Genomic DNA, 57671 nt, shown 5'->3' with positions numbered 1-57671 from the left:
GGAGAACACCGCCATCCCGCGCTTCGCCGATGACATGAAGCGCGAGCAGATCGAACTGCAGCGCTTCGTGCTCCTGAACAAGGACGCGCCGGAGCACACCAAGCTGCGCAAGCTGGTCTCCCGCGGCTTCACCCCCCGCGCGATCAACGGGATCAAGGAAGAGCTGCGCGACCGCGCCGAGTCCATCGTCAAGGCTGCCGCTGCGGAGGGTAGCGGCGACTTCGTCACCCAGGTCGCGGCGGAGCTGCCGCTGCAGGCCATCGCCGAGCTCATCGGCGTGCCGCAGGAAGACCGCGGCAAGGTCTTCGAGTGGTCCAACCAGATGACCTCGTACGACGATCCCGAGTTCGCCGACATCGATCCGGCTGCCGCGTCGATGGAGATCCTCGGCTACGCGTACCAGCTGGCCGAGGCGCGCAAGGCGAACCCGGGCGACGACCTCGTCACCACGCTCATCGAGGCGGACGTCGACGGCGACGAGCTCAGCCCGGAGGAGTTCGGCTTCTTCGTGATCGTGCTCGCGGTGGCAGGCAACGAGACCACTCGCAACGCCACCACGCACGGCATGAAGGCCTTCATGGACAACCCCGAGCAGTGGGAGCTGTACAAGAAGGAGCGTCCGAAGACCACGGCCGACGAGATCATTCGTTGGGCCACCCCGGTCGCCGCCTTCCAGCGCACCGCGCTCGAGGACACCGAGATCGGTGGTGTGGCGATCAAGAAGGGCCAGCGCGTGGTGATGAACTACGTGTCGGCGAACTTCGACGAGGAGGTGTTCGAGAACCCGGAGAAGTTCGACATCCTCCGCGACCCGAACCCGCACCTGTCCTTCGGCGGAACCGGCGCCCACTACTGCCTCGGCGCCAACCTGGCCCGTATGGAGATCGACCTGATCTTCAACGCGATCGCGGACTTCCTCCCGGACATCACCGAGGTCGGCGCGACCCGCCGCCTGCGGTCCGGCTGGCTCAACGGCATCAAGGAGTACCAGGTCGACTACAAGACCGGCGGTTGCCCGGTCGACCACTAGGTCCGGTCGATCCACCTGCACCATCCGGCAGCGCCGGCGCGGTCACCCCGCGCCGGCGCTGCCGTTTTCGTTCCCGGCGGCCCTCAGCGGCGCAGCCAGCCGTCCCAGGCGGGTGCCACGAGTTCGAACAGGGCCGTGTAGCCCTCGGATCGCGGGTGGGCGCCGTCGCCGTCGCGCACCTGCCTGCGCCAGACCTCGTGCGTCTCCAACGCGGTGAAGACGTCGACGAAGGCGCAGCCCCGCGTATCGCAGATGTCGCGAAAATCATTGTTGAGCAAGAGGATCCGACGGTTGTGCTCCTCGTCGTGCACGGGCGGCGGCCCGACGAAGAGGACCGGTGCGCCCGCGGCGGCGTCGAGGCAGTCGATCAGGTTCTCCCGAGAGGTCGCGGCCGGGACCCGAGGGCCGTCGTCCGTGGCGGTCGCGTCGTTGACCCCGAAGGAGAACACCAGCCGCAGCTCCGTGTCCGCGGGCCTGCGGCGCTCGATCTCGTCGCGCAGCCGTACCCGGATGTCGGTCGAGGTGTTGCGTCGGATCCCCAGGTTGTATCCGGTGGCCGGTCGTCCCGTCTGCGCGCTGCGGGCCAGCAGCCTGCCGGTCCAGCCGAGCGCGGTCTCGTCGTCGACACCCGCGACGAAGGAGTCGCCGATGAAACAGATCCGGAGATCCTCCGATTGCCTCTGCACTGAAATGTCATCCTTCCGATCGCCTGCCGTCGGCCCAACCCTGCCGTGAAACGCAAAGGACCGCACCTCGATTTACGAGGTGCGGTCCTTTCGGCGTTCGTGCGTACTACAGCTTGACGAGCGTCTTCATCGCCCGGTCGACCTCCCAGAAGGCCCGAATCGACTGCAGCTTGCCCTCGTCGTTGACCCGGTAGATGAACACTCCCTCGGCATCGATCTGGTTGCCGGCCAGGACGGACCGGATGCTGCCGATGTACACCATCTCGTCACCACACTGCAGGGTGTCCCTGATGTCGAAGACGAGTGACTCGGTGTTCGCGATGGTCATGTCGTAGAAGCGGGCGATCGCCTCCCGGCCGTGGTGACCCTTGCCCTCGGGATCGAAACCCGAAGGGCCGACCGGGTCCTCGACCCAACCGTCTTCCGCGAACAGGGCCAGCCACTCCTCCTTGCGCCTGCCGCTCGCGGCGGACTGGGACGCGCGCGACGCGATCCGGACGGGGTGCTCCGTCGCGGTCTCGGTCATGACGCTCCTCCCGCGATGTGGTCGGCCGCGAACTTGCGCAGCGAATCCTGCTTCGCCTCGAGCGGGCCGTCGAAGGGAATACCGTCGAAGATCCACGGCACCACGATGGAATCGGTGATGCCCGCGCCAGCGAGTTCGGCGTAGCCATCCTTGCCGAAGCGATCGATGCACACTGCCTGCAACTCGAAAGGCTCGTCCGCGCGGCCGTATTCGGCCCGCAGATCGTCGAGCTTGCGCTTCGTCTCGACCAGGTCCTTGAACTTCATCATCGCGGAGGTCCAGCCGTCGCCCACCCGGGCCGCCCGGCGAAGCGCCACGTCGGTGTGACCGCCGACGTAGAACGGCACCGGCTTGCTCGGTGCGGGACTGATCTGCAGCCGATCGAAGTCGTAGAACTCCCCGTGGAACTCGACCATGCCGCCCGCGAGGGTCAGCTTGATGATCTCGATCATCTCGTCGACGCGGGCGCCGCGCTTCTTGAACGGCACGCCGCACCACTCGAACTCCTCAGGAGCCCAACCGATCCCGACGCCGAAACCGAACCGGTTCCCGGTCAGGTTCGCCACGGACCCGACCTGCCGCGCGAGCAGCAGCGGGTTCCGGGACCCCAGCTTGAGCACGTTCGTGTAGAAGCCGATGGTGGAGGTGGCCGCGCCGAGAGCCGCGGCCGCGATCAGTGGATCCACCCACGGCGTCTCGGCGTTCCACATCCGGGAGCCGTCGGGGGTGTACGGGTAGTCCGCCGCCGCCGTCTCCATGTAGAACAACGAGTCCGGCAGGGCGATATTGGCGAACCCGCACTCCTCCGCGGTCTGCGCGAGCGGGATGAGTTGGTCGAGCGGACTCATCGCGATGCCTACGGTGAACTTCATGCTGATCTCCTACTCGAGCTCGTCGGATTCGTCGGATTCGTCGGGCTACTCGGGTGCGTCTGCGTCCTCGGGCTACTCGGGCTCGTCAGCACCGACGACCCACATGGAGAAGTACTGTGAGCCGCCGCCGTAGGCGTGGCCGAAGGCCTTGCGGGCGTCCTGGATCTGGTGGTCACCGGCGCGGTTCATCACCTGCATCGCGGCCTCCGCGAAGCGGATCATGCCCGAGGCGCCGATCGGGTTGGACGAGAGCACGCCGCCCGAGGCGTTGACCGGGAGGTTCCCGTCGCGGGCGGTCTCGCCTGCCTCGGTGAGCTTCCAGCCGGTGCCCTCCGCCGCGAAGCCGAGGTTCTCCAGCCACATCGGCTCGAACCAGGAGAACGGGACGTAGATCTCGGCGGCGTCGATCTCCTTGAACGGGTCGGTGATCCCCGCGTCCTTCCACAGGGCGGCGGCGGCGTCGCGCCCGGCCTGCGGATTGACCTGGTCGCGCCCGGAGAACGTGGTGGGCTCGGTGCGCATCGCGGTGGCGTGCACCCATGCCACCTGACGGCCCCGGGAGATCATCGACTTCGCCGTGTCCTCGTCGCCGATCACGATGGCGCAGGCACCGTCCGAGGACGGGCAGGTCTCGTCGAAACGGATGGGGTCCCACAGCATCTGCGACGCCTGCACCGACTCCAGCGTGATGTCGGGCTGCTTGAGGTGGGCGTACGGGTTGATGCTGCCGTTGAGCCGGTCCTTGACCGCGACCATCGCGCCGATGTGGCTGGGCGCGCCCGAACGGCGGATGTACGAACGCACGTGCGGGGCGAAGTAGCCGCCCGCACCCGCGCCGACCGGCATCGTGAAGGGCACCGGGATCGACAGCGCCCACATGGCGTTCGACTCGGACTGCTTCTCCCAGGACACCGCCAGCACGCGCTTGTGCACGCCGGACTTGACCAGGGAGGCCGCCACGACGCCGGTGGAACCGCCGACGGAGCCCGCGGTATGCACGCGCAGCAGCGGCTTGCCGACGGCGCCGAGGGCGTTCGCCATCGCCAGCTCCGGCATCATCGAACCCTCGAACATGTCGGGCGCCTTGCCGACGACGACCGCGTCGATGTCGTCCCAGCTGACCTCGGCGTCGGTCATGGCGCGGTCGATGGCCTCGCGGACCAGGCCGGACATCGTGACGTCGGTCCGCTTGGCGACGTAGTGGGTCTGGCCGGTGCCGAGGACCGCGGCCTTGTGCTTACCACCCATGATCAGTTACGTCCTTCCATGACCGCGACCAGGTTCTGCTGCAGCGCGGGACCGCTGGTGGCGTGTGCCAGGGTGCGGCCGGCCTCGCCGGTGTGGATCTTGCGGGCGGCGTGACCGATCCGCTCGAGGCCCGCCGAGAAGAGCGGGTTGCCCGAGAGCGGGCCGCCGGACGGGTTGACGGTGACGGACTCCGAGAGCCCGATCGCCTCGGCCAGGATGAGCTCCTGGTGGCTGAACGGTCCGTGCAGCTCGGCGACCTCGATGCCGCCGAGGTCGCCGCCGGTGGCGGTGCGGGCCGCGGCCGCGGTGGACGGGGAGGTGGTGAGGTCACGTCCGCCGAGGGCGGGGGAGTCGATGATGTGCTCGAAACCGGTGATCCAGGCGGGGTTCTCACACATCTCCCGGGCGCGATCGCCTCGGGCCAGCACGATCGCCGAGGCGCCGTCCGTGATCGGCGCGCAGTCGTGCGCGCGGAGCGGGTCGGCGATGAACGGCTGCGCGAGCAGCGACTCGATGTCGTAGTCGCCGGAGAGCTGGCTGAGCGGGTTGTCCTTGGCAGCCCTGCGGCTGCGCACCACGACCTCTGCCATCTGCTCGGGCGTCCACTTGCCCGCGTCCAGGCCGGCGCGGGCCTGCAGTCCAGCGACCGAGACCGAGTCCGGCCACAGCGGGGCGACCAGGTACGGGTCGAGCTGCATGGCGAGGACCTGGCGCAGGTTGCCTGCGGAGGACTTGCCGAAGCCGTAGACCAGGGCCGTGTCGACCTCGCCGGTCATGATCTTGATCCAGGCCTCGTACAGGGCCCAGGCCGCGTCCATCTCGACGTGCGACTCGTTGATCGGCGGCACGGCGCCGATCGAGTCGACCGCGGAGATGAACGAGAAGGCGCGTCCGGCGAGGTAGTCGGACGAACCCGAGCACCAGAAACCGATGTCGGACTTCGTGATTCCGAGGGTGGAGTAGAGCTCTTGGAAGATGGGGACCAGCATCTCGACACCGTTGGTGGTGCCTGTGGTCTCTCGACGGTGGGGGGCCTGCGCGAAGCCGACCACTGCAATCTCTGTCACGGGGTGGCCTCTCTACAGGTGCTGCTTGTAGGTGTCGTACTCGGCATCGGGCTCGCCGGTAGGACGGAAATGGGAGATCGATTCGAGCGTGTAGCCGCGCTCCTCGCGGGGACGCCAGACGGCCTCGACGCGCAGGCCCATGCGCACGTCCGCGGCGTCGATGTCGAGGATCAGGTGCTGGATCGCGATGTCGGCGCCGTCGAGCAGGATGTACGCCGCGACATACGGCGGCTTGATGCGCTGGCCGAGGAACGGCACGTTGACGATGCAGAACGTGGTGACGGTGCCGCGATCGGAGAGTTCGATCTGCTCCTTGGTCGGGATGCCGTCGGTGGGGTTGGCGCCGCGCGGGGGCACGTAGACCTTGCCGTTGGCATCGGTCCGGCCGCCGAGGATCTTGCCCTCGACCAGTCCGCGGAGGTAGTAGCTCTCCTCGGCGGAGGCGGTGTGGGTGTACATCATGTCGACCGGGGTGGTCATGATGGTGACCGGTTCGGCGTCGGAAGGTGCTGCGGCGGTGGTGGTTCCGTCGCCCTCGCCCGGTGCGAAGGAGGCGATGTCCTTGATGTGTCCGACGGTCTCGTCGGCCCAGCGGATGTGCACGCGCATGCCGGTGCTCATCTCGTCGGGGGAGGCGACGTCGACGGCGTGCAGGAGGGAGGTGTCGGCGCCGTCCAGCTTGATCAGCGCCCACGCGAACGGGCGGTCGAGGGGCTGGCCCTCGATGGGCTCGGCCATCCACGTCCACGACTGGACGGTGCCGACCGGCGACACCTCGACGAAGTCGGTGAGCGGCTCGGCGGTCACCGGGTCGTACTCGGCGGGCGGCACGTGCACCCGGCCGTCCGACCCGCGAACGCCGACGACGCGATGCGCACGCAGCCCGTTCACGAAGGCGCCGATGGTCGGTCCGACCGAGCGCGTGTAGTCGAACGCCATACGCAGCGGCGCGTTCAGCGGCCGCTCCTGGCCCGCCGAATCTGGCTCTAGTTCCAGTGAACTCTTCCTCATGGTCACAAAGTCGAGTAGAACAGGTTCTTATTCCACTAGCAATAGTGAGTTCTGATCACCACGGATATGGAGGCAGTCGATGAAGCTCGGGTTGCAACTTGGGTACTGGGGCGCGCACCCCCCCGCCAACGCCCAGGAGTTGGTGACCGAGGCCGACTCGTCGGGATTCGACGCGGTCTTCTCGGCCGAGTCCTGGGGCAACGACGCGTTCACCCCGCTGGCCTGGTGGGGCTCGAGCACGGAGCGGATCCGGCTCGGCACCTCGGTGGCGCAGCTGTCCGCCCGTACGCCGACCGGCGCCGCCATGCACGCGCTGACCCTCGACCACCTCTCCGGCGGCCGCGCGATCCTCGGCCTCGGCGTCTCCGGTCCGCAGGTCGTCGAGGGCTGGTACGGCCAGCCCTTCCCGAAGCCGCTGGCACGCACCCGGGAGTACGTCTCGATCGTGCGGCAGGTGCTCGCGCGGGAGGCGCCGGTGACCAACGACGGACCGCACTACCCGATGCCGTTCAAGGGCGAGGGGGGCATGGGGCTCGGCAAGCCGCTCAAGCCGATCACCCATCCGCTGCGTGCTGACCTGCCGATCTGGCTCGGTGCGGAGGGGCCGAAGAACGTCGCGCTGACCGCCGAGATCGCCGACGGCTGGCTGGCGATCTACTACACCCCGCGCCTGGCGCCGATGTACAACGAATGGCTCGACGAGGGCTTCGCGCGGACGGGCGCCCGGCGCAGCCGCGAGGACTTCGAGATCGCGGCCACCTGCCAGGTCGTCATCACCGACGACCGCGCGGGGGAGATCGCGAAGCTCAAGCCGATCACCGCGCTGTACGTCGGCGGGATGGGTGCGGCCGAGGTGAACTTCCACGCTCAGGTCTACACCCGGATGGGCTACGGCGAGGAGGTCAAGGAGATTCAGAAGCTCTTCCTGTCGGGCCGCAAGGAGGAGGCGGCCGCGATCGTCCCGGACCAGATGGTCACCGACACGATGATCATCGGCAACGTCGACGAGGTGCGCACCCAGGTCAAGCAGTGGGAGGAAGCGGGCGTCACCATGTTGTTGGTGACCTGTCGGAGCGTCGAGCACATGCGCCAGCTCGCGGAGGCGGTCAACCCCGCCTGATGTGAGCGGAACACGTTCCAGAATCGGGCCCCGGATCGCCGATCCGGGGCCCGATTCGTTGGACGGGTCAGCGGGTGTCTCGGTCCACCCCGGTCGCCAGGTCGTCGCAGTCGACCCGCCGCACGAGGCCGGGGTGCTCACGTAGGTACGGGAGGGCGCCCAGGTCGCCCGTCGCCGTCCTCGACACCGCAGCCCAGTGCCCGCGTGCCAACACGACTGGGTGGCCCGGGCCGGCCCCGTAGAAGGCCCGCGCGAGCCCGCTCTCGGTGGCGGCCGCGGCGGCGATGACCCGGGCGACGGCATCGGCGTGGACGTCAGGCAGGTCGACCAGGTGTACGGCGGCGTAGTCGGCATCCGGATCTCCGGAGGCGGCTGCGAGGCCGGCCCGCAGCGATGCGCCGACCCCCTCGCGCCAGTCGGGTGCGTAGACGGCCTCCGCGCCGTCCGGCACCGCCGTGTCCGCGGCGCCCAGCACCACGATGACCCGGGAGCAGCCCCCGCCCCGCAGTGCCGCCACCGCGGATCGCAGCCAGGCGCCCCGATGCGCCAGGACCTTCGGCATGCCGTACCGGCTGCCCTGGCCCGCGGCAAGCAAGACCCCGACGACTCGGTGCTGTGTCGTCGGGGTCTGCATGTCGTTGCCGGGTGTGGTGGCGCTATTTGCCCTGGAACTTCGGGGCGCGCTTCTCTGCGAACGAGCGCGGACCCTCCTTGGCGTCGTCGCTCCTGAACACCTCGGCGCCGATCTCGGCCTCGAGCTTGAAGGCGTCCTCCTCGTGCATACCCTCGGTGACGCGGATGGTCTTGAGGATCGCCTGGACGGCGATCGGGCCGTTGGCCGCGATCGCGTCGGCGATCTCGAGCGCCTTGGTCAGCGCCTGTCCGTCCGGGACGACGTGGCCGATCAGGCCGAGTTCCTTGGCCTCGGGTGCCGGGACGTTGCGGCCGGTGAGCAGGATCTCGGCTGCGACGGTGTACGGGATCTGGCGGACAAGGCGGACCGCGGAGCCACCGAGCGGGAACAGGCCCAACCGCGCCTCGGAGACGCCGAACTTGGCGCTCTCGCCCGCGACCCGGATGTCGGTGCCCTGCAGGATCTCGGTGCCACCGGCGATGGCCGCGCCCTCGACCGCGGCGATCAGCGGCTTGGTCAGCCGGCGGCCCTTGAGCAGCGCAGGCAGCTTGGTCAGGTCCATGCCGCCCTTGACGAACTTGTCGCCGGGGGCGTTCTTGTTCATTGCCTTGAGGTCCATGCCTGCGCAGAACGTGCCCCCGGCGCCGGTGAGGATCGCGACCCGGATGTCGGGATCGGCGTCGACCTGGTCCCAGGCCTGGGTCATGATCGCCATCATCTCGCCCGACAGGGCATTGCGGGCCTCAGGGCGGTTCATCGTCACGATGAGGACGTGGCCGCGCTTCTCGACGAGGCAATGAGCGGACTGTTCCGAAATGTCGGAAATCTCGGCTGTGGTGGAGGACACTCTCGGCTCCCGATATCGTGTGAGTTGAGTCTCACATTGGCTCTTGCCAGAAACGGTAACACGTTCTACTTTATGGGCGTGGCCCTAAATATCGCAGACTTCGTCGAGCACTCCATTGACCTGAATCCAGAGCGGGTGGCGCTGCTGGACAGCGACCGCGAGATCACCTATGCGCAGTTGGAGGAGCGGACCAACCGCCTCGCGCATTACCTGCAGGATCGCGGTGTCAAGCCGGGTGACAAGGTGGGCATCTACAGCCGTAACACCATCGAGGCCATCGAGGCCATGGTCGCGGTGTTCAAGGCCCGCGCGGTGATGGTCAACGTGAACTACCGGTACGTCGAGAACGAGTTGCAGTACATCTTCGAGAACTCGGACATGGCCGCGCTCATCGTCGAGCGCCGGTACGTGGACAAGGTGGCCAACGTGCTGCCGAACACGCCCCTGGTCAAGTCCGTGATCGTCGTCGAGGACGGCACCGATCTCGACTACGCCGAATTCGGCGTCGAGTACGAGAAGGCCCTCGCGGAGAGCTCACCGGATCGCGACTTCGGCGAGCGCAGCCCCGACGACATCTTCATGCTGTACACCGGCGGCACCACCGGCAGCCCGAAGGGCGTCATGTGGCGGCACGAGGACTGGTGGCGGGTGCTCGGCGGCGGCACCAACTTCATCACCGGCGAGCGCGTCGAGGACGAGTGGGAGCAGGCCAAGGTCGGTGCCGCGAACCCGGCGATGGTCCGGTTCCCGATCCCCCCGATGATCCACGGCGGCTCGCAGTCCGCGGTGTTCCATAGCCTCTTCGGTGGCGGCACCTGCGTCATGCACCCCGAGTTCAACGGCCACGAGGTGTGGCAGGTCATCGACCAGCACAAGGTCAACCTCATCTTCATCACGGGCGACGCGATGGCCCGCCCGATGATCGACGCGCTCATCGAGGGCAACCCGAAGACCGGCGAGCCCTACGACCTGTCCTCGCTCTACGTGATCGCGAGCAGCGCGGCCCTGTTCTCGCCGTCGCTCAAGGAACAGTTCCTCGACCTGCTGCCCAACCGCCTGCTCACCGACAACGTCGGTTCGTCCGAGACCGGGTTCGGCGGCCTGAGCATGGTGACCAAGGGTTTCGAGCACACCGGCGGACCGCGGGTGAAGATCGACGCCTCCACCGACGTCCTGGACGAGGACGGCAACAAGGTCGAGCCCGGCTCGGGCAAGGTCGGCATGATGGCCCGCCACGGCCACATCCCCCTCGGCTACTACAAGGACGAGGTCAAGACCGCGGAAACCTTCAAGACGTTCAACGGGGTTCGCTACTCGATCCCCGGCGACTACGCCACGGTCGAGGCGGACGGCACGGTCACGATGCTCGGCCGCGGATCGGTGTCCATCAACAGCGGCGGCGAGAAGATCTACCCGGAGGAGGTCGAGGGTGCCATCAAGTCGCATCCCGACGTCTTCGACGTCCTCGTCGTCGGTGTCCCGGACGAGCGCTTCGGCCAGCGGGTCGCCGCCGTCGTCGCGCCCCGCGAGGGCACCCGCCCGAGCCTGGCCGACATCATCGCAGCGTCCCGCAAGGAGATCGCCGGCTACAAGGTGCCGCGCAGCATCTGGTTCGTCGACGAGATCAAGCGTTCGCCTGCGGGCAAGCCCGACTACCGGTGGGCCAAGGAGCAGACCGAGACGCGCGAGGCCGACGACAACTACAGCAACGGGAACTCCTGATGCGTAACGCTCTCGCCGACAAGTTCGGCATCCAGTACCCGATCTTCGCGTTCACCCCGTCCGAGCACGTGGCGGCGGCGGTGTCGCGGGCGGGCGGACTCGGCGTGCTGGGCTGTGTGCGGTTCAACGACCCCGAGGAGCTCGAGGCCGTCCTCACCTGGATGGACGAGAACACCGACGGCAAGCCGTATGGCGTCGACATCGTCATGCCTGCCAAGATCCCGACCGAGGGTGCGGCCGTCGACCTGGACAAGCTCATCCCGGCGGAGCACCGTGCATTCGTCAACCGCACGCTCGAGGAGCTCGGGGTTCCGCCGCTGTCCGACGATGTCGAGCGTGCGACGGGCACCCTGGGCTGGCTGCACTCGGTGGCCCGCGCGCAGGTCGACGTCGCGCTCCGGCACCGTCCGGCGCTGATCGCCAACGCGCTCGGGTCGCCGCCGAAGGACGTCATCGACGAGGCGCACGCGCACGGCGTGCCGGTCGCGGCCCTGGCTGGCGCGGTCGGTCACGCGCTGAGCCACGTGGCCAACGGCGTCGACATCGTCATCGCCCAGGGCTACGAGGCGGGTGGCCACACCGGCGAGATCGCCTCGATGGTCCTGGTGCCCGAGATCGTCGACGCGGTCGGCGATGACGCCACCGTGCTGGCGGCGGGTGGCATCGGCAGTGGCAGGCAGATCGCGGCGGCGATGAGCCTCGGCGCCTCCGGCGTGTGGATGGGTTCGTACTGGCTGACCGCAGCGGAGTACAAGCTGGGCAGTGCGGCAGACGGCACGTCCGCAACGCAGCGCGCGCTGCTCGCGGCGACCTCGAGCGACACCGTCCGCTCCCGGATCTACTCGGGCAAGCCGGCCCGCCTGCTCAAGACCAAGTGGACCGAGGCCTGGTCCAAGCCCGGCGCACCGGACGCGCTGCCGATGCCGCTGCAGAACCTGCTGGTCGCCGAGGCGCACCAGCGGATCGTCGCCTCGGAGGACCCCGAGGTGGTCGCGATGCCTGCAGGCCAGATCGTCGGACGGATGAACGAGATCCGGCCGGTCGCCGAGTCGATCGCCGAGCTGGTCGCCGAGTTCGACGCAACCGTCGCGCGGCTGAGCAAGCTCACGTAGGTGCGGCGCCCACGGGCGTCGGACAGCTAGGCCACACACGAAGGCCGGGTACGAATTTCGTACCCGGCCTTCGTGTTGTCTCCGGAACCGCCGGACGAGCTCTAGGAGTTCAGCTCGGCGTCGAGCTTCGCCCGCTGCTCCGGGGTCACGGGTTCGAAGTCGACACCACCGGGAGCGCGGTACCAGACCGGATCGGCGCAGTGCCAGCGCTCGGCGCTGAGGGTGCGTCCGAGGACCTTGTAGGTGGCCGTGCGGGGCAGGTCCGTGCAGACCCGGACGAAGCTCGGCACCTGCTTCGGCCCGAGATCCGACTGGGCGCCGAGGAAGCGGGAGAAGTCGGCGATGTCGAAGTCGCTCGTCGCCACCAGCGCGACCGCCACCCGGTCGCCGACCTCGGGGTCCGGAACCCCGTAGGCGGCGACCTCGCCGACGTGGGGATGCCTGCCGAGGATCTGCTCGATGGGCGCGGTGCCGAGGTTCTCACCGTCGACCCGCATCCAGCCGGAGCTGCGGCCGGCGAAGTACACGAAGCCCTCGGAGTCCCGGTAGCCCAGGTCGCCGCTCCAGTACTGGCCGTTCCGCACCCGCTCGGCCTCGGCCTCGGGATTCTTGTAGTACCCCGCGAAGCTCCCGGTGCCCGCGGTGTTCACCAGCTCGCCGGTCGCGACGTCCGCGTTGACGATCCGCCCGGCGGCGTCGAACTCCGCGGCTGGGCACCGGACCCCGGTGTCCGGATCGAGCACCTCGATGCCCGCGGGGAGCAGGCCGAGGGCGCCGACGGGGGTGCCCGGGCTCCGGGGGATCAGCACGCCGCCCTCGGTGGAACCGAACCCGTCGACCACCCGGACATCGAACCGGCGCCCGAACTCGGCGATCGAGGACGGGGACCCCTCGTTGCCGTAGAGCACCTTCAACGGGTTGTCGGCGTCGTCGGCCGCCTCGGGGGTGGCCAGTACGTAGGCGAGGGGCTTGCCGACGTAGTGCGCGTAGGTGGCGCCGAACCGCCGGACGTCCGGGATGAACTGGGACGCGGAGAACTTGCGGCGCAATGCGAGATCGGCGCCGACGGCGACGGCGACAGCCCAACAGGCCATCACCGCGCCCGAGTGGAACATCGGCATCGAGATGTAGGCGGTGTCGGCGGCCGACAGCCCGAACCGTTCGGCGAGCATGATGCCGGGCCCGGCCACCATGCGGTGGGTCACCCGGACCGCCTTCGGATTCCCGCTGGTGCCGGAGGTGAAGATCAGCATGAACAGGTCGTCGCCTGCGGGAGAGGGCGAGGGCGGGGCGCTGCCACGGTGCGCGGCAAGCAGATCCGACCACTCGGGACCGTCGATGGTGAGGACCCGGACGCCGCCCAGGTCGAGGCCGTCGAGCAGAGCGAGACGCTCGGTGTCGGTGACCACCACCTGGCAGTCGGCGCGCGCGATATCGCCTGCGAGCGCCTCGCCGCGCCGGGTGGTGTTCAGGCCGACCACGACCGATCCGCCCAGCGCTGCGGCGCCGAGCAGGAGGGAGAACTCGGGAACGTTGTCCAGCAGCACCCCGACGTGTCGGGGTGCTGCCGGGTCGAACAGGGCCGCAAATCCCGCCGCCAGACCGGCGCTGAGTACGACGTGTTCGGACCACGGAATTCTCTTGTCCTCGAACAGAATTCCGTGGTCGTCGTCGTCTCGAAGCCGGAGCAACAGATCGGTGACGGTGGGCATCGCGGTCGTCATGTGTGCAGCCTAGGTTCAGGCAGGCACGTCGGCGAGGATCTGTCCCAGCCTGCGCAACTGCTCGGTGGCCGAGCCCAGTGCGAACTCGTTGTGCTTGGCAGCCAGGAAGTACCGGTGCACCGGGTGGTCGCGGTCGAGACCGACGCCGCCGTGGATGTGGATCACGGTGTGCGCGACGCGGTGGCCCGCATCGGCCGCCCAGAACTTCGCGGTCCGGACCTCTTCCTCGGCGGGCAGGTTCTCGCTGAGCCGCCAGGCGGCCTGCCACAGCGTGGACCGGACGCCCTTGACGTCGATGAAGGCGTCGGCGAGGCGCTGGGTGACGGCCTGGAAGCTGCCGATCGGGCGGTCGAACTGGACCCGCTCGCGCGCGTACTCCGCGACCAGTTCCAGGGCCCGCTCCAGGGTGCCGAGCTGGGTCGCGCTCAGCGCGACCGCGGCGCGGGCCAGGATCCAGTCCACGATCTCGGCGCCGTTCTCGGGGCTGCCGAGCAGCCGGTCCGCTCCGAGCTTGGTGCCGGCCAGCTCGACGATCGACTCGGCGCTGAAGTCGGTGACGCGCTGGCGGTCGATGGTGACCCCGGCGTCGGACGGCTGCACCAGGAACACCGCGACACCCTCGGGCGTGGTGGCGGGAACCAGGATCAGGTCCGCGAAAGCGGCCGCGGGCACGGTGATCTTGGTGCCGGTCAGCAGCCACTCGTCGCCGCTGCGGACCGCCGTGGTCACCGGCTTGGCCGGGTTGTCGTTGAGCTCCTCGGCGAGGGCGACGGTCAGGATGGCCTCACCCGCTCCCGCGCGCTGCGCCCACTCGCGCTGGGCGTCGTCACCGAACTCGGCGAGGGCCGACGCGGCGAGGACGATCGAGGACAGGTACGGCACGGCCGCGAGGGGCCGGCCCAGTTCGCGCAGCACGCTGCATTGTTCGAGGATGCCGAAGCCGCCGCCGCCGACCGACTCGGGCAGTGCCGCCGCGAGCACGCCCGCATCGGCGAGGGCCTGCCAGAGCTTGTCGTCGAAGCGGTCCTCGGCGGCGTCCAGTTCGCGCAGGCGGTCGTTGGTGGTGAGCTTCTCGGCGATGCTCCGGGTGAGTTGTTCGAGGTCCTGCTGGGCCTCTGTGTGGCTGAAATCCATGATGTTCCTTTGACTCGCGCGGTCAGCGCAGGATGGGGGCCGGGGTCAGCGCCTGGTGGGCGGTGGTAGTCACCGCTTGGCGGGCGGCTGGCCCAGCGCCGTCATGGCGAGGATGTCGCGCTGCACCTCGTTGGTGCCGCCGCCGAAGGTCAGGATCAGGGCGGAACGGTGCCAACGCTCGAGGCGGCCGCGGACGGCGACGCCCTTCGAGTCCTGCCGCAGGTATGCCAGGGGGCCGAGGACCTCCATGAGCAGTCGGTACGCCTCGGTCGCGAACTCGGTGCCGAAGACCTTGCATGCCGACGCGTCGCCCTTGCTCGGGGCCTCCGCGGAGGACACCTCCCAGTTCAGCAGCTTGAGGTACTCGACCTTGGCGTGCACCCGGGCGAGGTTGATCTGCACCCACTCCTGGTCGATGACGCGACGGCCGTCGGCCAGCTTGGTGTTCTGCGCCCACTCGATGGTGTCGCGCAGCGCGCCCTGGATCTGCGCGGCGGAGACCAGCGCGACCCGTTCGTGGTTGAGCTGATTGGTCATCAGCCCCCAGCCGCCGTTCTCCTCGCCGACCAATGCGGACGACGGGACGCGCACGTCCTGGTAGTAGGTGGCGCTGGTGTCCGGACCGGCCATGGTGTGCACCGGGGTGTAGGAGAATCCCTCGGCGGTCGTCGGGACGATCAGCATGCTGATGCCCTTGTGCTTCTTGACATTCGGGTCGGTGCGGACGGCGAGCCACACGTAGTCCGCGTACGCGATCAGGCTCGTCCACATCTTCTGGCCGTTGATGACGTAGTCGTCGCCGTCCTTGACCGCGGTGGTCCGCAGGCTGGCCAGGTCCGTGCCCGCGCCGGGCTCGGAGTACCCGATGGAGAAGTGCACCTCACCCGAGGAGATCTTGGGCAGGAAGAACTTCTTCTGCTCCTCCGAGCCGTAATGCATGATGGTCGGCGCGACGGAGTTGATCGTGAGGAACGGCACCGGGGCGCCGGCGATCGCAGCCTCGTCGGTGAAGATCAGCTGGTCGATCGGCGACCGCTCCTGTCCGCCGTACTCCTTGGGCCAGCCGAGCGTGAGCCAGCCGTCCTTGCCCATCTCGCGCACGACGTCGCGGTAGACGGTGCCCGAGCCGTACTCGCCGGTCTGGGCGTTGAGCGCTTCGCGACGCTCGGGAGTGATGAGCTTCGCGAAATAGGCGCGCAGCTCCTCCCGCAGCTTCTGCTGCTCGGCGCTGTAGGTGATTTGCATCGGTACCTCTCCGGTCTCTGACACAGGTTCTAGTCTGTTTTGGTGCCGTTATCTGGTTGCGATCGGCCGAGCTGGCGAGACGCACTTTCGGCCCGTCACTATGGGTTTTTCGCATCATTGCACAGGAGTGGAACGGGTTCTAGTCTTATGCTGGATCTGCCCGCGGGTCCAGCCCATAGACACGCGTGCCGCAGACGTCGATTCGAACGAGAAGTGAGGTTCATTCATGGAGGTCAAGGTCGATAGGGATCGCTGTGAGGCGAACGGTGTCTGCGTCGGCATCGCGCCGGACATCTTCGATCTGACGGACGATGACGAACTGGTGATCACCCAGCCCGGTGACGACGCCGATTCGGTGGCCAAGTTGGAGGAGTCGGTCGCCCAGTGCCCGCGCGCTGCACTGACCCTCGAGCGCTAACTGTTCTTGCCGGGAATAAGAACACGTTCTAGAGTGAGCGCCGTCACGGATGTGACGGCGGAACCCGCTCCGGGGGCCGCATCGAAATCACGAAGGCAGTGGTGAGTTTGACTAGTCGCGAGGTAAGTCTGGACGGCAAGGTCGCAATCGTGACCGGTGGAGCGTCGGGTCTCGGCAAGGCCGAGGCGATCGGCCTCGCCAAGGCGGGCGCGAACGTCGTCATCAACGATCTGGTGGCCAACGAGAACGCCGATGCGGTCCTCGACGAGATCCAGACCCTCGGTGGCAAGGCGGTGTTCATTCCCGGCGACATCGGCGAGCGCGCCACCGCGGATGCGCTGATGGAGGCCGCCCAGCAGGCAGGCGGCGTCGACATCGTCGTCAACAACGCGGGCATCGTGCGGGACAAGATGCTGTTCAGCATGTCCGACGAGGACTGGGACCTCGTTCTCAAGGTCCACCTGCGTGGCCACTTCCTGCTGTGCCGCAACGCGGCGGTGCACTGGCGCGCCGAGTCGAAGGCGGCGGGCGCACCGGTCTACGGCCGTCTGATCAACACGTCGTCCGAGGCCGGCCTGCTCGGCCCGGCCGGACAGCCGAACTACGGTGCGGCCAAGGCGGGCATCACCGCCCTCACCCTGTCCGCGGCGCGCGGTCTCGAGCGCTACGGCGTTCGCGCCAACGCGATCTGCCCGCGCGCACGCACGGCGATGACCGAGAACGTCTTCGGTGACGCACCCGAGGACGGCACCGATCCTCTCTCGCCCGAGCACGTCGTGAACCTGGTGTCGTACCTGGCCTCGCCCGCCGCCGACGCCATCAACGGCCAGGTCTTCATCGTCTACGGACCGATGGTGGCGCTCATGGCCGCGCCGGTCGTCGAGCAGCGATTCGATTCGCCCGATGCGGTGTGGACCCCCGAGGGCCTCGCGGACTCGCTCGGCGGCTACTTCGACGGGCGCGATCCGGCTCGGATGTTCGCGGCGACCGAAGCGGTCAAGTCGCTCGGCTGACCTGCGCATTCGGCCGTACCTGAGAAACGTGCGAATTTCGGCACGCAGGCGGGCCTGCTGGGTGAAGATGATGGCCGGGGTGGGTTTGACCTGCCCCGACAATGATGAGCACGTGTTCTAGATTTCCGCACGTCCGGGTGGGGTGGGGACGAGTCCCGGAGTGGTCGCGGCACGAGCCCGAGTGGCCGAACGAGCGTGGGGGGAGAACCTTCGCACTTGTGTGGATACTCGATGTCGTGGTCGGTGACCATCGGGACTCACCAGGCACGTGATCGATGAAAGACAAAGGGAGTCAACGTGGCCGGAGGTCGCATGCTCGGAGCCCCGCTCCTGGCCTGCACCACCGACCGCCGAACCCGCCGGCCGGGCCCCGCTGAACACGGGTGCCCGGCCGCCGGGTTCGCCCTCCCGGTGGTATGAGTTGACCAGCACCGATGCGTCCGGAGGGGAACACCTTTGACAGGTGAACACGTTCTAGTTAGTATGACCTGGATCACAGGCATCCGGGGGGATTTCGCATCTCCTCCGCGGTGCCCTGCGCGAGAACACTGACGAGGAGGCACGATGGATGACCTCCTTCTGGTGCCGCTGCGCGCCGTGGGCGGCTTCTTCGCGATGGCGGGGGAGACCTTCAAGGCGATGGGCAGGCGGCCTTTCCAGCGCCGTGAATTCGTAGACCAGGCCTGGTTCGTGGCCCGGGTGTCGATGGTGCCGACGGTGCTCGTCGCCATCCCGTTCACTGTGCTGGTGGTCTTCACGATCAACGTCCTGCTGCGCGAGATCGGCGCTGCCGACCTCAGCGGCGCGGGCACCGCGCTCGGCGCGGTCACCCAGGTGGGGCCGATGGTCACCGTGCTGATCGTCGCCGGTGCTGGCGCCACCGCGATCTGCGCCGACCTCGCCGCGCGAACCATTCGCGAAGAGATCGACGCGATGAAGGTGCTCGGTATCAACCCGATCCACCGACTGGTCGTGCCTCGGGTGCTCGCCTCGACGGTGGTCGCCCTGCTCCTCAACGGGCTGGTGTCCACCATCGGCATCGTCGGCGGCTTCGTCTTCTCTGTCTTCCTGCAGGACGTGAACCCCGGCGCCTTCATCAACGGGATCACCCTGCTGACCGGCTTCGGTGAGCTGATGCTCTCGCAGCTCAAGGCCGGTTTGTTCGGCATGATCGCGGGCCTTGTCGCCTGCTTCCTGGGGCTCAACGTAAAGGGTGGCGCAAAGAGTGTGGGTGACGCGGTGAACCAGACGGTCGTCTTCGCGTTCATGGCGCTGTTCGTGGTGAACGTTCTCGTCACCGCCGTCGGTGTCAAGCTGACGGCGGGGTGACGGGGATGGCATTCGCACTGACAGGGCGCTTCCGTGGGACCAGGAAGCGGATCGGCAAATTCTCCGGTTCGATCGACGGCATCGGTGACCAGGCACTGTTCTACTGGCGGGCGGTCGCCTCGGCCCCGCGCGCGTTCATCCACTACCGGAAAGAGACGATCCGGCTGATCGCCGAGATCAGCATGGGTACCGGCGCGCTCGCCGTGATCGGCGGCACCGTCGTGATCGTCGGCTTCCTAACGCTCTTCGCAGGTGGCACCATCGCCGTGCAGGGGTTCGCCTCGCTCGGCAACATCGGTGTCGAGGCCCTGACCGGCTTCTTCGCCGCCTTCATCAACGTGCGCATCGTCGCGCCGGTCATCGCGGGCATCGGGCTCGCCGCCACCATCGGCGCCGGCTCCACAGCACAGCTGGGTGCTATGCGGGTCACCGAGGAGATCGACGCGCTCGAGGTGATGGCGATCCCGTCGATTCCGTACCTGGTGAGCACCCGCGTGATGGCGGGGATGATCGCGATCGTGCCGCTCTACGCGCTGGCCGTGACCGCCTCGTTCATCGCCAGCCGATTCGCGACGGTCGTGATTTATGGGCAGTCGCCTGGTGTCTACGACCACTACTTCTCGACGTTCCTGATACCGACGGACATCCTCTGGTCCTTCGCTCAGGCGATCGTGATGGCGCTGGCCGTCATGCTCATCCACACCTACTACGGGTACAACGCCAGCGGCGGTCCGGTCGGCGTTGGCGTGGCGGTCGGTAATGCGGTGCGGACCTCGCTGATCGCGGTGGTCACGGTCACGCTGCTCATCTCGCTCGCCATCTACGGTGGGTCCGGCAACTTCAACCTCTCGGGATAGCGCGCATGTCTGAACCTGAACCCAAATGGAAGAAGAAGGTCGCCGCGCTGGTGCTCGTGGGCAGCCTTGTCGGCGTCGCGACCGTCGCGCTGACGATGTTCTCGGGCGGCTTCACCGACAGTGAGCCGGTGACGGTGACCGCCGACCGCGCCGGTCTGGTGATGGACCCCGACGCCAAGGTGAAGATGCGCGGCGTCCAGGTCGGTCGCGTCGCCTCCATCGGGCAGGAGGGCGACCAGGCCAAGCTCGAGTTGGCGATGGATCCGGCCTCCATGCACCTGATCCCCTCGAACGCACAGGTGGAGATCAAGTCCACCACCGTGTTCGGTGCCAAGTACGTCAACTTCGTTGTGCCGGAGAACCCGTCGTCGAGCTCGCTCTCGGCCGGCACCACCATCGAGGCCGACTCGGTGACGGTCGAGTTCAACACCCTGTTCGAGAACCTGTCGACGCTGCTGCAGCAGATCGAGCCGGAGAAGCTCAACGCCACGCTCGGCGCGATCTCCGAGGCGCTCAATGGCCGCGGTGACCAGCTCGGCCAGCTGCTGGAGGAGACCGACCAGTACCTGAAGAAGGTGAATCCTGCGCTGCCGCAGCTGCAGCGCGATCTGGAGGCCGCCGCGACGGTCACCAATGTGTACGCCGACGTGACGCCGGACCTGATGCGGCTGCTGGACAACGCGACCGCGACCAGCGGCACCATCGTCGACGAGCAGGCGAACCTGGACCTGCTGCTGATGAACGTGACCGGTCTGGCGAACAACGCGAACGGCGTGCTCACCGAGAACGAAGCCAACCTGACGAAGGCGTTGGCGGACCTTCGGCCCACGACCGAGCTCCTCAGTGAGTACTCACCGTCGATCGCCTGCCTGCTCAGCGGGCTGGCCAAGACGCTTCCTGCGGCCAACGAGATCTTCGGTGGTCTGCAGCCGGGCGTCGCGCTGAGCACGAGCTTCATCTACGGCACCGAGCCGTACACCTACCCAAAGGACCTGCCGAAGGTGAACGCGTCCGGTGGACCGCACTGCATGGGCCTGCCGGACTTCGATCCCAAGCGTGACGGCAACGCGAACTTCCTCGTCGCCGACACCGGGACGGTGCCGTACGTGCCGTCCACAAAGGTCAGCACGAACATGCCCAAGGTCTTCCAGCTGCTGTACGCGGGCGTCTACCCGGAGGGAGGGAACTGATGCGGCCGACGACCGTCAAACTGCTGATCTTCACCACGGTGATGGCGCTGATCTTCGCCGGCCTGGCGATCGTGTTCAGCCAGTACCGATTCAGCACCTCGAACTCCTTCACCGCACAGTTCACCGATTCTTCTGGTGTGAAGCCGGGTGACAAGGTGCGCATCGCAGGCGTGCCGGTCGGCTCGGTGAAGGGCGTGAGCATCGACGGAGACAACCTCGCCGAGGTCGACTTCAACGTCGACAGCCAGTACGAGCTCTTCAAGAGCACCAGGGCCACCGTGCGCTACGAGAACCTGGTCGGTGACCGGTACCTCGAGCTGCTCGAGGGCGCCGGTTCGATGGAGCAGCTCGACGACGGCGGGACCATCCCGGAGGATCAGACCTCGCCCGCGCTCGACCTCGATCTGCTGCTCGGCGGGTTCAAGCCGCTGCTCAAGGGCCTGGACGCGGAGCAGGTCAACGATCTCTCCGGCGCGTTGCTGCAGGTCTTCCAGGGCCAGGGCGACACGCTGGTCTCGCTGCTCGGCAGCACCAGCTCCTTCACCAAGACCCTTGCCGACCGGGACGAGCTGATCGGCGAGGTGATCACCAACCTGAACACCACGCTCGGCACCATCAATGACAAGGGCGACCAGTTCTCTACCACGATCGACCAACTCCAGCAGCTGGTGAGCGGGCTCGCGAAGGACAGCGATCCGATTGGTAACGCGATCCCGCAGATCGCCACGGCCACAGGCGATCTCGCCGAGCTGTTGCAGGGCGCACGCCCGGACCTGCAGTCCACCATCATCGAGGGGGGTCGCGTCGTCAACCAGCTCGACCTGGGCAAAGCCGACCTCGACTGGGTGCTCGGGGAGCTGCCCGGCGCGTACAAGAAACTGATCCGAGTAGGCGCCTACGGCGGGTTCTTCCAGTTCTACACGTGCAGCGTGCAGATGAAGTTCTCCGGACCGGATGGTAAGGACCTTCTGGTTGGCCTCCCGACGGTTCCGACGCAGACGACAGGGAGGTGTGCGGTCAAATGACGAAGCCACGCGAAAGAGACCCCGTTCAGATCGGGATCATCGGCCTGGTAGTTGCGGGCTCCCTGGTGATTGCCGGAATGCAGTACGACCAGCTGCCCTTCATCTCCGGCGGCGGCCAGTACACCGCGCATTTCGCCGATGCGGGCGGACTGATGACCGGGGACGAGGTCACCGTCTCGGGCGTCAACGTCGGCACCGTCGACAAGATCGACCTGGATGGCCCGCAGGTGCTGGTCACCTTCACCGTCCAGGACGGGATCGCGCTCGGCGACGAGACGAGCGCCGCGGTCAAGACCAACACCATCCTCGGTCGCAAGTCGCTCAAGGTGACCCCCGCGGGCGGCGGGACGCTGCGCAAGTCCGAGACGATTCCGGTGGAGCGCACCAACTCCCCGTACTCGCTCAACGACGCGCTGGGTGACCTGTCGAACACCGTGTCCGACCTCGACACCGATCAGCTGAACAACTCGCTGAACGCGATGTCGGACACGCTCCAGGACACCCCGCCCGAGCTGCGGACCGCGCTGGACGGGGTCACCAGGCTCTCCGCGAGCATCAACTCCCGCGATGAGAGCCTGCGCGAGCTGCTCCATCGGGCTGAAGGCGTGACGGGGATCCTGGCGACCAGGAGTGACCAGATCAATGCCCTGCTGGTGGACGGCAACCAGTTGCTCGGCGAGCTCGACCGCCGACGGAACGCGATCAGTGAGCTGATCGTGAACACCTCCGCGGTGTCCCGGCAGCTCAGCGGGCTGGTGCAGGACAACCAGGAACAGATGAAACCGACTCTGGAGAAACTGAACTCGGTGGTTGCGGTGCTGCAGGAGAACAAGGACAACATCGGGAAGGCCCTCGACGGCCTCGGTCCCTACGCGACCGCGCTCGGCGAATCCGTCGGCAGCGGACCGTTCTTCATGGCCTATGTCGCGAACTTCAGCGTCGGCCAGATGACCCAGGCCTTCACCGATTCGCTGCTGTGGCCCGAGCACGTGCCCTCTGACCTGCAGAACTTCCCGCCGCTGACCGTCACGCCCGTGGACCCGAACCGATGAGCGCCCCGATGACAGACCGCAAGAAGTGGATCCTGCGCGGTGTTTCCGCAGCTGTGGTGATCGCCGCGCTGGTGGCGGGCACCCTGTTCCTGTTCCCGGGGCTCGGAAAGAACCGGATCACCGCGTACTTCCCGACGACCACCGGCATCTACCCGGGCGACGACGTGCGGGTGCTCGGCGTGACGGTGGGCAAGATCGCCAGCATCGACCCCGAGGGTGAGAACGCGCGCGTCGAGATGGACGTCGATTCGGGCGTGGACATCCCCGCGGACGCCAAAGCGATCATCGTGGCGCCGAGCCTGGTGGCCGCTCGCTTCATCCAGCTGACGCCGGTGTACACCGGCGGTGCGACGATGGGCGACGACGCCGAGATCCCGGTGGAGCGGACCGCCGTTCCGGTGGAGTGGGACGAGATCAAGGCGGAGCTGGCCAAGCTCTCCACCGCGCTCGGCCCGGAGGGCGGCGCAGACCAGGGCTCTCTGGGCCGGTTCATCGACACCGCCGCCGACAACCTCGAGGGCAACGGCGACAGCATCAACAAGACCCTGCGCGAGCTCTCGGACACCATGCACACCCTCTCGCAGGGTCGCACCGACCTGTTCTCGACCATCCGTAACCTGCAGGCCTTCGTATCGGCTCTGTCCGCGAGCAACCAGCAGATCGTGCAGTTCAGCGGCCACCTCGCATCGGTGTCCTCGGTGCTCGCGGACAACACCGACGAGCTCGGCGTTGCACTCGCAGACCTCAATGTGGCGATGGGTGACGTGCAGCGCTTCGTCAGCGACAACCGGGCAGTGCTCACGGAATCCGTGGAACGGCTTGCGGATGCCACCCAGGTACTGGCTCAGAAGCGGCCGGAGATCGAGCAGGTGCTGCATATCGCGCCGAACGCGCTGGCGAACTTCAACAACATCTATCAGCCCGCATTGGGTTCAGTGTCCGGCGTGATCGCGGCCAGCAACGCGAACAATCCCATCAACATGATCTGCGGCATGATCGAGGGCCTCGAGATGAACGATTCCGACAAGAGTGCCGACCTGTGCGCGCAGTACCTGGGTCCGGTGCTGAACTCGATTACGACGAACTACCCCGGGTTCCTGACGAATCCGGCGACCGGCGTCGCGGCGCACCCCGACCAGTTGACCTTCAGCCCTCCGAGCCTGGAGAACCAGATCCCGGCGCGGGCCGCCAAGTCGACGATGAAGCCGATCGCTGGGCCACTCGCCGGCTTGCCGACCATCAACGTGCCCAAGGATCTCGAGTCCTTGATCAAGCCGGGAGGTGGCCGATGACACGCACCAGCACCCACCGCCGGGTCGCGATCGGGTCGATCGCGTTCGGGCTGACGCTTGCCCTCACCGGATGTGAATGGACCGGTCTCAACTCGGTGCCCATGCCGGGCACCGAGGGCAGCGGGGACGGCGCGTACACGGTGAAGATCGAGATGCCGAATGTGACCACCCTGTCGGAGAACTCGCCGGTGCGGGTGAACGACGTCACGGTCGGCACGGTCGATTCCATCGAGGTGCAGAACTGGCACGCGGTGGTCACGGTCTCGCTGAACGAGGGCGTCGTGCTGCCCGCGAACGCGACTGCCAAGATCGGCCAGACCAGCCTGCTCGGCTCACAGCACCTGGAGCTGGCTCCGCCGGTCGGGATTGCCCCGGAGGGAACGCTTTCCGACGGCGACGTCATCCCGGAGGCACGCGCGGGCGCCTACCCGACCACCGAGCAGACGTTGTCCTCACTCTCCGTCGTCCTCAACGGCGGCGGGCTGGCCCAGATCAACGACATCACCAGGGAACTCAATGCGGGCCTGGTCGGCCGCGAGGACTCGATCCGCGATCTGCTTCCGCAGCTCGACCAGCTGGTCGGCAGCCTGGACCGTCAGCGCGGCGAGATCATCTCCGCGATGGAGGGCCTGGACCGGCTGTCCACCAATGTGAATCAGCAGACCGCGACCCTGACCGCCGCGCTCGACGGCATCCCACCCGCGCTCGAGGTGCTCGTCGGCCAGCGACAGAACCTGACCGATGCCCTGATCGCGCTGGGCAACCTCAGCAGCACGGCCACCCGGGTGATCAACGAGAGCGGCGACGACCTGAAGGCGAACCTGCACGCGCTGGTGCCGCTGCTCACCCAGCTCGCCGGTACGGGCACCGCGCTCACCGAGTCGCTGTCGATCATGCTCACCTACCCGTTCCCGCTCAAGAACCTCGACCAGGTGATCCGGGGGGACTACGCGAACCTGATGATGACGGTCGATCTGACTAACAAGAGGCTGGACAAGAACTTCCTGACCGGTACCGGTCTGGGTGGAACACTGGGTGGCGTCGAGGGCGCGCTCGGCACGACCGCGGGAGTGGCCGGGCAGTCGACGAACCCGCTGCAGAGCCCCTCCCCGAAGCCCCCGGCTAAACCGGCCGCGGCGCCCACACCCGCCCCGTCGATCCCAGGCCTGCCCCAGATCCAGCTCCCGCAGATCCCCGGCCTTCCGCAGCTAGGAGCGCCCAAGCCATGATGCTGTCGAAGTTCGTCCGCGTTCAGCTGGTCATCTTCTCGATCCTCACGGTGATCGGGTTGTCGGTGATGGCGACGCAGTACGTCCAACTCCCCGCCCTGTTCGGGATCGGTCGGTACGACGTCACCGTCGAGCTGCCGTCCACCGGCGGCCTGTACCCGCACGCCAACGTGGCCTACCGCGGGACCAATGTGGGCACCGTCGACGAGGTGGTGCTCACCGAGTCCGGCGTGGACGCGAAGCTGTCCATCGGCAGCAAGTACAAGATCCCCGCTGACGTGGACGCGGAGGTCAAGAGCGTCTCCGCGGTCGGCGAACAGTACGTGGACCTGATCCCACGCGAGGATTCCGAGCCGTACCTGTCCGACGGGGACGTCATACCCGAGGACCGGTCCTCGGTGCCGCAGGAGGTCGGTGCGCTGCTCGATCAGGCAAACACCCTGGTCGAGAGCGTGTCGAACACCCAGCTGAAGCTGGTCGTCGACGAGGCCTTCAAGGCGTTCAACGGCACCGGCCCCGAGCTGCAGCAGCTCATCGATTCGTCGCGGCTGTTCGTGCAGGAGGCCAACGCGAACTCGGACGCGACGCTGCAGCTGATCGACCAGATCGGTCCGCTGCTGGACACCCAGGTGGTCAGCAGCGACGCGATCCGGTCCTGGACCAAGAACCTGGTGACGTTCTCCGATCAGCTGCGGGCCAGCGACCCGGACCTGCGCGCCGTTCTCGAGAAGGGCCCCGGTGCCGCGGCGGAGGCCAACGCGCTGTTCCAGGATCTGAAGCCGACGCTTCCGTTGCTGCTCGCGAACCTGGTGAGCGTCGGTGAGGTCGGGGTGATCTACAACAAGAGCATCGAGCAGGTCCTGGTGCTGTACCCGCCGATCACCGCCGCGCTGACGACGATGGCACTCTCGGGTCCCCGGGACGAGGGTGCGCTGGTGAACTTCGCCATCGAGGTCAACGATCCACCGCCGTGCACCACAGGGTTCCTCCCGCCCGACCAGTGGCGACCGGGTAACGAGGTGTCCACGCCGGACACCCCGCCCGGCCTGTTCTGCCGGGTGGCACAGGACGATCCCAGCACCGTGCGCGGCGCCAGGAACAGCCCCTGCATGGAGTTCCCAGGCAGGCGGGCGCCGACCCCGGAGGAGTGCCGCACCGGCTACGTCCCGTTGGGCAACAACCCGCCCAACGGGCCGATCAAGCCGCCGAATGTACCCTCGTACACGACAGTTCCCAGCTCCTATGACGAGTCGGTGGAAGCGCCGGTGACGGCGCGGCCCTACGACCCGAAGACGGGCAAGTACACCGGTCCTGATGGCCGGCTGTATACCCAGCCGGCATTGGCGTCGGGGGGCTCGTCCGGAAAGGAGTCGACATGGCAGACGATGATGACCGGTCAGCAGAGCTGACCAACCAGAACAAGCCGGCTCCCCGCAGGCGTGCGAGCCGTAGCGCGGGACCCCCGGTTGAAGACCGGGCCGAGGCGACGGTCGTGACGACCACGGAGACGGCCGCGGCCGTCTCCGAGCACAGTGCGCCGCAGACCGCTGCGGAGGCGGTCACGTCCAAGACGACGGAGCCCGAGCCGGTGGCGGACACCGAGTCGGTGGACGCCGAGGCGGTGGCGGATGGTGCGACCGCGTCCAGCAGGCGGCCGACCGTGCCGATGATCGTGGCAGGCGTGCTGGTGCTGGCGCTGATCGCGGCTGGGATCGTCCTGCTGTTCGACAAGAATGCGGCCAGCGATCGCGATGCCAAGCGGAACGCCTACGTGCAGACCGCCCGGCAGACCGTGCTGAACCTGACCACGATCCGTCCGGAGACCGCCAAGGAGGACGTCGAGCGCATCCTCGCGGGCGCGAGCGGCGACTTCAAGGCCGAGTTCGACGGCCGCCAGGATCCCTTCGTCAGCGTCGTGAAGGAGGCCTCGGTCACCACCGAGGGCCAGATCATCGAGGCCGGACTCGAGCGCGAGGACGGCAACAAAGCGCAGGTGCTGGTCGCCGCGCGGGCCAACGTGACGACGCCCGATCAGTCCCAGTCCGGACCGCGCGACTTCCGGATGCGCGTGACGGTGACGGACGACGGCGGGACCATGACGGCGTCGAAGGTGGAGTTTGTGCCATGAGCGAGGACAAGTCGACCGAGCAGGTCACCGAGGACAAGGCGAGCGAGCAGGTAGCCGAGGTCGAGTCGACCGAAACGGTCACCGACGCGTCGGCCGGTTCGGAAATCACCACGGACACTCCCCACAGCATGCGGCGCACCGTGCTCGCAGCGGTCGCCGCGGCACTGGTCATCGCCCTGGCCGCGGGCGTCGGGGTGCTGTTCTATCAGCACCTCCAGGACAACAAGACCGAGCAGGCGCGGACCGACGCGGTGGCGGCGGCGGGTGAGCAGGCGGTGGCCATGCTGTCCTACAACTACAACACCGTTGACGACCAGCTCGCCCAGGCTGCGGATGGCCTGACCGGGTCGTTCAAGGAGGACTACAACACGCTGGTGGCGGAGGTGATCGCGCCTGGTGCAAAGGAGAAGAAGCTCACCGTGCAGGTCACCGTGCAGGGCGGCTCCGTCGTCTCGGCCGACCCCGATGACGCCGTCGTGTTGCTGTTCCTGAACCAGATCACCACCAGCGCGGACGCCCCCGACGCGGCCACCACCGGGAGCCGGGTGCGGATGGAGATGCACAAGGACGGCGACCGCTGGCTCACCGGCCGGCTAACCCCGGTGTAAAGGCTCTTCCGACTTGATGGGGTCTGGTGTGACCGATCGGGATCGTGTCGGTGATTGATCGAGGGCTCGGGGGCGGTCACCGACTGGTTCGGTCAGCGCGACGAGCGATGGAAGGCCGCCATCACGCACGTCGCAATCGACATGTCCGGGGTCCCTGCGAAGGCCGTGCGTGAGGCTTCGTCGCACGCACAACTGGTTGTCGACAGGTTCCATCCTGGTCAAGTAGGCCAACGAGATGGTCGACGCCATCCGGCGGGCGGGTCACGTACGCCGAACGGCGACATCGCCGCCGCATGGATCGCGAAGGAAATGCTGCGGGATGTGTTGGCCTGCAACGACAATGGCGGACTTCGTCAGGAGATCCGAGACGCCCTGCATCGCTCCCATGTCCGGCCTGTGCCCCACGACCAGAACCGGAAAACCACTGATCCCGCGGCGGCTACGCCGGCGCGGGATCAGTGCAAGAAGGATTCAGGCTAAAGACCATCTCCCGCAGACGGCTTGTCCGCAACAGCGACGATATAGTCAAGCCAAGGGGCCCAAAGCGCGGCTCCTCTTTGGCCGTAAAAGCTCCGAATCAACGGATTAATTCGCCTCATCTCCGGCTGCCTGAGCTTACGGCTGACATATTCCGCATATTGCGGATAGACGTGATCACGGATGGAATAGACTCTCGCATCTTGGAAGCCGGCTGCTGCGAGCGCTTGGCGGTATTCCTCCGCATTGGTGTGATTCTGGCGGCCAGTCGTGAAAATGCCGTGCACTATTTTTTCCAGCGGACGTAACCGGCTGGACCTGCCCGAAACATGCTCATTTGCGAGCGGCACGACGTCGGCGGTCACCAACCGGCCGCCAGGTGCCAAAACTCGGAATGCTTCATCGAAGAATCGTGAACGCGACGGAAAGTGAAGCGCTGATTCGAGCGCGGTCACTTTCGTTGCGGACGCATCGGACTGAGGCAGATCGCTTGCGGACCCGTGCATATACTCGACGATATCGCTGAGCCCAAGTTCGGCGGCCCGTGTGGTCGCGATCTCGACCTGTTTCGCGGAAATATTTACGCCTGTAATTCGTTTCGGCCCGAATTCATCCGCCCAGAGAAAATCTTGATCGCCGAATCCGCAGCCGACGTCAACCACCACATCATCGGACCCAAGGCCCGCTTCGGTCGCTACCAACCGAGCCAATGCCGCGCCCGCTTGATCGAAAGTTTGGGGATTGTCTTTCCAGTAGCCCAGGTTGAAGAATAGCGATTCCTCACCAAGCCAGTTGGATGCAGTGAAAATATCGTCGTATACCCGGCTGAATCGATCAGGAATCGCGGGCACGAAGGCCAAGGATGCAAGCCACCCCCATTCGCGAGCCCACCGCAAAGTGCGTCGGGCTGAGCTCTCGGAGTCGCGAAACTCCATAACTGTCATGGTTTGCCCCCCTCTAGGCGCTGAAACCCAGCCGATATGCTGGGCCGCTCGCCGAGGCTAGCAGTCTGTGCGCGCCGTCGTCGGGTTACGTGCAGTCGCTTTCGAGCGACAGTTCGGGGAGTGGGCTTCCGGTCTGGGATGGCGGCCACCCGACCTTTTCCAGGAGGCAAGTGGTCGCCGAGTTCACGAAGTCTGGTGTCCACCAGTCACTTCGGACCGAATGCTTGCATCGGGCAGGAACGTGTTCTACTTTGATGAAGTGGTCTCTGGTCGGCCCAATGATCCTGCCGGGCACGGGCAAGACGGCTTCGGGGGATCGACCGTCTCTGCGAGCACACCCGTTCTGACTTTCGGGTTCTGCTCGCCAGTTCGGCCAGATCTGAGGGGTGGGAAATCAGGTATGGGGAGTCAAATGTCGGCGATCGCGGCGTTTCGGAGACGTGATGCCTACGCCCATCGTTGCGAATGCAATGTCGACCTTTGGTGGCGACCGCTCAGCACGAAATGTGGCCGGCTCGTCAGCCGAATCAGAGTTCAGCGGCCTACGCCTCGGCAAACACCTAGAAATTCAGGGCCTAGCATCGCAACCCAACTTCACTCGACTCAATAGGGGATTGGTATGACTCGGCTGTATCCAGGGCGCGCTGAGCTTCTCAACGATGAGCCTGAGCGGACGCAGCCGATCGATGGACAGGTCATGAGCCAGCCGATCGCGATAGTGGGTACCGGCTGCCGGTTTCCAGGCGGTGTGGAGTCGTCCGAAGACCTGTGGCAGTTGGTCATTGACGGTCGTGATGGTTTAACAGATTTTCCGACAGACCGCGGCTGGGACCTGGAACACCTGTACGACCCAGAGCCCGGTGTGCCAGGCAAGTCCTATGTGCGCGTGGGCGGATTCCTCCATCAATCATCCGAGTTCGACGCCGAGTTCTTCGGGATCAGTCCGCGCGAGGCGTTGGCGATGGACCCTCAGCAGCGAGTGCTGCTGGAAACCGCATGGGAGGCGCTGGAATCAGCGGGCATCGACCCATTGGAACTACGCGGAAGCGACGCCGGAGTGTTCTGCGGGGTGATGCACAACGACTATGGGGTCGGCGCCGGCGGGCAGGTTCCGGTCGACGTCGAGGGCTATCAATTGACCGGCGGTTCATCCAGTGTGGTGTCGGGCCGGGTGTCGTACGTGTTGGGGTTGGAGGGCCCGGCAGTTTCGGTCGACACTTCGGCCTCGTCATCGTTGGTGGCGCTGCATCTGGCAGTCCAGGCGTTGCGGTCGGGGGAGTGTTCGCTGGCGCTGGCCGGTGGTGTGACGGTGATGTCCACTCCCGCGACGTTCGTCGAGTTTTCCCGGCAGCGTGGGCTCGCTGTCGATGGTCGGTGTAAGCCGTTCGCTGAAGCTGCCGACGGGACGGCGTGGGGTGAGGGCTCGGGTGTGCTGGTGTTGGAGCGGTTGTCCGATGCCCAACGTAACGGGCATCAGGTGTTGGCGGTCGTGCGTGGTTCGGCGGTGAATCAGGATGGTGCGTCCAATGGTCTGACCGCTCCGAACGGGCGCTCCCAGCAGCGGGTGATTCGGCGGGCGTTGGCCAATGCCGGGGTGTCTGCCGCTGAGGTCGATGTGGTGGAGGCGCACGGCACTGGCACCAGGTTGGGTGATCCGATCGAGGCGCAGGCGTTGCTGGCCACCTACGGGCAGGATCGGCTGCAGGATCGGCCGTTGTGGCTGGGTTCGGTCAAATCCAATATCGGGCACACCCAGGCGGCTGCCGGTGTGGCAGGGGTCATCAAGATGGTGCACGCGCTCCGTCGAGGAATCTTGCCCAAGACGCTGCACGTGAATACGCCGTCCACACAGGTGGATTGGAACGCCGGGCGGGTGGAACTGCTTACCGAGCAACGTGATTGGCCGGTTGTTGAGCGGCCGCGCCGCGCCGCGGTATCGGGCTTCGGCCTGAGCGGCACGAATGCACACGTCATCCTCGAACAGGCACCCGTACCCGAAGAACAGTCTCCGACTGTCGGGGAAACGATGCCGCCGACCGCATCCGAATCGGAGCCTCCGTCAGAATGGGCACCGTTGGTGTGGGTGGTGTCGGCGCAAACCCGCGACGGACTGCACCGCCAGGCACGACGGCTACTGGAGCATGTCGAACAGCATCCCGACCTGTCGCCGGCGGATGTGGGCTATTCGCTGTTGACGACTCGGTCGTTGTTCGACCATCGCGCAGTTTTGGTGGGATCCGATCGTGAGGAGCTGCTTGGTGAGCTGCGCGAACTGGCGAAGGCCGGGATCGGCACTGCCCCCTCAGCGGTGACCAGGTCCGGGAAGATGGCGTTCGTTCTGCCGGGTCAGGGCTCGCAATGGGTCGGTATGGGCAGAGAGCTGTATGAGACGTTCCCGGCATTCGCCAACGCCATGGATGCAGTGCTCGCCGAGCTGGACCCGCATCTGGGGGGTGAGTTGCGCGCGGTGCTCTGGGGGTCGGATGAGAAGAAGCTCACGCAAACAATATTCACCCAAGCGGGCTTGTTCGCCGTCGAGGTCGCCTTGTTCCGGCTGTTCGAGGATTGGGGAGTGACACCGGATTTCCTCATCGGTCACTCCATCGGAGAACTGGCCGCTGCGCACGTATCCGGCGTCTTGTCCCTCGAGGATGCCGCGCTGCTGGTCGCGACGCGCGGCCGGTTGATGCAACTGCTGCCGACAGGTGGCGCGATGCTCGCGGTACGCGCCGGCGAAGACCATGTCCGGGCGATGCTCGAAGACTTGGGGATCGAGGACGTCGACATTGCCGCGGTCAACGGACCGGACGCCGTAGTTGTCGCGGGTGCCGAACACTCGATCGAACAGACTGCCGAGCATCTTCAACGGCAGTCCATTCGAGCGACACGCTTGAATGTCTCGCACGCGTTCCATTCAACGATGATGGAGCCGATGCTGGGCGAGTTCGCGGCATCGGCGGCAGCGATCGCAGCGACCGAGCCGGCGATCCCGCTCGTGTCCAATTTGGATGGTCGACTGGCGGGTCCAGGATATGGGACAGCACAGTATTGGGTACGCCATGTTCGAGAGACCGTACATTTCGGGGCCGGATTAGACCTGCTCCGTGAGCTGGGCGTAACCAAATTCATTGAGCTGGGTCCGGCCGCCGGACTGGCGGGTTTCGTCGGTCAGTCGTCTCCGGCGAGTGATGTGCTGACGTTGGCCACAATGCGGAAGCGGCGACCGGAAGCGTTCGCTGTGATGCATGCCCTGGCCCGCGCCTGCGAGGCGGGCACTCCGGTTGAGTGGGTGAAGCTGTTTCCGGGCGGCTGCCGGATAACGTTGCCGACCTACGCCTTCCGGCGGGATCGGTACTGGCTGGACAGCACGTACGCAACCGCCGAGACATCGGCGAACGCCAACCGTGATTCAGGCATGATTGCTGCCGATCAGTGCCGGGACACGGAGCCATTGGCTATCGAGGACACCGTTGCGGCGCGGCGACGGCTGGCTCAACTTCCGGTAGACGAGGCTCGGACTCTACTTACCGAGACTATTCGGGGTGAGAGTGCGCTGGTTCTGGGGCTCGGCAGGGCTGCGGCCATTGATGCTGACCGTAGTTTCCGGGATCTGGGTTTCGATTCGTTGACCGCGGTCGAGCTGTGCAATCGGTTGAACATGATCACCGGGTTGCGGTTGCCCGCGACCCTGGTCTTCGACTATCCGACTCCCGACACTGTGACCACTCACATCCTCACCCAACTCACCGACACCGCGGACGCCGCGGACGCCGCGGACGCCGCGGTATCGGCGGTGTCGGTTTCGGGGCCGGTGTCGCTGTCCGAGCCGGTGGCGATCGTGGGGGTGGGCTGCCGTTTCCCGGGCGGGGTGTCCTCTCCGGAAGAGTTGTGGCGGTTGGTGGTCGATGGTCGTGACGTGATCTCGGAGTTCCCGGCCGATCGTGGTTGGGACGGGATATTCGATCCCGCGCCCGGTGTTGCGGGTAAGTCGTATACGAATGAGGGCGGATTCCTCTACGACGCGGCCGAGTTCGACGCGGGGTTCTTCGGGATCAGTCCGCGCGAAGCGATCGCCATGGACCCGCAGCAGCGGGTTCTGCTGGAAACGGTGTGGGAGGCACTCGAACACGCCGGAATCCAACCGGCCACCTTGCGCGGCAGCGACACCGGTGTATTCGCCGGCGTGACCGACCAGTCGTACGACGTTGGTTCGGGTACCGGCGACACGACGGGGTCCGAGGGCTACAGATTGACCGGCGGCACGGCGAGCGTGGTGTCGGGCCGGGTGTCGTATGTGCTGGGCTTGGAAGGACCCGCGGTGTCGGTGGATACGGCGTGTTCGTCGAGTCTGGTGGCGTTGCATCAGGCGGTGGCGGCATTGCGCGCGGGAGAGTGTTCGCTGGCGTTGGCCGGTGGTGTCACTGTGATGTCCACCCCGGCAATGTTTGTGGAGTTTTCCCGGCAGCGCGGGCTCGCCGCCGATGGTCGTTGTAAGCCGTTCGCGGAGGCCGCCGACGGGACCGCGTGGGCCGAGGGTTCGGGTGTACTGGTGTTGGAACGGCTGTCCGATGCCCAACGCAATGGGCATCAGGTGTTGGCGGTGGTGCGGGGCAGTGCGATCAATCAGGACGGTGCGTCCAATGGTTTGACCGCTCCGAATGGGCCTTCGCAGCAGCGGATGATTCGGCGGGCGCTGGCCAATGCCGGAGTATCCGCGACCGAGGTCGATGTCGTCGAGGCGCACGGCACCGGCACCACATTGGGTGATCCCATCGAGGCGCAGGCGTTGCTGGCGACTTATGGTCAGCGTGATCGTGATCTGGAGCCGGTGTGGTTGGGTTCGATCAAGTCCAATATCGGGCACACCCAGGCGGCGGCGGGAATCGCCGGTGTCATCAAGATGGTGCAGGCCATGCGTTATGGAGTGCTACCCGAGACTTTGCACGTCGATCAGCCGACATCGCATGTGGATTGGAATTCCGGACGGGTGGAACTGCTTGCCGAGCAACGTGATTGGCCGGTAGTTGGTCGTCCGCGTCGTGCCGCGGTGTCGGCGTTCGGCATCAGCGGCACCAATGCTCACGTCATCCTCGAACAAGCACCGGTGAGCGAGCCCGCACCGCAACGACGAACACCGATGGTTGGGTTGGCGCCGGTGGCGTGGGCAGTGTCGGCGCGGACCCGGGACGGGTTGGCGGGGCAGGCGGCTCGGTTGTCGACCTATCTCGGACAGCGTCCGGACGTGGCCGCGGAGGATGTGGCCGCGACACTGGCGGGTCGGTCGCGGTTCGACCATCGTGCGGTGATCGTTGGCGGAGACCGGGCGCAGTTGCTGGGCGGGCTCGACGCGGTGGCAAGGGGGCTACCCGCGGGTCCCACCGATGCTGGTGCGGTGGTGTCGGGAGTCGTCGGTAGACACGGTAAGACGGTGTTGGTGTTCCCGGGTCAGGGTGCGCAGTGGCTGGGGATGGGGCGGGAGTTGTTGGCTTCCTCGCCGGTGTTCGCGCAGACCATGACCGAGTGTGATCGTGTGTTCTCCACGTTGGTGGACTGGTCGCTTCTCGAGGTGCTCGACGGTGGCGAGGGTGCGCCCTCGCTGGAGCGTGTCGAGGTTGTGCAGCCGGTGTTGTTCGCGGTGATGGTGTCGCTGGCGCAGCTGTGGCGTTCGGTCGGTGTGGAACCCGATGCCGTGGTGGGTCATTCCCAAGGCGAGATCGCCGCAGCCTATGTGGCCGGTGTGTTGTCGCTCGAGGATGCCGCCCGGATCGTGATCCTGCGCTCGGCGGCGTTGACGGCGTTGGCCGGTCAGGGCGCGATGGTGTCGGTCGGGCTCTCGGTCGAGCAGGCCGAGCGACTGCTCGAGGGGTTCGACCGGTTGTCGGTGGCTGTGGTCAACGGCCCGGGATCGACAGTGGTGTCCGGTGACCTCGGGCAGACGGAGTTGTTCCTGACAGAGTGTGAGCGACTCGATGTTCGCGCACGTCGGATCGCGGTGGATTATGCCTCGCATTCTCCCCAGGTCGAACAACTCCGCGATCACCTGCTCGACGCACTCACCGAAATCCAACCGCGTTCGCAAGGTTCCACCGGTTCGAGGGGTTCGTCGGGGGTGGTGTTCTATTCCACCGTCACCGGCACGATCCTGGACCCGACTGAATTGGATGCCCAGTACTGGTTCCGCAATTTGCGGGAAACGGTGCGTTTCGAGCAGGCCGTGCAGGAATTGCACCGCGACGGATACAGCGTGTTCGTCGAGGCGAGCCCACACCCCCTGCTGACCGTCGACATCGAACAGATCTGTGAGGCAGCCGATCCCGACAGCAGCAGCCATGACCCGGTGATCGTGGGTTCGCTGCTGCGTGGCGAGGATTGCGCGGTCGCGTTCACGCGTTCGATGGCCCGGTTGGATGTGTCGGGTGTGGATGTGGTGTGGGATGCGGTGCGTCACGGTCGTGGTCGTCGGGTCGAGTTGCCCACGTATGCGTTCCAGCGTCGCCGCTATTGGCCGACCTCGACCGGGACCGGTGACGCGGTGTCGTTGGGGTTGGCCGGGGCCGGGCATCCGTTGCTGGGTGCGGTGATGGTGTCCGCGGACACGGGTGCGGTGGTATTGACGGGTCGGTTGTCGTTGGCGTCGCAGCCGTGGCTGGCCGATCACGCGGTCGGCGGGGTGGTGCTGTTCCCCGGTACCGGGTTCGTGGAGCTGGCGATGCGGGCCGCGGAGGAAGTCGAATGCCCGGTGTTGCGGGACCTGACATTGATGACCCCGTTGGTGTTGACCGCCGAGACCGCGGTGCAGCTGCAGGTCGTGGTCGATGAGCACGATGAGCAGGGTGTGCGGCGGGTGATGGTGTATTCCCGTGATGCCGGGAACCCGCAGGCGGGGTGGGTCACTCATGCTGAGGGGGTGCTTGATCGGCAGGGTGTCGATTTCGCGAATTCGGTTGCCGCCGGGGCAGTGTCGGAGGGGCTGGCGGTGTGGCCGCCGCGTGGTGCGGTGGCGGTGGCGGTGGACGATCTGTATTCGGTGTTGGCCGATCTCGGATATGACTATGGTGCGACATTCCAGGGGTTGCGGTCATTGTGGCGTCGTGGTGAAGAGTTGTTCGTCGAGGCTTCATTGCCGGATTCGGGGAGTGATGCGTCGGGGTTCGGGCTGCATCCGGCGTTGTTGGATTCGGTGCTGCACGCCGCGGTGATGGCTACCGATGCCGGTGGCGAGGTGATGTTGCCGTTCGCGTGGTCCGAGGTGTCGCTGCATGCGGTCGGCGCGTCGGTGGTGCGGGCCCGGATCCGGCCGACTGATTCCAGTACCGGCGCGGTGGAGATCGAGGTTGCCGACACTGCCGGGCACCCGGTGTTGACGGCCGGGTCGTTGACTTTGCGGCCGGTATCGCCGCGACAATTGGGCGCGGCGAGCACGCGTGAGCGGTTGTGCGCGGTGCAGTGGACACCAGCGCCGACGCCGATCCCGAGTTCGGGGTCGGTGCCGGAGTCTCGGGTGTTCACCACGGTCGAGGGATTTTTGGCGTGGACGCGCGACGATACTGCGTCGGTGCCGCCGGTTGTGGTGTTGGACCGGCGCGAGACCGACGGCACTGCTGAGGATGTGCCGCGGCGGGTGCATCGGGCGACCGGTGAGGCGCTGGTCGTGTTGCAAGCGTGGCTGGGTGAGTCGCGGTTCACTGCGAGCGTGCTGGTGATGTTGACCTGCGGTGCGGTCGCGCGTGCGGGTGAGCAGATCGCTGATCTGGCCGGTGCCGCGGTGTGGGGTTTGGTGCGTTCGGCGCAGTCGGAGGACCCGGGCAGGGTCGTGCTCCTGGACACCGATCACCCCATCGACATGCCGGGGGTGGCTCTGGCCGAGGTGTTGGCTTGTGGTGAACCCCAGGTGATGGTCCGTGGCGAGGTGCTGCACCTGGCCCGACTGGCCCGGCTGACCGATTCGCTGGGTCTGCTTGTGCCGGAGTCGGTGTCGTGGCAACTGGAAGCCGGTGATGACACTATCGACGGGCTCAGGCTGAACCCGTGCCGTGCCGCGGATCAACTATTGGGGCAGGGTCAGGTCCGTATTGCGGTGCGGGCCGGCGGCCTCAACTTCAGAGATGTTCTCATTTGTCTGGGTGCGGTGGACGTGGGGAACACCCGGATGGGCATGGAAATTGCCGGGGTGGTCGTCGAGGTCGGCCCGGAGGTGGAGGGCTTTGCCCTCGGAGACCGGGTGATGGGGCTGATCGAAGATGGTCTGGGTCCTTTTGTGCTGACGGATCAGAGATTGATCGTCCACATGCCTGAGGGGTGGTCGTTCGTCGATGCGGCCACGGTTCCGATTGTTTTCCTCACCGCCTACTACGGGCTCCAGGATTTGGCTCAGGCCCGGCCGGGAGAGACTTTGCTGGTGCATGCGGCGGCTGGCGGGGTGGGCATGGCGGCTACACAGTTGGCCCGACACTGGGGAATCGAGGTGTACGGGACCGCGAGCCAGGGTAAGTGGGACACCTTGGGTTCCATGGGGTTCGATGAGCAGCACATCGGTGATTCCCGGTCTCTTCATTTCGGGGAACAGTTCATGGCGGCCACGGGCGGTCGTGGTTTCGACATCGTTTTGGACTCGCTGGCCGGGGAATTCGTCGATACGTCTTTGCAGCTGTTACCGCGCGGTGGTCATTTCTTGGAGATGGGCAAAACCGACATACGTGATAGCGGAGAAGTCGCCGCTCGCTATCCAGGAGTGCAATATCGTGCGTTCGATGTGTGGCATGCCGGGGCGGATCGGATCGCGGAGATGCTGGCCGATCTCAAGGCGATGTTCGACAAGCAACTGATCGTTCCACTGCCCGTCAAGACATATGACATTCGGCGTGCGCGTGATGCGTTCCGATACTTCAGTCAGGCACGTCATATCGGAAAGATCGCCCTGTCCATCCCGGCGGGTTCCGGTGGTGTGGATTCGGGTGTGGTGTCGGCGGTTTCGGCGGGCACGGTGTTGATCACCGGTGGTACCGGCGGGTTGGGGTCGATGCTGGCGCGCCATCTGGTGACCGATTACGGGGTGCGGTCGTTGATGTTGGCCAGTCGCCGTGGCCCGGCGGCGTCGGGGGCAGCGGACTTGGTCACGGAGTTGACCGGGTTGGGCGCCCGGGTGCGGATCGTGGCGTGTGATGTGTCCGATCGCGGCGAGGTCGTGGAGTTGTTGGCCGCGGTACCCCAGGACGCGCCGTTGACCGGTGTGGTCCACGCCGCGGGTGTGCTCGACGATGGTGTGGTGGTGTCGTTGAGTCCGGATCGGGTGGATGCGGTGTTGGCGGCCAAGGCTGATGCAGCATGGCATCTGCATGAGTTGACCCGTGAGTTGGATCTTGCGTTGTTCGTGTTGTATTCCTCGGTTGCGGGTGTGTTGGGCACTCCGGGGCAGGGCAATTACGCGGCGGCGAATATGTTCTTGGACGGGTTGGCCGAGCATCGGCGTGCGAGTGGGCTGGTCGCGACTTCGATCGCGTGGGGGTTGTGGGCTTCCGATACCGGGATGACCGGACACCTCGGCGATACCGACACCACTCGTCTGGGTCGGGGTGGGGTGCTGGCGATGTCGGACGAGCAGGGTTTGGCATTGTTCGACGCCGCTGTGGCACAACATCGTGCGGGTGTGGTCGCTGCTCGCGTGGACACGGCTTCGTTGGCTGCCGGTGCGCGCGCAGGCACTCTGGCTCCGTTGCTGGAGGGCTTGCTGCCGGAGGGCCGCCGCGTCACGGGAGTTGTGGTGGGTCTGCGGCAGCGGTTGGAGGGACTGACCGACGCCGAGCGAGAGGCGTTGGTTCTGGACACTGTTCGCGGTCAGGTCGCGGCCGTGTTGGGTCACGACAGCGGTGTGGCCATCGATGCCGGCCGTAGTTTCCGGGATCTGGGTTTCGATTCGTTGACCGCGGTCGAGGCGCGCAACCGGTTGAACACCGTCACCGGATTGCGGTTGCCCACGACGCTGGTCTTCGACTATCCGACGCCGGACGCGGTGACCGCGCACATCCTTATCCAACTCACCGATACCGATACCCCCGACTCTTTTTCGCGCCTGGAAAAGGAGGTAATGGATATGATCGACGGCAAAACAATGACCAATGAATTCTACTCGAAGTTGTTGAATTTGACCCGAATCGCCAGTCGGGCGAACGAAGACCGGGATGCATCCCCGTCGGAGGACGTCATGGCCATGAGTGACCAGACATTACTGGATCTGTTGGAGGACGAATTCGGTATCTCGTAGCTTCGCGAACACCGTTGATGTTCAGGCGATTTCATGCAGCTGGGCCCGAAGGATGTGCACATGACACCGCCCCTGATTCGTCGAGACCTCCCCCATCCCCATCGGCGTGTGCCCCTCTTGGGTGATATCACCCATCTCGACCGCTATCGTCCCATTCAGAATGAAGTGGCCCTGGCCGCATCGCTCGGCCCCATTTTCGAACGGAGAGTTCTCGGCCTGCACTTCATCTACGTGGCGGGCGCTCGGCTCGCGACCCAGTGTTTGGATGAACAGCATTGGGCGCGTTCACTGTACGGGCCTGTCCTCGAGTTTCAGCGGTTCATGCCGGACAGTCTGTTCGTGGTAGATTCCGACAATCCGCTGTGGGGCCAGGCGCGCCGTATTCTGACTCCGGCATTCGCGCAGAAGGCAATGCGCAGCTATCACCGGGCCATGCAGTCGGTCGCCGATGATCTCGTTGCGGAATGGTCCGCCGGTGACGGCGTGATCGACACGCACTCGGCCATGACGCGGGCCGCGGGAGAAGTCATCGGCCGTGCTGGATTCACCAGGGATCTCGGACTTTTCCATGATGCGCCCGACAGCGCCGATTCTCAGGCGTTCATCGATTCGCTCGGGGACTTACTGCGAATGGCGTCAGACGCCGGCCTTGCATTGCCCATCATCGGCCCACTCCGGCGGCGGATTCTCGAACCCAGTGTGCGCCGCAATGTCGAGGTGATCCATAGCTTTGCCGACAGAATCATCGCTGAACGAAAAGCTCATCCGACTGATGATGAGGATCTACTCAACCTCATGCTCACGGCCATCGACCCGGAAACCGGCCGGCGGTTGCCGTCGGACAACGTGCGTGAGCAAGTGTTGACCTTCATGGCAGGAGGATATGAAACCACAGCCGCACTTCTCGAATCGGTACTGCACTACATCGCCGCCGATCAAGAACTACAAGAACGACTCCGCACCGAAGTCTTGGCGCGTGGCGGGTTCGATTACCACGCAGTAACCGGGATGCGACTGATCCGTCATACTCTCAACGAGTGCCTGAGATTATGGCCGCCGGCACCCGGATACTTCCGGAGAGCTCGCACCGATCAGGATCTCGGCGGGTATCGGATCCCTGCCGGGCAAATGGTTTTCGTCCTTGCCCTGGCCGCACAGCGTGGCAAGGACGTCTGGGGTCCTGACGCCGACATCTTCGATCCGTCTCGCTTCGAACCCGACCGTTTGCGCAGCCATCCCGACCGGTTCTTCGAGCCGTGGGGCACCGGGCCGCGCAGCTGCATCGGCCGTCAGTTCGCGCTCCACGAAGCCACGCTGCTGATCGCCCGCATTCTGTCCGCTTTCGAATTGAGCACCGACGGCACACCACTGATCATGAGGGAACGTGGGACGCTGCGCCCCGAGCCGTATCAGCTGAAGGTCATACTCCGATCCAACCGATGAGGCCGGCTGGTCCGCACCGGAAGCCGCGCTGCGGACCTCCGGCATAATCCCGGTGCAGACCCACCGACGACTCCTCAACACGCCTCAGCTGCTGATCATGGGAGACCGTGTGCGTCCACACGACGATCCGGAAGCTGATACTCCGCATCGAAGTGATAGTCGGTGAACGGGAAATGTCTGCCACGCCAACGCGTTTCGAGGGCACCGGCGGGCCGGAAATACGGCGTGTCACCGTGCGAGTTGCGGTAGTAGGTTGGAACGCCCTGCGTCTCGACGTAGTGTCGAAGGACCTGACCACGCTTGCGGATCTCGGCATGGTAAGCGGCGTGCGCCTGTTCGCTCACCTCGACAGTGGACGCCTGGCGCCGCCGCGCCTCCGCTATCGCTCGAATAGCGTGTGATGCAGTCGTTTCCACCATCCCGTGCCATCCGATATCGGACAACGAGTACGGTCCGACCAGCATCCAGCGGTTCGGCAGGCCGGCTATGGCCACACCCTCGTAGGCCTGTACTCCATTGGCGTGGAAGAACTGACCGAGATCGAATCCATCCCGCCCGACAACGGTGCCTTTGGTGTAGCTTTCCGGCTCAGTGTGCATCTCGTAGCCGGTTGCCAGCACGATGACGTCATATTGATGCTCGGTGCCATCGCTGGTCCGGATGCCCTGCTCGGTGAACCGCTCGATATCGTCGGTGACAAGGCGAACATTATCGCGATTGAACACCGCTGGATATCCGGCTGACAGGGCGAGTCGCTTCGCCATGGGTCCATAGCCGGGTGTCAGTGCGGCGGCCGTTGCGGGGTCGTCAATAGTCCGTCGGAGATACGCTCGGTAAACCCGCTTGGTGAAGGCATCGAATGCGGCCATCAACGGTTTCGCCACTGTCAAGGGCAGATACGTAAACAGTCTGGCAATGGGTTCCAGCCCCAGCAATATTATCCCGGACTGGGCCGCTGCCACGCCTGGCACCCGCAAGGCGGCTTGGAACCAGCGCGGTATCGGGAAGTTGGGTTTGGGTAAGCACCACGCAGGCGTCCGCTGGTAGACATCAAGGTGACCTACCTCAGGCGCGATCGCGGGCGTGATTTGCACGGAACTCGCGCCGGTACCGACCACAGCCACGCGCTTACCCGTCATGTCGAGTGCATGGTCCCAGGTGGCCGGGCTTTGCACGCTGCCGGCGAAGTCGTCGAGACCCTTTATGCCACTATCGACTTTGGGTCGCAGAAAGGCGCCGACCGCGCTGATCACGAACCTGGCCGTAATGATGTCGTTGTCAGCGGTGTGCAACGCCCATCGGCGGTGTGTCTCGTCCCAGACTTCGCGGACGATCTCGGTGTGGAACCGTAGATGCCGATAGAGACCGTAGCGGCGGGCGACGTCCTGGTGATACGCCTTGACCTCGGCCCCTGTCGGGAATGGCGTTGGCCAATCGGCCTTGCGAGCGAACGAGTACTGGTAGATGAACCCGGGTACGTCCACACTGATCCCCGGGTAGGTATTGTCGCGCCAACTGCCGCCGACCTCGCCCGCGCGTTCCAGGATGGTGAACTCTTCGATCCCCGCGCGTTTGAGCAGCGCACCCGCCGCGATACCGCCGGGACCCGCCCCGATCACCACGATCTCGTGATCGGGTTGCGATGTCATAGTGCTCATTACGTCTCCCTCACTGAATAGGTCGGCTGCCGGCGCTCAGCTGCGTGAGCCATTGGTCTATGAGCTGTGCCGTTACTTGGACCTCGGCACCGCACAGGGCAACGTGATCCGCGTCCACGGTGTGAACCGTCCGCGCGGTTGACCACTCTTCTATCGGCCACTCGTTGAGGCTCTGATCCAAAGGCGACAATCGCGTGAACTTGACGACAAGCGTCGTACATTCAAGAGGCTTGTGCTCGATCTGCATCACCAGGTCGAACCACCAACCGAATGCGGTCAATCGTGCGTTGGTCAGGCCGGCGAGGTCGGGGCTCGTCGCGTCCATCTCGAGCATGTGGTTCCCGCGGCCGTTCAGTTGGCACTCATTCGCCTCGCGGTCGATGAAGCCGTCAAGGATGACCAGGCCCTGCAGCCGGGTATTTCCCTGTTCCAATAGACGAGTCGCCGCCGCGTGGGCGATGTTTCCCCCTGCTGAGTAGCCGCCCAGCACGAATTCGTCCTGGCCCACCGTAGCGAGGACCGTCGCGACAATGCTGTCGATAGCGGCATCGAGCGATGCGGGGAGCGGCTCGTCCGCGTCGTATCCCGACAGCGGGATAGCGGAGACACGGCGGTGACCGCCCAAATGGGCGGCAAGCTGCGTGTACTGAATGGATCCGCCGAGGAATTCCGGGGGATTGATGAATACCAAGTGTGGCAGGGCATCCCCGCCACTGATTCTGATACCGGTCGGCATTCCCCCGGAGAAGTGGTCGAACCGCGGACGGAGTTTCGCTGCTGCTCGCAAGAGTGCCACACCATGTGTGAACCTATTGTCCGCGATCGCCTGCCGGATGACACCGACCAAAGTCTCTTCGGGAGCGGCGGTTTCTGCCACCAGAAGATCGGTAGACTCGCGAGCTGCATCCGACGGCCGCATCGGCGATGCCACGGTCTCCTCATGGGATCCGAGCAGTTCGTGCAGGATGTGCCGGGCGAGGGTGGCCGGGGTGGGATGGTCGAAGATCAGGGTCGCGGGCAGCCGCAGTCCCGTGATCGTATTGAGTCGGTTACGGGCCTCGACCGCGGCCAGCGAATCAAAACCCAACTCCCGGAAGTTGCGAGCCGGATCGATCGCGTCGCGACCATCATGGCCGAGCACAACCGCCATCTGGTCTCGCACCACGCCCAGCAGCATCGGCAGTCGCTCGGCATCCGCCAGCACTGAAATCCGCTCTCGCAGACCCGCCTCACGCTCCCGCGACGGCTCCAGCGCCGAACGACGTCGTGCACTCGACACCAGTCCCCGCAGCAGCGGGATCAATGTCCCAGCCCTGACCTGCGCATCCAGCGCCACAGGATCCAGCGGTGCGGCAACCACTGCGGCACGGTCCGCAACGATCGCAGTGTCGAACATTGCCAGACCTTGCTCAGTCGAGATAGGTGACAGCCCAACACGCCCCAACCGAGCGGTGTCGGTATCAGCGAGATGCCCGGTCATCCCGGTATCGGAAGCCCAAAACCCCCACGCGATCGAAGTCGCGGCCAGCCCACTCGCACGCCGATGCTCGGCCAACCCATCCAGGAACACATTCGCGGCTGCGTAGTTGCCCTGCCCTGCATTGCCCAGCACACCTGCCGCCGACGAGTAGAGCGCGAACATCCCCAAATCCATCCGGCTCGTGGCCTCGTGCAGATACCAGGCGGCATCAGCCTTCGCTGCCAGCACCGCGTCCATCCGGTCCGGTGTCAGTGACGCGATCACACCGTCATCGAGCACGCCGGCCGCGTGCACCACACCCGTCAACGGGAACTGCTCAGGCACCGCCGCCAACAACTCGGCCACCCCATCGCGGGTCGCGACATCACCAGCCACAATCCGCACCCGGGCACCCAACGCGCCCAACTCCGTCACCAACAGCGACGCTCCCGGCGCAGCCGCACCACGACGACTCGCCAACACCAGCGACCGCACCCCATGGTTTGTCACCAGATGCCGCGCCAACGCCGCACCCAAACCACCCGTACCGCCGGTTACGAGCACCGTCCCGGCCGACGCCACGCCACCCGCGCCCGAACCCGGCGCGGCCGGAACAGGTAGCCGGGTCAATCGGGCTACGTGCACGACACCGGCACGGATCACAACCTGGGGCTCGCCCGAAACGATCACCGCCGCCAGCCCGTCGGCGGTCAGCTCGTCAGTGTCAGTGTCGACCAGAATGATTCGGCCCGGGGCCTCCGACTGAGCCGAACGCACCAGACCCCAGACCGCCGATCCTGCCAAATCAGTGAAATCGTGCCCAGCCTGGCCGACCGCACCACGAGTGACCACAACCAGGGTGCTCGCCGCACACCGCAACCCACCCAGCCAGGCCTGCAACACCCGCAACATCTCATGCGTCGAATCGCGGACACGGCTCGGCACATCCTGGTCCTCACCGGCAACGACCGCGCCACGATCGAATACGACCACCGCAGGTACGGTCACGTCCTGGTTCTGCACCCAGCTACCGAAAACCTCGCCGCCGGTGAAGGTTTCGGCATCGACAGGCGAGATGGCCTGCGCCGCTATGGGCGTCCACTGCACTCCATACAACACGTCCTGCACCGAGGAGGCGTCCAGCTGTGCGGAAGATACCTCCTGCACAGTCAAGGACCGCGTCGTGAGCACCATCCGCCCGGCCGCATCGGCGACCTGGATCGATACTGCATCGATCTCGCCGGGTACCGGAGTGATACGCGCCCGCAGCAGCGACGCTCCGGTCGCGTGCAAAGTCACCCCCTGCCAGCAGAATGGCAACTTCACTTGCCCGGGATTGGGATCGACATCGACGAGCTGTCCGTGCAGGATCGACTCCAGCAAGACCGGATGCACCCCGAACCGCGACACATCGGTCATCGACTCGGGCAGCTCGACCTCCACGAAAAGTTCCGCGCCACACCGCCATACCGATCGCAACCCCTGGAACGCCGGTCCATACTCGTCACCGGCAACAGCCAACCGGTCATACAGACCATCCACAGGCACGGCGACCGCACCATCGGGCGGCCACACTGCCAACCCCGCATCCAGTTCCGGCACACCCTCGATACCCAACACACCCTGTGCGTGCAGAACCCACCTGCCGTCGGCGGCCTCGGCGCGGGAATACACCGACACCGACCGGCAGCCGAGCTCGTCGGCACCGTCCACCACTACCTGCAAGTGCATCCCGACCTCGTCGGGCAGCACAAGAGGCGTCAGCAAAGTCAGCTCCTGCACCAGCGCACACCCCACTTCCGCTGCCGCACGCAACACCAGCTCCACGAAAGCGGTCCCCGGGAGCAGCACAAACCCACCCACGGCACGATCGGCCAGCCACGGATGGGTCGCCAGGCCGACTCTGCCTGTCAGTACGACACCGTCCCCGTCCGGGGACACCACCACCGCCCCCAACAACGGATGACCAGCCGCCGACAGCCCCAACGACGACGCGTCCCCACCGCTCGAGACTGCATCCAACCAATATCTGCGCCGCTGAAACGCATACGTCGGCAAGGACACCCCGCCCCCATGGGCAGGCCCCAGCACCGCCGCCCAATCCACCCCCACACCCGACACCTCCAACTGCGCCGCCGACAGTAGGAAAGCGTCCATGCCCCCTTCGTCACGTCGCAGCGAACCCACCACGGTCACCTGATCGGCACCCACCTGAAGGTCACAAGTTTGCTCGATACCGACCGTGAGCAGAGGATGCGGACTGACCTCGACGAAGACGTTGTACCCGTCCTCCAGTAGGGCCTGAGCCGCTTGTTGGAAACACACTGGTTCCCGCAGATTCCGGAACCAGTAGTCAGCATCCAACTCGGTGCAGTCCAGTACACCACCGGTCACGCTGGACCAGAACGCCACCTGTGACGATCTGGGCGCAAGTTCGGCCAGCGCCTTCAGTAGCGGTTCGCGGAGCACATCGACCTGCGGCGAATGGGAGCCGTAGTCCACCGAGATCCGGCGTGCGTGAACGTTGTCGCGTGCACAGGTTTCCAGGAAATCCTCGAGCTGCACTGCCGCACCGGACACCACCGTTGCCTGCGGGCCGTTCACTGCAGCCACCGACAATTCGTCGTATCCGGCGAGCAGCGTGGTGACCTGGTCGACGGGCAAGGAGACCGTCACCATCCCACCCCGCTCAGTCACAGCAATCAAGGCGGCCGACCGCAGGACCACGACCCGAGCGGCGTCCTCGAGGGACAAGGCCCCGGCCACACACGCCGCAGCAATCTCGCCTTGGGAATGACCCACTACCGCGTCCGGAACAACACCAACCGAGCGCCACAGCTCGGCCAACGACACCATCACCGCGAACAGCACCGGTTGAACGACGTCGACGCGCTCCAGCGACGGCGCTCCTTCCGCGCCCGCGAGCACGGCGAACAAAGACCAATCCACCAGCGGCGAAAACGCAGCATCACACTCGGCCATCTTCCGAGCGAACACCGGCGAACAGTCCAGTAGCTGTCTTCCCATGCCCAGCCATTGAGCCCCCTGACCAGGGAATACCAGCACAGTTTTGCGTGGCGCTCCAGCCACGCCGGTCACCACGCCAGGCCTCGGAGTCTGTTCCAACAGCGCAGTCAGCCCTGCAAGCAAGTGGTCACGATCCGCACCTACCACCACCGCGCGGTGGTCGAACCGCGACCGCTGAGACACCAACGACCGCGCCACGTCCCGCACGTTCATCAACGGGTCACCGGCCACGAAATCCCGCAGACGCCGCACCTGCCCCGCCAACGCCCCCGGCGTGCGACCCGACACCACCCACGCCACCGGCCCGTCCCCACCAGCACCGGCGTCGGTCACGGGGTCGGTCACCGATTCCGGCGCCTGTTCGAGGATGACGTGGGCATTGGTACCGCTGATACCGAAGGCCGATACCGCGGCCCGTCGCGGACGATCGGCCTCCGGCCAGTCCCGTGGCTGACTCAGCAGCTCAGCGTGTCCCGCGGTCCAATCCACATGCGAGGACGGCGCGTCCACGTGCAGGGTTTTGGGCAACACCCCATGACGCAGCGCCTGCACCATCTTGATCACCCCGGCCACACCGGCAGCCGCCTGGGTGTGCCCGATATTGGATTTGACCGAACCCAACCACACCGGCCGATCCTCCGACCGGTCCTGCCCGTAAGTCGCCAGCAACGCCTGCGCCTCGATCGGATCACCCAACGTGGTGCCCGTACCGTGCGCCTCCACCACATCGACCTCGGCCGCGGACACCCCGGCATTGGCCAACGCGCGCCGAATCACCCGCTGCTGCGAGGGCCCGTTCGGAGCGGTCAAACCATTCGACGCACCATCCTGATTCACCGCCGAACCACGCACCACCGCCAGCACCTGATGACCGTTGCGTTGGGCATCCGACAACCGTTCCAACACCAACACACCCGAGCCCTCACCGAACGCGGTCCCGTCGGCAGCATCGGCGAACGGTTTACACCGGCCATCCGGCGCCAACCCCCGCTGCCGGGAAAACTCCACAAACGTCCCCGGGGTTGTCATCACCGTCACACCACCGGCCAACGCCAGCGAACACTCTCCCGCACGCAACGCCGCCACCGCCTGATGCAGCGCCACCAGACCAGACGAACACGCCGTATCCACCGACACCGCAGGGCCCTCCAACCCCAGCACATACGACACCCGACCCGACACCACACTGGGCGAAGAGCCGGTCAATCGATACCCCTCCACGCCATGATCAGCCCCGACTCCGGGTATCCCGCCATAAGTCTGTCCGAGGACACCAACGAACACGCCAGTATCACTGCCACGCAATGAATCCGGCTTGATACCCGCCCGCTCCAACGCCTCCCATGCCGTCTCCAGCAGCAACCGCTGCTGAGGATCCATCGCAATCGCCTCGCGCGGACTGATCCCGAAGAACCCGGCGTCGAACTCGGCCGCGTCGTACAGGAATCCGCCCTTGTTTGTGTAGGACTTACCCGCAACACCCGGCTCCGGAGATAACAAACCCGACTGATCCCACCCACGATCAGACGGCCACGCCGACACCGCATCACGACCCTCGACAACCAGGCGCCACAGATCATCCGGCGACCCCACGCCTCCCGGAAAACGACACCCCATGCCCACGATCGCCACCGGCTCCGAGGCCTGCTGCGTCAGCTCCCGCAGCTTGGCCCTGCTTTCCTGAAGCTCGGCTGTGACCCGTCGTAGGAGATGTTGCAGCTTCTGCTGATCGACCATTTCGGAACCTCTATTCCAAAGAACAAGAACCCAATCCAGGCAAAGACTTAGGCATACCGAACTCGTCGTTCAACAAAGCGGCGAACGCATCCTCTGCCGTCGACTGGAGATATGCCGATCGCGCCGAATTCGACTAGGCAATGAATCTGCTCGAGATCGGCGATCATAGTCGCCGAAGTGTCATCTGGTGCAGCTGAAGATCTGCGAGATCGGTTCGAGTTCAACAGCATCTGTCGCGAGGGTCACGTCAGCTGACTTCAGCTTGCGCTCGGCTGCGTGAGCCATTGGTCTGTCGGCCGTGCCGTCACTTGCGCACGCCGCCGGGCGCCACCGACGTCTGCGGAAAGTCGATTGCCATCGCTCGGCATTGCCGTCGCCCGGTCCATCCGCCCCACCCCCATGAGCTAACTCGCAAAGTGCGTGTCAGCATCACGCAAGAACACGTTCTAGTCAAGCGATGGACGACGCCAGTTCCTCATGGCATGCTGGCGACATGGCAGGCCGGCGACGCCGTGGTGCAGCGCAGAGCGCTCCCCGAGTCAGTTCATTGCAGACCGCCAGCGGGCACCGGCAAGGCCATTCACGTCAGCCGCAAGAACAGGTTCTACGCCTCGGGGTGCCGCAGCCGCCATCCAGAAAGAAGTAGCCATTGTCGATTGTGAACATACGTCGATTCCGCCGAAATCAGCGACTGCACAGGAGCTTTGAGCAATGACCACAGAGCAAGGCCAGCTCGTCGAGACATCGGACGAATCCATGAACAAGAATCGCACCATCGAGTGGTCGACAATTCCCACCCCCACATCATTGCCCGAGGTCGCACCCTGCGACTGGGCAGAAGCACTGAACGGGCCCGACACTGACACAGCCCAGGTCATAGTTCTGGACTGCCGCAGAGACGAATCCGGTGCGCTCCCAACGGATACGCACGTCATGACACAGAAGGTGTCAGCCGCTTTACAGTCCTGGTCCGGACAACGGCGCTTCGATTCCAGCCCTTTCCTGGTACTCACGCGCGGCGCGATTTCGGTGTCGACTGACGAAGTTGTGCACCCGGCAGGATCGGCGATATGGGAGCTTGTGAAGTCGGCTCAGACCGAGAACCCGGGGCGGATCATTCTCGTCGACACCGACTCCTCCGACAAAGGCCTCGGGGACTTGTTCGGACTCATGGCCGTACGGAACATGACCGTCACCGCAGTCGCAAGCGCCGAACCTCAACTCGCCATACGCGGAGACATCCTGTTTGCACCTCGACGCAACGGGATCGGACACGCCCCCGACCCAGCCACCGTGGTCGCCGAGTCCGTCGAACAGTCTCCCGCAGCGAGCTCCAAATCCGCTGACCCATCTATTGTCCGCATGTTCAGACAGGCGGTCGCAGACGATAAGTTCGGCGACGGCCTGGAGTTCCTTCTTGCGGCTGCGAAACTCCGCCCGGCATTCGACCACTATGCGGCAGGAATACCGAGGGGCATCGGACTCAGCGGTGGCACGCCCCATAATAGTGGCGGAGATACCTTGCCCCACGTTGTATTGATCTGCACCCCGGCATTCCTCGGCGGATATATTCAGTACATTCTGCTCGCCGCTCATTTGGGCGGTCATCGCCGTCTCTCGGTCATCCCACTGTCGGGATATGAGCCGGATGAGCCCTTACCGGCGTCGCTCGACGCCGCCATCGAAAGTATCGCCAAGACCGTCCTCGATACCGTTGGGAACGACGAATTTGTCCTGGCCGGCATGTCGGGAGGAGGAAACCTCGCCCACGCCACTGCAGCTCGATTGCTGGAACAAAGCAATACCCGGCTGCAGGGATTGATCATCTTCGATTCCTTTATCGCTCGAGAGGCAAACGAGCGCCAAATGGCAACCGCGAGAGACGCCGTGGTCGATACGGAAGCAATGATCCCCGACCTTGCCGGCTTCACCACCGAACGGTTGACCGCTCTAGCGTGCTGGCTCGAGCTTTTGCTGCAACTCGAGTATCAGCCTGTCGAATGCGAGGCGCTCGTCATCAAATGCACGAAACCGTCACCAACGCACAACCTCAACGAGTGGCCCATCGAAAGCTGGTCAACCGAACAGACTGTCCAGACCGTGGACGCGGAACATGTCGCACTGTGCAGCACTGAGGCGCATACGACCGCACAGGTGGTTGACCAATGGTTGAGGCAGTTGAGCGCAAACGACGGTTAACCTCGTCCGATGTCCTTCGGTGCGGCCGGCTCCATGGCGAGGTCACCATGGAGCTTGGGCCGGACGCAGTCAACACCGCTGCCGACCTTTACCAGGTATAACGGACCACGCAGAAGGGCGCCTACCCCGGGGGAGGCGCCCTTCTGCGGTATCAGGCCTTGAGTTCGTCGCCGAGCAGCGCGCCGCCCGCGACCGAATCCCGCGCGAGCGCGTTCAGGAACGACTTGGCCCAGCGGTCCACGTCGTGCGCGAGCACCTGACGCCGCATCGCGCGCATCCGGCGTCGGCCCGCCTCTCGGTCCTGGGTGAGCGCTGCGACCATCTCGTCCTTGACGCCGTCGAGGTCGTGCGGGTTGGCTTGATATGCCTGACGCAATTCGGCTGCGGCGCCGGTGAATTCACTCAGCAACAGCGCACCGCCGAGGTCGCTGCGGCAGGCCACGTACTCCTTGGCCACGAGGTTCATGCCATCCCGGAGCGGGGTCACCAGCATGACGTCGGCGGCCACGAAGAAGGCGATCAGCTCCTCGCGGGGGATCGGCCGGTGCAGGTAGTGCACGACCGGCCTGCCGACCTGACCGAACTCGCCGTTGATCCGGCCCACCTGCTGTTCGATGTCGCCGCGCATCTGGATGTAGCTCTCGACCCGCTCACGGCTGGGGGTGGCGAGCTGGACCATGATGTTCTGGGCCGGATCCATCCGGCCCTCCTCGAGCAGCTCACGAATGGCGTTGAGGCGGACGTCGATTCCCTTGGTGTAGTCCAGCCGGTCAACGCCGAGCATGACCTTTTCCGGGTTGCCGAGCTCCTTGCGGATCTGCTTGGCACGGTCCCGGATCGACTTCTTGCGGGAGAGCTCGTCGAGCTGGCCCGAGTCGATGGAGATCGGGAAGGCGCCGACCCGCACGTTGCGGAAGCCCACCTGGACGACGCCGAGCTTGGACCGGACCCCGACATTGCCCCGCGACGTCGGCTGGCCCGCCAGCCGCCTCGCCAGGTACAGGAAGTTCTGTGCGCCGCCCGGCAGGTGGAAGCCGATCAGGTCGGCGCCCAGCAGGCCCTCGACGATCTCCCGCCGCCACGGCATCTGCATGAACAGCTCGACCGGCGGGAACGGGATGTGCAGGAAGAACCCGATGGTCAGGTCCGGGCGCAGCATCCGCAGCATCTTCGGCACCAGCTGGAGCTGGTAGTCCTGGATCCACACCGTCGCGCCGTGCGCGGCGGCCGCCGAGGTGGCCTCGGCGAACCGGCGGTTGACCTCGACGTACGCGTTCCACCAGGAACGGTCGTAGACCGGCTTGACGATCACGTCGTGGTACAGCGGCCACAGGGTGGCGTTGGAGAAGCCCTCGTAGTAGTCGGCGACCTCCTGTGCGCTCAGGCGCACGGGGTACAGCTCGATGCCGTCCTCGACGATGGGGCCCAGATCGGTGTCGGGCACGCCCGGCCAGCCGACCCAGGCGCCCTTCTTGCCGCGCAGGATCGGTTCGAGCGCCGTGACGAGGCCACCCGGACTGCGCTTCCACCTGGTGCTGCCGTCGGGCAGGGTCTCGAGATCGACGGGCAACCGGTTGGCAACGACAACAAATTCCGAGGCGGAGCCCACAATCTTCCTTTGTTCGGATGCCGCCGCGACCGCGGCCGGCGCCGGCTGACTAGTCGATCTTGGCCGAGGGGCCGATGCCGAGCATAGACAGCAACATCCGGCATTCGTCGGCATCTGTCGCATATGCCGCGACAACTCGCTGTGCCTGGCGGGCGGTCTCGTCCGCTACCGGCTCGAGCTCCTCGTCGGCGATGTCGTTCTCGGTGGTCGTCTTCGCGGCCATGTCGCTTGTTCCTCTCGGGCGGAGTACGCCTGCTGCGGCAGGTTCGTACGTGTCCGCGACTCTATGAGAACCGGGCGGTCCGGCGCTACTTCCACGTCAGTTAGGGTGTACTAACTTCAGCGGCATCTGATCGCCGCACATTATCGGGAGGCTTGATGGGGCGCACATCTGCGCGCGGCGGCGGTGCCGCCAGTGGGCCCGGCGGCGGTGCCGGGATTCTCCGGCGAACCGTCGCCAGGAACCGGGGACGCCTGACGATCGGTACGGCGCTGCTCGCGGTGCACCAGATCGCCGAGACGATGGTGCCCGTCGCCATCGGCATCATCGTCGGCCGCGCGATCTCCACCGGTGACACCCGTGCGCTCGTCGTCTCCGTGCTGGGGCTGGCGGCGCTGTTCCTCGTGCTGACGGCGGCCTGGCGGATGGGCGCCCGATTCATCGTGTTCGCGATGCAGAACGAGGCGCACCTGCTCCGGGTGGAGGTGGCGGGCCGGATCCTGCACCCAAGGGGGGTGCGGACGGACCTGCGCTCGGGTGAACTGCTCACCGTCTCCACCTCCGACGCGGACCGCGAGGCCTGGATCCTCGACGTGATCCCGCGCATCGTCGCGGCCCTCGTCGCCGCGGTGGCCTCCGCGGTGACCCTGCTCGTGATCGACGTCCCGCTCGGCCTCGCCGTCCTGATCGGGACGCCGCTCATCCTCGGCCTGATGCAGCTCGCGGCGCCGCTGATCACCCGCCGCGCCACCGCGGCGCAGGCGGCGACCGCCCGCGCGTCGGGGTCGGCCACCGACCTGGTGAGCGGGCTGCGTCCGCTGCGCGGGCTCGGCGCGGAGCGGGCCGCGGCGACGCGCTACCGCGGTGCCAGCGGCGAGGCGCTGCGTTCGACGCTGCACGCGGCCAAGGCCACCGGGATCTTCGTCGGCACCTCGGTGACGGTCAGCGCGCTGCTGGCAGTCGGCGTCGCGGGCGTTGCCGGCTGGTTCGCGCTGCAGGGCCGGATCACGATCGGCGAGCTGATCACCGTGGTCGGGCTGTCCCAGTTCATCATCGAGCCGCTCGGCACCCTCGCCCGGATGCCCGGCTTCCTCGCCACCGCCAGGGCATCCGCCGATCGGCTCGCGCTGGTGCTCGATGCCGCCCCGATGGTCCCGGCCGGGTCGCAGGCGCTGCCGCCCCGGGTGACGCTGGAGCTGACCGATGTCAGCTACCGGTCGCTGCGCGGGCTCGACCTGCACGCGCACCCCGGCGAGCTGGTGGGGGTGCTGGCGCATCGCCCACAGGACGCGGAGGCGCTGGCGCACCTGCTGTCCGGGCACGTCGCGCCCGACGACCACGGTGGCACCGTGACCGTCGGCGGGGTGCACCTGGCCGATATCGATCTGGCGCAGGCTCGCGGCGCAGTCCTCGTCGAGCCGCACAACTCGGACCTGTTCGCGGGGACCGTCGGCTCCAACGTGGTGGCGGGCAGCCCGGACGCCGATCACACCGAGGTGCGCCGGGCGTTGACGGCCTCCGCGGCGGTGGACGTCGTCGATGCGCACCCCGACGGGCTGGACCTGCCGGTCACCGACCGCGGCGCGAGCCTGTCCGGGGGTCAGCGGCAGCGGGTGGCGCTGGCAAGGGCGCTGCTCTCGCAGGCACCCGTGCTGGTGCTGCACGATCCGACCACCGCCGTCGACGCGGTGACCGAACAGGCCATCGCGGAGGGTATTTCGCGGCTCAGGCATGGCGTGAACGGACACGAGGCCCCCGAGCGGGTGCACACCACCGTGCTGATCACCAGCAGCCCCGCGCTGCTGGCGGTCGCGGACCGGGTACTGGTGCTCGACGAGGGCCGCGTGGTCCGTGAGGGCACCCACACCGACCTCGCCACGGCCGACGAGAACTACCGAAAGGTGGTGCTGCGATGAGCCTCACCGCAGAGCACCGGCCCCTGCTCCCGATCGCGACGGCGGGGGAGAGCTGGGCCTGGCTGCGAGCCGAGTTCGCGCGCGTCCGTCGCCTGACGGGGCTCACGCTCGCCGTCGGGACGGTCGGTGCGGCCGTGTCCCTGGTGCCGATCTACGTGTTCGGGATCCTGGTCGACCGGGTCCAGGCGAAGGCACCGACCGAGATCATCGTCGGGGTGGTCGCGGTCATCGCCGTGGCCGCATTGCTCGGCGGGCTGTTCGCCGGCTGGGGTTCGGTGCTGATCAGCCGTCTCGGCGAGGGCATGCTCGCGCGGCTGCGGGAGCGGACAGTCGAGCGGGCACTGACCCTGCCGATCGCGACGGTCGAGCGGGTGGGCAAGGGGGACTTGCTCTCCCGCGTCGGCGACGACATCTCGGTGATCGGCAAGGCCGTCTCCGATGTGGTGCCGAACCTGGTCTCGGCGGTGTTGCTGGTGGCGCTGAGCATGATCGCGATGCTCGGCATCGACTGGCGGCTCGGCCTGGCAGGCGCCGTGGCGCTGCCGATGTACGCGCTCGCTCTGCGCTGGTACCTGCCGCGGTCGGGCCCGATGTTCGCCGCGGAGCGGGTCGCGATGGGGGAGCGGTCCCAGGCACTGATCAGCAGCATGCAGGGCGCGCGCACGGTCCGTGCGTACGGGCTCGAGGACGTGCACCTGGCGGAGATCGACCGGGCGTCCGGAAAGGCCAGGGACATCGCGACCGGGGTGTTCACCCTCTTCACCCGGTTCGCCGGCCGCGGCAACCGGGCCGAGTTCGTCGGGCTCTCGGTGATCCTGGTGGTCGGCTTCGTTCTGGTGAAGGGCGACCTGGTGACCGTCGGCGAGACCACGGCCGCCGCCCTGCTGTTCCACCGGCTGTTCAACCCGATCGGCATGTTGATGTACACCTTCGGCGAGATCCAGTCGGCGGGCGCGAGCCTGGCGCGACTGGTCGGTGTGGTGAACATCCCGGCGGAGAACGCGTCCCCGTCGGGGGCGGTGCCCGCGTCGGCGGAACTGCGTCTGACCGGGGTCCGGCACAGCTACGACGGATCCCGGGAGGTGGTGCGCGGCATCGATCTCCGCATCGAGCCGGGGACGCGGGTGGCGCTGGTCGGCTCGACCGGTGCCGGGAAGACGACCGTGGCGGCGATCGCGTCGGGCTCGGTCACGCCCACCGCGGGCGAGGTGTCCATCGGCGGGGTCCCGCTGGCGGAGCTCGGCGGCAGTCTGCGTGAGCAGGTGGTGATCGTGAGCCAGGAGGTGCACGTCTTCGCAGGCCCGCTGATCGAGGACCTGCGCCTGGCCCGGCCGGAGGCGACCGTGGCGCAGGCGCGGGCGGCGCTGGACACCGTCGGGGCGCTCGGTTGGGCGGACGCCCTCGATGACGGACTCGACACCGAGGTCGGCGAGGGCGGACACACCCTGACCGCGGCCCAGGCGCAGCAGCTGGCCCTGGCCCGCCTGGTGCTGGCCGATCCCGCGGTGGCGGTGCTCGACGAGGCCACCGCCGAGGCGGGCAGCGCGGGTGCGCGGGACCTCGAGGTGGCGGCGGAGGCGGCGACCAGGGGGCGCACCACGCTGGTGGTGGCCCACCGGCTCACACAGGCGTCCACCGCGGATCGGGTGCTGGTGCTCGAGCACGGCGAGGTCGTCGAGGAGGGCGCTCACGACGAGCTGGTCGCGGCCGGCGGACGGTACGCGCAGCTGTGGGCGGCCTGGTCCGGTAGATAGGACCAGACCGCCCACGGTCGTCGCTGGTCAGCTCACCGCGGCCGCGGTGAACCGTTCGCGGATGAAGGACCCGGTCTCGAGGGTGTCGACGATGGCCGCGGCGTAATCGCCGGTGGTGATGCGGCTGTCGCCCGCCTCGTCGGTGAGGGGGGTGTCGCGGGCCTCCGCCAGGTACGACCCCGTCTTGTCGCCGGGGACCAGGTGGACAGGGGGAGGGCTGGCGTAGGACCACTCGACCGGGCTGGCCGAGCCGCGGAAGATCCGCAGGGCCTCGGTCTGGTCGAGCGCGGTCTCCAGGTACTGCGCGGGGAAGTCGGGGGAGTCGACGAAGCGCTTGCCCGGCTCGGATTCGAGGCTGCCGCCACCGCCGAGGAAGACCAGGCGGTTTACGCCTGCCACCGGGAGAGCCTCGAGGAGTGCCCGCGCGCCGCGCGGCACCAACTGCTCGGGTCCCTTCACCGACACGATCACGGCATCGTGGCCCGCGACGGCGTCCGTGATCGAGGCCAGGTCGGTGACATCGACATCGTTGCTGCCCAGCGGGGTGACGTGATGTCCGCGTGCGGCGGCCTCCCGTGCCACCGCGCTGCCGAGATTGCCGGTGGCGCCGATGATCGCGACCTTCATGCGTGTCTGCCTTTCGAGGAATTCGGCGATGAGTGGTGCGATCTCTGGGAGGTTCTCCTCCAGCGCGAAGTGGCCGGTGTCGAAGACGTGCAGCTCGGCGTCCGGCAGGTCGCGCAGGTACGCGCGGGCCCCCGGCTCGGTGAAGAAGGCGTCACCGCGGCCCCAGATGATCAGCGTGGGCGGCCGGTGCTCCCGGAGCCATGCCTGCCACTGCGGGTACA

The 57671-nt window shown here is 66.3% G+C and carries 38 protein-coding genes and 1 pseudogene (2 of these 39 only partly in view); 22 read left to right on the top strand and 17 right to left on the bottom strand.

What is annotated here, in order from left to right; genetic code table 11:
• Positions 1–1030, top strand: the 3' portion of a protein-coding gene (locus tag FCG67_RS16325) for a cytochrome P450 (RefSeq protein ID WP_136910769.1). It extends 221 nt beyond the left edge of the window; only the last 1030 of its 1251 coding nucleotides appear in the window; the start codon falls outside the window, past its left edge; its stop codon occupies positions 1028–1030.
• An 83-nt stretch (positions 1031–1113) separates the two neighbouring features.
• On the opposite strand, the gene FCG67_RS16320 is transcribed toward FCG67_RS16325, so the two are convergent.
• From FCG67_RS16320 to FCG67_RS16295, 6 genes are all read right to left on the bottom strand, one after another.
• Positions 1114–1716, bottom strand: a complete 603-nt coding sequence (locus tag FCG67_RS16320; RefSeq protein ID WP_136910768.1) for a DUF459 domain-containing protein — start codon at positions 1714–1716, stop codon at positions 1114–1116.
• Between the two features lie 106 nt (positions 1717–1822).
• Positions 1823–2242, bottom strand: a complete 420-nt coding sequence (locus FCG67_RS16315; RefSeq protein ID WP_136910767.1) for a nuclear transport factor 2 family protein — start codon at positions 2240–2242, stop codon at positions 1823–1825.
• Positions 2239–3114 carry a TIGR03619 family F420-dependent LLM class oxidoreductase gene (locus FCG67_RS16310; RefSeq protein WP_097211827.1) on the bottom strand — a complete coding sequence of 292 codons (876 nt, stop codon included), beginning with the start codon at positions 3112–3114 and terminating at the stop codon, positions 2239–2241. The genes FCG67_RS16315 and FCG67_RS16310 overlap by 4 nt, the downstream gene beginning before the upstream one ends.
• A 72-nt stretch (positions 3115–3186) precedes the next feature.
• The gene (locus FCG67_RS16305) at positions 3187–4362 is read right to left on the bottom strand and encodes a thiolase domain-containing protein (RefSeq protein WP_136910766.1); all 1176 of its coding nucleotides are present in this window, start codon (positions 4360–4362) and stop codon (positions 3187–3189) included.
• Between the two features lie 2 nt (positions 4363–4364).
• Positions 4365–5429 (bottom strand): thiolase domain-containing protein, encoded by a 1065-nt coding sequence (locus tag FCG67_RS16300; protein WP_136910765.1) that lies wholly within the window; start codon positions 5427–5429, stop codon positions 4365–4367.
• A gap of 12 nt (positions 5430–5441) precedes the next feature.
• A complete protein-coding gene (locus FCG67_RS16295; protein WP_136910764.1) occupies positions 5442–6440 on the bottom strand; it encodes a Zn-ribbon domain-containing OB-fold protein in 999 nt (332 codons plus the stop codon).
• A gap of 79 nt (positions 6441–6519) precedes the next feature.
• Between FCG67_RS16295 and FCG67_RS16290 the strand changes: the two genes are divergently transcribed.
• The gene (locus FCG67_RS16290; protein ID WP_136910763.1) at positions 6520–7560 is read left to right on the top strand and encodes an LLM class F420-dependent oxidoreductase; all 1041 of its coding nucleotides are present in this window, start codon (positions 6520–6522) and stop codon (positions 7558–7560) included.
• Positions 7561–7627: 67 nt separating this feature from the next.
• Here the strand turns inward: FCG67_RS16290 and FCG67_RS16285 are convergent, their stop codons facing one another.
• Together FCG67_RS16285 and FCG67_RS16280 are read right to left on the bottom strand one after the other, a co-directional pair.
• Entirely contained in the window at positions 7628–8194 is a 567-nt protein-coding gene (locus FCG67_RS16285) for a nucleotidyltransferase family protein (RefSeq protein WP_136910762.1), read from the bottom strand.
• A 22-nt stretch (positions 8195–8216) separates the two neighbouring features.
• Positions 8217–9041 (bottom strand): crotonase/enoyl-CoA hydratase family protein, encoded by an 825-nt coding sequence (locus FCG67_RS16280; RefSeq protein ID WP_077042897.1) that lies wholly within the window; start codon positions 9039–9041, stop codon positions 8217–8219.
• A gap of 78 nt (positions 9042–9119) precedes the next feature.
• On the opposite strand from FCG67_RS16280, the gene FCG67_RS16275 reads away from it, so the two are divergent.
• Both FCG67_RS16275 and FCG67_RS16270 read left to right on the top strand, forming a co-directional pair.
• Positions 9120–10763 (top strand): acyl-CoA synthetase, encoded by a 1644-nt coding sequence (locus FCG67_RS16275; protein ID WP_136910761.1) that lies wholly within the window; start codon positions 9120–9122, stop codon positions 10761–10763.
• Positions 10763–11875 carry an NAD(P)H-dependent flavin oxidoreductase gene (locus tag FCG67_RS16270; RefSeq protein WP_136910760.1) on the top strand — a complete coding sequence of 371 codons (1113 nt, stop codon included), beginning with the start codon at positions 10763–10765 and terminating at the stop codon, positions 11873–11875. The genes FCG67_RS16275 and FCG67_RS16270 overlap by 1 nt, the downstream gene beginning before the upstream one ends.
• A 101-nt stretch (positions 11876–11976) precedes the next feature.
• Here FCG67_RS16270 and FCG67_RS16265 read toward each other — a convergent pair whose 3' ends face one another.
• The 3 genes from FCG67_RS16265 to FCG67_RS16255 all read right to left on the bottom strand — a co-directional run bounded on the left by FCG67_RS16265 (position 11977) and on the right by FCG67_RS16255 (position 15978).
• Positions 11977–13599: a long-chain-fatty-acid--CoA ligase gene (locus tag FCG67_RS16265; RefSeq protein WP_136910759.1), complete on the bottom strand. Its 1623-nt coding sequence runs from the start codon at positions 13597–13599 to the stop codon at positions 11977–11979.
• Positions 13600–13614: 15 nt separating this feature from the next.
• Positions 13615–14733 carry an acyl-CoA dehydrogenase family protein gene (locus FCG67_RS16260; RefSeq protein ID WP_136910758.1) on the bottom strand — a complete coding sequence of 373 codons (1119 nt, stop codon included), beginning with the start codon at positions 14731–14733 and terminating at the stop codon, positions 13615–13617.
• A 69-nt stretch (positions 14734–14802) separates the two neighbouring features.
• On the bottom strand, positions 14803–15978 hold the full coding sequence (locus tag FCG67_RS16255) for an acyl-CoA dehydrogenase family protein (protein WP_077043915.1): 1176 nt from the start codon (positions 15976–15978) through the stop codon (positions 14803–14805).
• A 226-nt stretch (positions 15979–16204) separates the two neighbouring features.
• On the opposite strand from FCG67_RS16255, the gene FCG67_RS16250 reads away from it, so the two are divergent.
• The 13 genes and pseudogenes from FCG67_RS16250 to FCG67_RS16190 all read left to right on the top strand — a co-directional run.
• The gene (locus tag FCG67_RS16250) at positions 16205–16396 is read left to right on the top strand and encodes a ferredoxin (RefSeq protein ID WP_077042895.1); all 192 of its coding nucleotides are present in this window, start codon (positions 16205–16207) and stop codon (positions 16394–16396) included.
• 98 nt (positions 16397–16494) lie between these two features.
• The gene (locus FCG67_RS16245; RefSeq protein ID WP_077042894.1) at positions 16495–17409 is read left to right on the top strand and encodes a 3-oxoacyl-ACP reductase; all 915 of its coding nucleotides are present in this window, start codon (positions 16495–16497) and stop codon (positions 17407–17409) included.
• Between the two features lie 564 nt (positions 17410–17973).
• Positions 17974–18738, top strand: coding sequence for an MlaE family ABC transporter permease (locus FCG67_RS16240; RefSeq protein WP_136910757.1), 765 nt, complete (start codon positions 17974–17976; stop codon positions 18736–18738).
• A 5-nt stretch (positions 18739–18743) separates the two neighbouring features.
• The gene (locus FCG67_RS16235; RefSeq protein ID WP_136910756.1) at positions 18744–19595 is read left to right on the top strand and encodes an MlaE family ABC transporter permease; all 852 of its coding nucleotides are present in this window, start codon (positions 18744–18746) and stop codon (positions 19593–19595) included.
• 5 nt (positions 19596–19600) lie between these two features.
• A complete protein-coding gene (locus tag FCG67_RS16230; protein WP_136910755.1) occupies positions 19601–20785 on the top strand; it encodes an MCE family protein in 1185 nt (394 codons plus the stop codon).
• Positions 20785–21810 carry an MCE family protein gene (locus FCG67_RS16225; protein WP_136910754.1) on the top strand — a complete coding sequence of 342 codons (1026 nt, stop codon included), beginning with the start codon at positions 20785–20787 and terminating at the stop codon, positions 21808–21810. Before FCG67_RS16230 ends, FCG67_RS16225 begins: the two co-directional genes overlap by 1 nt.
• The gene (locus FCG67_RS16220; RefSeq protein WP_136910753.1) at positions 21807–22862 is read left to right on the top strand and encodes an MCE family protein; all 1056 of its coding nucleotides are present in this window, start codon (positions 21807–21809) and stop codon (positions 22860–22862) included. Before FCG67_RS16225 ends, FCG67_RS16220 begins: the two co-directional genes overlap by 4 nt.
• A gap of 8 nt (positions 22863–22870) precedes the next feature.
• Positions 22871–24154: an MCE family protein gene (locus FCG67_RS16215; RefSeq protein ID WP_246045111.1), complete on the top strand. Its 1284-nt coding sequence runs from the start codon at positions 22871–22873 to the stop codon at positions 24152–24154.
• Positions 24151–25383, top strand: a complete 1233-nt coding sequence (locus FCG67_RS16210) for an MCE family protein (RefSeq protein ID WP_136910751.1) — start codon at positions 24151–24153, stop codon at positions 25381–25383. Before FCG67_RS16215 ends, FCG67_RS16210 begins: the two co-directional genes overlap by 4 nt.
• Positions 25380–26792: an MCE family protein gene (locus tag FCG67_RS16205; RefSeq protein ID WP_136910750.1), complete on the top strand. Its 1413-nt coding sequence runs from the start codon at positions 25380–25382 to the stop codon at positions 26790–26792. The genes FCG67_RS16210 and FCG67_RS16205 overlap by 4 nt, the downstream gene beginning before the upstream one ends.
• Positions 26759–27511 (top strand): hypothetical protein, encoded by a 753-nt coding sequence (locus FCG67_RS25055; protein ID WP_169310550.1) that lies wholly within the window; start codon positions 26759–26761, stop codon positions 27509–27511. Before FCG67_RS16205 ends, FCG67_RS25055 begins: the two co-directional genes overlap by 34 nt.
• 128 nt (positions 27512–27639) lie before the next feature.
• Entirely contained in the window at positions 27640–28119 is a 480-nt protein-coding gene (locus FCG67_RS16195) for a h domain protein (RefSeq protein ID WP_342775490.1), read from the top strand.
• A gap of 66 nt (positions 28120–28185) precedes the next feature.
• Positions 28186–28500: pseudogene (locus FCG67_RS16190) on the top strand (transposase); the annotation flags it as partial.
• A 95-nt stretch (positions 28501–28595) separates the two neighbouring features.
• Here the strand turns inward: FCG67_RS16190 and FCG67_RS16185 are convergent.
• Complete coding sequence (locus tag FCG67_RS16185) at positions 28596–29447, bottom strand: SAM-dependent methyltransferase (RefSeq protein ID WP_246045110.1); 852 nt, start codon at positions 29445–29447, stop codon at positions 28596–28598.
• Positions 29448–30153: 706 nt separating this feature from the next.
• Between FCG67_RS16185 and FCG67_RS25385 the strand changes: the two genes are divergently transcribed.
• Together FCG67_RS25385 and FCG67_RS16175 are read left to right on the top strand one after the other, a co-directional pair.
• Positions 30154–39801: a type I polyketide synthase gene (locus tag FCG67_RS25385; RefSeq protein ID WP_425467848.1), complete on the top strand. Its 9648-nt coding sequence runs from the start codon at positions 30154–30156 to the stop codon at positions 39799–39801.
• Positions 39802–39861: 60 nt separating this feature from the next.
• Positions 39862–41244 (top strand): cytochrome P450, encoded by a 1383-nt coding sequence (locus FCG67_RS16175; protein ID WP_136910746.1) that lies wholly within the window; start codon positions 39862–39864, stop codon positions 41242–41244.
• A gap of 95 nt (positions 41245–41339) precedes the next feature.
• Here FCG67_RS16175 and FCG67_RS16170 read toward each other — a convergent pair whose 3' ends face one another.
• Positions 41340–42902 (bottom strand): flavin-containing monooxygenase, encoded by a 1563-nt coding sequence (locus FCG67_RS16170; protein ID WP_246045109.1) that lies wholly within the window; start codon positions 42900–42902, stop codon positions 41340–41342.
• Positions 42903–42912: 10 nt separating this feature from the next.
• Entirely contained in the window at positions 42913–49125 is a 6213-nt protein-coding gene (locus FCG67_RS16165) for a type I polyketide synthase (RefSeq protein WP_136910745.1), read from the bottom strand.
• A gap of 711 nt (positions 49126–49836) precedes the next feature.
• Here FCG67_RS16165 and FCG67_RS16160 point away from each other — a divergent pair.
• Complete coding sequence (locus FCG67_RS16160; RefSeq protein WP_136910744.1) at positions 49837–51324, top strand: thioesterase domain-containing protein; 1488 nt, start codon at positions 49837–49839, stop codon at positions 51322–51324.
• A 151-nt stretch (positions 51325–51475) separates the two neighbouring features.
• Here FCG67_RS16160 and FCG67_RS16155 read toward each other — a convergent pair whose 3' ends face one another.
• Positions 51476–52933, bottom strand: a complete 1458-nt coding sequence (locus FCG67_RS16155) for an alpha,alpha-trehalose-phosphate synthase (UDP-forming) (protein ID WP_072753355.1) — start codon at positions 52931–52933, stop codon at positions 51476–51478.
• A 49-nt stretch (positions 52934–52982) separates the two neighbouring features.
• Positions 52983–53156: a hypothetical protein gene (locus tag FCG67_RS25050; RefSeq protein WP_169310548.1), complete on the bottom strand. Its 174-nt coding sequence runs from the start codon at positions 53154–53156 to the stop codon at positions 52983–52985.
• A gap of 155 nt (positions 53157–53311) precedes the next feature.
• Here FCG67_RS25050 and FCG67_RS16150 point away from each other — a divergent pair, with 155 nt between their 5' ends.
• Positions 53312–55069 carry an ABC transporter ATP-binding protein gene (locus tag FCG67_RS16150; RefSeq protein WP_136910743.1) on the top strand — a complete coding sequence of 586 codons (1758 nt, stop codon included), beginning with the start codon at positions 53312–53314 and terminating at the stop codon, positions 55067–55069.
• Positions 55066–56823: an ABC transporter ATP-binding protein gene (locus FCG67_RS16145; RefSeq protein WP_136910742.1), complete on the top strand. Its 1758-nt coding sequence runs from the start codon at positions 55066–55068 to the stop codon at positions 56821–56823. Before FCG67_RS16150 ends, FCG67_RS16145 begins: the two co-directional genes overlap by 4 nt.
• Positions 56824–56850: 27 nt before the next feature.
• Here the strand turns inward: FCG67_RS16145 and FCG67_RS16140 are convergent, their stop codons facing one another.
• Positions 56851–57671, bottom strand: partial view of an alpha/beta fold hydrolase gene (locus FCG67_RS16140; RefSeq protein ID WP_136910741.1) — the 3' portion only. The gene runs 625 nt beyond the window's last position; only the last 821 of its 1446 coding nucleotides appear in the window; the start codon falls outside the window, past its right edge — the gene reads right to left on this strand; the stop codon is at positions 56851–56853.

The sequence above is a fragment of the Rhodococcus oryzae genome (assembly GCF_005049235.1).
Lineage (GTDB): Bacteria > Actinomycetota > Actinomycetes > Mycobacteriales > Mycobacteriaceae > Rhodococcus_G > Rhodococcus_G oryzae.
The sequence above is the reverse complement of the archived record's forward strand: the minus strand, read 5'-3'. Positions and strand labels throughout refer to the sequence as shown.

Excerpts from the sequence above, each read along its gene's own strand:
- FCG67_RS16205 (WP_136910750.1), top strand. The coding sequence starts at position 25,380 with ATGATGCTGTCGAAGTTCGTCCGCGTTCAGCTGGTCATCTTCTCGATC.
- FCG67_RS16215 (WP_246045111.1), top strand. The coding sequence starts at position 22,871 with ATGACAGACCGCAAGAAGTGGATCCTGCGCGGTGTTTCCGCAGCTGTG.
- FCG67_RS16290 (WP_136910763.1), top strand. The coding sequence starts at position 6,520 with ATGAAGCTCGGGTTGCAACTTGGGTACTGGGGCGCGCACCCCCCCGCC.
- FCG67_RS16265 (WP_136910759.1), bottom strand. The coding sequence starts at position 13,599 with ATGACGACCGCGATGCCCACCGTCACCGATCTGTTGCTCCGGCTTCGA.
- FCG67_RS16240 (WP_136910757.1), top strand. The coding sequence starts at position 17,974 with ATGGATGACCTCCTTCTGGTGCCGCTGCGCGCCGTGGGCGGCTTCTTC.
- FCG67_RS16295 (WP_136910764.1), bottom strand. The coding sequence starts at position 6,440 with ATGAGGAAGAGTTCACTGGAACTAGAGCCAGATTCGGCGGGCCAGGAG.
- FCG67_RS16210 (WP_136910751.1), top strand. The coding sequence starts at position 24,151 with ATGACACGCACCAGCACCCACCGCCGGGTCGCGATCGGGTCGATCGCG.
- FCG67_RS16195 (WP_342775490.1), top strand. The coding sequence starts at position 27,640 with ATGCGGCGCACCGTGCTCGCAGCGGTCGCCGCGGCACTGGTCATCGCC.
- FCG67_RS16255 (WP_077043915.1), bottom strand. The coding sequence starts at position 15,978 with ATGCAAATCACCTACAGCGCCGAGCAGCAGAAGCTGCGGGAGGAGCTG.
- FCG67_RS16225 (WP_136910754.1), top strand. The coding sequence starts at position 20,785 with ATGCGGCCGACGACCGTCAAACTGCTGATCTTCACCACGGTGATGGCG.
- FCG67_RS16305 (WP_136910766.1), bottom strand. The coding sequence starts at position 4,362 with ATGGGTGGTAAGCACAAGGCCGCGGTCCTCGGCACCGGCCAGACCCAC.
- FCG67_RS16270 (WP_136910760.1), top strand. The coding sequence starts at position 10,763 with ATGCGTAACGCTCTCGCCGACAAGTTCGGCATCCAGTACCCGATCTTC.
- FCG67_RS16285 (WP_136910762.1), bottom strand. The coding sequence starts at position 8,194 with ATGCAGACCCCGACGACACAGCACCGAGTCGTCGGGGTCTTGCTTGCC.
- FCG67_RS16170 (WP_246045109.1), bottom strand. The coding sequence starts at position 42,902 with ATGAGCACTATGACATCGCAACCCGATCACGAGATCGTGGTGATCGGG.
- FCG67_RS16220 (WP_136910753.1), top strand. The coding sequence starts at position 21,807 with ATGACGAAGCCACGCGAAAGAGACCCCGTTCAGATCGGGATCATCGGC.
- FCG67_RS25055 (WP_169310550.1), top strand. The coding sequence starts at position 26,759 with ATGGCAGACGATGATGACCGGTCAGCAGAGCTGACCAACCAGAACAAG.
- FCG67_RS16315 (WP_136910767.1), bottom strand. The coding sequence starts at position 2,242 with ATGACCGAGACCGCGACGGAGCACCCCGTCCGGATCGCGTCGCGCGCG.
- FCG67_RS16165 (WP_136910745.1), bottom strand. The coding sequence starts at position 49,125 with ATGGTCGATCAGCAGAAGCTGCAACATCTCCTACGACGGGTCACAGCC.
- FCG67_RS16145 (WP_136910742.1), top strand. The coding sequence starts at position 55,066 with ATGAGCCTCACCGCAGAGCACCGGCCCCTGCTCCCGATCGCGACGGCG.
- FCG67_RS16250 (WP_077042895.1), top strand. The coding sequence starts at position 16,205 with ATGGAGGTCAAGGTCGATAGGGATCGCTGTGAGGCGAACGGTGTCTGC.
- FCG67_RS16175 (WP_136910746.1), top strand. The coding sequence starts at position 39,862 with ATGACACCGCCCCTGATTCGTCGAGACCTCCCCCATCCCCATCGGCGT.
- FCG67_RS16160 (WP_136910744.1), top strand. The coding sequence starts at position 49,837 with ATGACCACAGAGCAAGGCCAGCTCGTCGAGACATCGGACGAATCCATG.
- FCG67_RS16150 (WP_136910743.1), top strand. The coding sequence starts at position 53,312 with ATGGGGCGCACATCTGCGCGCGGCGGCGGTGCCGCCAGTGGGCCCGGC.
- FCG67_RS16230 (WP_136910755.1), top strand. The coding sequence starts at position 19,601 with ATGTCTGAACCTGAACCCAAATGGAAGAAGAAGGTCGCCGCGCTGGTG.
- FCG67_RS16235 (WP_136910756.1), top strand. The coding sequence starts at position 18,744 with ATGGCATTCGCACTGACAGGGCGCTTCCGTGGGACCAGGAAGCGGATC.
- FCG67_RS25050 (WP_169310548.1), bottom strand. The coding sequence starts at position 53,156 with ATGGCCGCGAAGACGACCACCGAGAACGACATCGCCGACGAGGAGCTC.
- FCG67_RS16310 (WP_097211827.1), bottom strand. The coding sequence starts at position 3,114 with ATGAAGTTCACCGTAGGCATCGCGATGAGTCCGCTCGACCAACTCATC.
- FCG67_RS16260 (WP_136910758.1), bottom strand. The coding sequence starts at position 14,733 with ATGGATTTCAGCCACACAGAGGCCCAGCAGGACCTCGAACAACTCACC.